The sequence below is a fragment of the Aeromonas sp. ASNIH7 genome (genome assembly GCF_002903485.1).
Classification (GTDB): Bacteria; Pseudomonadota; Gammaproteobacteria; order Enterobacterales; family Aeromonadaceae; genus Aeromonas; species Aeromonas caviae.
In genome coordinates this window covers 3894512-3952182 of sequence record NZ_CP026226.1, presented here as the reverse complement: position 1 = coordinate 3952182, position 57671 = coordinate 3894512, and the positions used below count along the sequence as shown (strand labels likewise).

Here is a 57671-nt window from a genome sequence, read left to right as displayed (position 1 = left end):
GGCACTGTAGGCCTGATAGGCCAGCCGGCTGTGCTCGGGAGCACTGCTCCAGCGCTCACCATACTGACTGTCGGTAAGATAGCTCTGCAACCGGTTCAGCGCCTGATTGAGCATCGCCTCCGGCACGGAGTCGCCCGCCTCCTTGCGCGCCAGCAGATAGTCGGCGGCATAGGCGGTGAGCCACTGCTCCTCGTCGGAGCGGCCATCCCACAGGCCAAAGCCGCCGCTCGGCAGTTGCAACCGCTGCAGCCGTTGCAGCAGGGCGCGTTGCACGTCCGCATCGCTCGCCGCTTTCTTGCCCTCTGCGGGTTTGCTCCAGGCGGTGCGCTCATCCGCCGTGGTCAGCAAGTAAGGCCAGGCACGGGACAGGGTCTGCTCCAGACAGGCATAGGGGTAGTCGGCCAGCGCCTGCCACTGGGCTGCCGGATCCCAGGGGGGAGTGCCGGAAAGACTGAGCAGCCCCTGCAGATTGGCGCGATCCAGCCCGGCCAGCTCAGCTGGCGCAAAGCTCATCTGCTGGCCGGGAGCCAGCATCTGGTAGCGCTGGCGAGTCTCGGCCGGCCAGGGGGATCGCAGCGGCAAAGTCCAGTCGCGGCTGATGGCAAAATCCTTGCCGCTGGCAGCCAACTGCAGGCGTGCCACGCCGCTCGCCCCGGTCACGGTGAGCGGCAGGGTCAGCCACTGCTCTTCGCCGTTCTTGAGGGACAGCGTGCCGGGCAACTCGCCGTTTGCCTTTAGCCCGCCATTGAGGGTCCAGACAAGGGAGAGGGTCTGATCCTCACCGCTCATGTTGCGCAGCTGCACCAGCGCCCGGGTCTCATCCCCTCTGGCGCCAAAGCGCGGCCAGCCGATCTCTGCCACCAGCGGCGCCACCACCTTGACGGCGCGCTCGGCCTCACCGACCTGCTGTTCGTTCCAGGCCAGCGCCATCAGCGCCAGCTCGCCGTTGAAGTTGGGCAGCTCGAGCGGGATCACCGCCTTGCCACTCTCATCAAAACTCACCTCGCCGCTCCAGAGCGCGGCAATCTCGACCCGACTCTCCAGCGCGCCGCCCTTTTTCAGCGGCGCCCGGTCACCCCCGTAGTTGAGGCGAGCCAGCTTGCCATCCTGCGGCGGGATCACTTGGCCGTAGTTGTCGAACAAATCCTGGGCGTAGCGCTTGCGACCAAAGAAGATCTCGAACGGGTCGAGCGGCTGGTAGTCGCTGATGTTGAGCACACCCCGATCCACCGCCGCCAGCACCACGCGGCCCTGACTGTTGGGGGTGGAGGTGGCGGTCACTTCCAGTCGAGTGAGCGGCACCGCTTTGTCCGGCGCGCTCAGGGTAAGCGGCAGACGGCGCGCTTCCCGGTCCAGGGTGAGCGGCGCCAGACCGACCGAGCGCAGGCTTTGCACACTCTTTTGGCTCACCGGCTTTGAGTCACTGTCTGGCGCGGCAATCTGGGCCGAGATATGCAGATCATGGCGCTGCCACTCGGGGCTGACTGGGATCTCGAACTCGCCGCGGGCATCCTTGGCATCGCCGCCGGCGCCCTTGAGCTCTATACGCTGCCACCAGCGCAGGCCGTCGCCATCTTCCACCAGCAGCAACCCCTTGCCGGGGCGCGGGGCCACCAGGGTCACGTTGGCCTTGTCACCCGCCTGATAGGCGCGCTTGTCGAGGGTGATGGCGATCTTGTCAGGCCGTGCCTGCTCCCCACCGCCGCCCCAGGCGTAGCTGCCGATCTCTACCCGCAGGCTCGATTGATGGCCCTGACTGTTCTCCACCTCCAATCGATACCAGCCCGCCGCCAGTGGCAGCGTGAGCGGGGTCGGCCCCTTGCCATCCAGCTGCAGGGTCTGCTCCTGCTCCAGATAGGGCTGGCTGTTGAACTCGTACTTCCACCCCTCCCCATCGGCGTAGTGCCAGTAGTAGTCGCGGTACTCGTTGATGAGGCGCACCTTCACCGCCCCCGCCACCGGCTGGCCTTGCTCATCGAGGTTGAGGATTTGGAAGGGGAGCGGCTTGCCCCCTTCCACCCGCTCCGCTACGAAGTCGGCCTTGAGTGCCGGCCACTGGCTGTCTGCGGGCCAGCCATACTGGGTGCGGCTGCGATTGACGGCGCGGCCACCGGGCTCGGCGAGCGACACCCGATAAGCCACCTCCAGCGGCCCGAGGGCACGCACCCCATCGAGCTCATCAGCAAGCGAAAAAGTCCCCTGCCCCTGCGCATCCAGGGTGAGACTGAGCGCCTCAAGATCCTTGGCCTGCTCGGCGAGCAGCACGTCACCCAGCGTGAACTCCTGCCACTGGGTAAAGGGCATGGTGGCGCGGCTTAACTTCACCTCCGCCTTCGCCTTGGTGGCACTGGCTGGTGCGCCGTAGAGATAGTCCCCTTGCAGCGGCAGAGTGAGGGCGGCGTCCAGACTCGTCACTTCCCCATCCGGCCCCTTGCCAAGCTGCAGTTTCAGCCGTTCCGGCAGAAACTCCTCCACCAGAAAAGGCCACTCGAAGCGACTACCGGCAGCGGTCTTGAGGTTGATGGTCCAGCGCCCGAGCGGCGCATCATCCGGCAGGCGCAGGCCGTAGTGGGCCGCGCCCAAATTGTCCGGCAGCAGCCGTTTCTGTTCGAGCAGTTGGCCGTCCGGCTGCTTCACCTCCAGCTCCACCGCCATCCCCGGCAGCAGCTGGCCATCCTGCCCCTTGAGCAGGATTTCGCTGTCGAGCCGCTCGCCGGGGCGATAGAGATCGCGTCCACTGAACAGATACAACTGCTGGGCCTGCCAGGGCTGGGTGCCGAGATCGAAGGTGGAGAGATCGAGCGCCGCGCCATCGAGGCGCAGCACCGCCAGATGGTTGCCCTGCTCGGCCAGCAGCAGGCGAGCCCCCTGCACCTGATCGAAGCGGCGATGACCTTGGGGGTCGGTGGTTTGCACCTGCAGCCGGTTGCCCTTCTGGTCGAGCAGGGAGAGCTGCACATCCTTGAGGGGGTCGGCGCTGGCCAGGGAACTCACGAACACATCCAGCTCATCGCGGTAACGGCGGGCACTGAGCCCCATGTCGCTCACCGCGAAATAGGTGGTCTCCTTGCGCCAGTCGTAGTTGCCAAGGGGGGACATCACCGCAAAGTAGACGCCAGCCTCCGCCAACTGCGGCTCCTTCACATTGATGAGGCGGGTCTCGCGCCGGTTGGCATCGAGCTCCAGCGCATAGCGGCCACTGAATACCCGCCTGGCCCGCTTGGTGATCTGCTCAAGCTCCCAGTTACCCATGCCGGCACCGGGGCGATATTCCGCCAGAAAACGGGGCAGATATTCCGCATCGACCCGAAAGAAATCGATATTGACCTCATCCACATTGACCGCGCTGATGGGCAGGCGAAGTTCCTGACGCAGCGGCAATACCATGCCGCTGGCGGTAAAGGAGGCTCCCGCCTCCAGCGGCCGGGTTTTGAGGGTCCAGCTTTGGGGGGATGGGCCCAGCCCCGCCTTGAGGCTCACCTCATAGCTTTTGTCGGGCTGCACGTTCGGGAAATAGAGGGTGCGACCATCGTCGGCCAGGATCCACTCCCCCTGCACCTGCTTGCCCCCTTCACTGACCCCAAGCCAGCTCTGCCAGTTTGCCTTGGGCACCAAGGGGCCGGAGAAGACCAGCGCCAGCGCAGGGGCATCCCTATATTGGCGGGCATTGGCCTGCACCACGGAGGCGGGCGCCCCCGCCTCCTGCCGGGCCATCGGGTCAGTCGTCGGCACCTGGCTGGCAGGTTTGTCGGGGCCGCAACCGGCCAGCAGCAGCGCCGCCAGCCAGGCCACCCGGGGAAGACGAGTCACGGGGCAGGAGAGAGAGAGGTGCATGGTGTTCATCCCGGGTTGGATCGCCGCAGCGCAGGAGCCAATAGAATAAAGCGTCGCTCCCGGGAACACCAACTGCCATGTCGGGCGGCATCGGCCCCTGATGAAGAAACGGGCCACTCACTGGAGTGGCCCGTTTGCATACAGAGTGATCAATCGGGCCATTTCAGCCTGGAGGATCTACTCGGCGATCACCGTCTGCCAGGTCTTGAAACCGCCGGAGAGGTTCTTGACCCGAAAACCGTGCTGGCTCAGCAGGCGGCAGGCCACGTGACCCCGCAGTCCCACCTGGCAGCTGATGAGCAGCTCTTTATCCTTGGGCAACTCATCAAGACGGCTGCGCAGCTCGTCCAGAGGAATGTGCAGCGCCCCCGGAATGCGCCCCAGCTTGTCGAGTTCGGGGCCGTTTCGCACATCCACCACCTGCTGATGGGGGTGGCGAGCCTGCACCTCGGCTGCGTGGCAGAGCAGGGTGTCCCCCTTCAGGTGGTTGCTCGCCACGAACCCGGCCATGTTGATCACATCCTTGGCCGAGCCAAAGGGCGGCGCATAGGTGAGCTCCAGATCCTGCAGATCGAACACGGTGAGCCCGGCACGCTGGGCCACCGCCAGCACGTCGATGCGCTTGTCGATGCCATCCTTGCCGATGGCCTGGGCGCCGTAAATCTTGCCATCGGGGGCAAACAGCAGCTTGAGGCTGACCGGGTGGGCACCGGGGTAGTAGCCGGCGTGGCTGCCCGGGTGGACATAGACCTTCTCGAACGGCAGCCCCAGCTGCACCAGCCGCTTCTCGTTCAGCCCCGTGCTCGCCACCGCCAGATCGAACAGCTTGCAGATGGCGGTCCCTTGCGTCTTCTTGTAGGTTTCGCTTCGCCCCAGCATGTTGTCGGCGGCGATGCGCCCCTGCCGGTTGGCCGGACCCGCCAGGGGGATCAGCACGGACTCGCCGGTGACAAAATCGGTCTCCTCCACCGCGTCCCCCACCGCGAAGATGAAGGGATCCGAGGTACGCATCCCGGCATCCACTTTGATGCCGCCCCGCGGTCCCAGCACCAGCCCCGCCTTGGCGGCGAGCAGGGTCTCGGGCTTGACGCCGATGGCGAGGATCAACAGGCCGGTGTCGAGATGAGAGCCGTCGCTCAGGGTCAGGCGCAGGCCGGCAGGTACCGCCGAGCCGTTCTCCGCCGGCAGCTCCAGGCGCTCGATGGCAGACAGACCGGTGCGCAGGCGCAAGTCGATCCCCTCTTCCCGGATGCGGGCGTGGAGCAGGTTGGCCATCTCCTTGTCCACCGGCGCCATCACCTGATCGGAGAGCTCCAGCAGGGTGACATCCAGCTTGCGCTGGTGCAGCGCCTCCATCATCTCCAGCCCGATGAAACCGCCCCCCACCACGGTGACGTGGCGGGGCTTGTCGTGCGCCAGCGCCGCCAGGATGCGATCCATGTCGGGAATGCTCCGCAGGGTGTGTACCCCCGGGCTCTCGATGCCGGGGAAGGGAGGCCGGATGGGGGCAGCGCCCGGGCTCAGCAGCAGCACGTCGTAGGCTTCGCGCCGCTCTTCGCCGGTGAGCAGGTTGCGCACCAGCAGGCTCTTGCCGGCCCTGTCTATCTCGATGACGTCGTGAAACACCCGCACATCCACGTTGAAACGGCGCTTGAAGCTTTGCGGTGTCTGCAGCAGCAGGGCATCCCGATCCGGGATATCCCCCCCGATGTGATAAGGCAGACCGCAGTTGGCGAAGCTCACGAACTCGCCCCGCTCGAACATCACGATCTCCGCCTCTTCGCTCAAACGGCGGGCACGGGCGGCGGCGGACGCCCCCCCGGCCACACCACCCACAATCAGGATCCGTTTCATCTGCAAGACTCCACTCAACAGGAAATGACCAATAAATTAGACTTATCTAATTTAGAATTCAATGAAATTTTGTTTGCCACGGATTTGCAGTATTCTTGCCCTCCGACAATTGCTCAACAGGATAGTGTCAGTTCATGTCGTCTACCGCGCTCAGCCATCTTCCGACCGCCAGCCAGGCGCCCCTGTTCTTCCGCCTGGATACCCGTAGTCAACGGCTGGTCGCCCTGACCGATGTGATGCAGACGCCGCTCCACTGGCTCGACGAGCCCCGCAGTGCCTGGCCGGCCCAATTGCCGGACGCCCTGCGCCAGCCCATCGAGCAGCGGCTGGCCAGCGGCAAGGGGGGCAAGCTGGTGCTGCGCTTTGACGCCCTCCTCTGGCACATTTCCCTCTCCCACGAGCAGGACGCCTTCTGGCTCATCTGCCTGCAGACCCAGTCCCAGGAGAGCGCCGCCAGCCTGTCCCTGCAACTGCCGCGCCTGAGCCAGATGGCCAGCCAGCAGCAGTATGACGCCATGCTGGAGAGCCTCAAGGAGTGCCTTGGGGCCGATCGCCTGATCCTCTGGCACTACCAGGCCCATGGCGCCCTTGGCGGCGAACAGCTGACCCCGGTCTTCACCCTGGGGGTGGACGCGCTCGGTGCCATTCGCGGAGACAGCCGCTACATCCGGGCCCTGCGCGCCCGGGGCGCCCTGAGCTTCTCGGAGGCGGCCCACCAGCCCATGTTGAGCCAGCACTACTATCTGGCCGATGCCAATGTCTGCTCCCGCCTGGACGGCGCCTTGCTGGAACAGGAGAAGCTCATCGGCGTGCTCAGCCTGGAGTATGCCGAGAGCACCCTCATCAGCGATGACACCCTGCAACTGGTACGTCATTGCGCCCGCTTGCTCGGCCACTGGCAGCCGGACTCCGTGACGACCGACACCCCGGACCTCGCGCCTCCCCCGGGGCTTGCCAACCTGACCGGCAACGATTACTGCCGCGCCCTGCTGCGCTGGGCCATGGGCCTGAGCGGTGCCCACAGGGGCTGGATCGGCGAGTTTCAGCCTCGCGGCCAGGATCTCTGGCTCATTCCCCGCTGCGTGGTGGAGGGGGATGCCTTCGCCGTCGTCAAACCCATGCCCATGGACATCGGCCCGGGCCGGGAGATCTTCCAGCACGGGCAGAGCCTCTACGTGGAAGATCTGGCCCTGCGCTATCCCCAGTCCAGCCAGCTGCTGGCCCTCGACGCCAAGGCCTATGTCGGCATCCCCTTCCCGGGGCCAAATGGTCTCCCCCTGGGGCAGCTCACCCTGCTGCTCGCCACCCCCCTGGCCGATCCTGCGTCCCTGCTGGACGTCCTCTACGAACAGCGCGAGCGGGCCGCCAGCGAGTTGCAGCGCCTGGCCAATGACGATGCCCTGCGCCTGGCCGAAGTGGCCTTCAACACCCACGACGGCCTGCTGGTGATGGATCACGGGGGCATCATCCTCAAGGTCAATGCCTCCTTCAGCCGCATCACCGGCTTTGCCAGCGAGGAGATGCTGGGCCTGCACATCGACGCCCTGAGGCCCACCTACTATGGCGACACCCTCAAGGAGGAGGTGATCGCGGCGGTCAACCGGCAGGGATACTGGCTCGGGGAGGAACAATGCCTGCACAGGGAAGGACACCTCTTCCCGGTGCGGCTCATGGTGAGCGGGGTCAAGGACGAGGAGGAGGAGATCAGTCACTTCGTCTGCAGCTTCCACGACATCACCCAGGAGAAAGAGACGGCCCGCCACATCGAGCGCCTCGCCTACTACGACGACCTGTGCGATCTCTACAACAGGCGCAGCCTGACCGACATCATGCAGCGCACCCTGCAGGCCCCGAGTGGTCAGTGGGGGGCTCTGCTGCTGCTGGATCTGGACAACTTCAAATCCATCAACGACTCCCTCGGTCACGCCTGCGGCGATCTGCTGCTCCAGGCCGTGGTGGTGCGACTCAAGTCCCTGCCCCAGGAGAACCTGGTGCTCGCCCGCACCTCGGGTGACGAATTTGCCCTGCTCTTCACGGCGCTGGGCCAGGGCTATATCACCGCCAAGATCCTGGCGGAGCACTTTGCCCGGGAGCTGATGGGGATCTTCCGTGCCCCCTTCGACATCGGCGATCACAAGCTGCACTGCAGCGCCTCCGTGGGGATCAGCCTGTTCAGCGATGACGACAAGGATCACCTTGTCCTGATGCAGCAGGCCGATACCGCCGTCCACATGGCCAAGCGCGCGGGCCAGGGCAACCATATCTTCTTCAGTGAAGCCATGGCGGAAAAAGAGAAGAGCAAGCTTTCTCTCAACAACCAGCTGCGCGATGCCCTGCGCAACAACGAGCTGGTGCTGCATTACCAGCCCCAATACCGGGTCGACAACGGCACGCTCTCGGGCATAGAGGCGCTGCTGCGCTGGCAGAAGGCCGACGGCACCATGGTGCCCCCCGGGGAGTTCATCCCCATCGCCGAGGAGACCACCCTGATCCAGGAGATAGGCTACTGGGTGATGAAGACCGCCTGCGCCCAGTACAGCTTCTGGCTCAACAACGGTCTCGCCATCCCCCATCTGTCGGTCAACGTCAGCGCCCGCCAGTTCCACACCGCCGGTTTCGTGCAGCAGGTGGAGTACATTCTGCGGGACACCGGGGTGCCCCCGTCGCGCCTGTTGCTGGAGATCACCGAGTCCGTGGTGCTGGAAAACCGGCTGGAGAGTATCGCCAGGATCCGCCAGCTCAAGGCCCTCGGCCTGCTCATCTCCATCGACGACTTCGGCACGGGCTACTCGTCCCTGGCCTATCTGCGGGATCTGCCCGCCGACGAAGTGAAGCTCGACAGAAGCTTCATCCAGACCCTGGTCCACAGCGAACAGGACAAGGCCATCGTCAAGGCTATCCTGGATCTCGCCCGGGTGTTTCGTTTCACCGTCACCGCCGAAGGGGTGGAGGAAGAGGAGCAGCTCGCCGTGCTCAAGGCCCTGGGATGCCAGCATTATCAAGGCTTCCTCACCAGCCGGCCGCTCCCCGTCAAGGCACTGGAGAGCCTGCTGGGTGCCACCCCTGCGGGCTAAACTGGTAGGATTTATAGGGCTTTCTGTCATAAAATAACGACCGCTCGAACCTTGTCCGCACCATTGGAGTCGTCTATGTCAGTCATTAACCGGATCCCCGCCGTTGAATCCAAGGGACCTGCCACCCCCGGCACGCAGCGGATCCCGACCGTTGAAGCCAGCGACACCGGCACTACCGACATCATTGGCCGGATCCATTCCGTCGAGACCTGCGGGACCGTCGACGGCCCCGGCATCCGCTTCATCGTGTTCATGCAGGGCTGCCTGATGCGCTGCAAGTATTGTCACAACCGGGATACCTGGGACACCCAGGGCGGCCGCGAGGTCACCGTGCCCGAGCTGATGAAGGATCTCACCAGCTATCGCCACTTCATGAATGCCTCCGGCGGTGGCGTGACCGCCTCCGGCGGCGAGGCCATGCTGCAGCAGGAGTTCATCGCCGAACTGTTCACCGCCTGCAAGGCCCAGGGGATCCACACCTGCCTCGACACCAACGGTTTCGTGCGTCACTACGACGAGCTGCTCGACCGGGTGCTGGACAACACCGATCTGGTGCTGCTCGACATCAAGCAGATCAACGACGAGAAGCACATTCCCCTCACCCACGTCAGCAACAAGTACACCCTGGAGTTCGCCCGCTACCTGGCCTCCCGCGGTCAGACCATGTGGATCCGCTACGTGGTGGTGCCCACCTGGTCCGACGATGACGAGAGCGCAGAAGGACTCGGCCAGTTCATCGCCGAGCTGGGGGAGTGCGTCGAGAAGGTGGAGCTGCTGCCCTACCACGAACTTGGCAAGCACAAGTGGGACGTGCTGGGAGATACCTACGATCTGGTCGGCATCAAGCCCCCCAGCAAGGAGACCATGGACAGGGTCCAGGGCATCCTTGGCAAGTATCACCCCAACGTGAAGTATTGAGACAGGAGGCCGCCCGGCAGAGGGCGGCCTCTTTTCATTGCGCCGGCGTTCGCCACCGCGCCATCACCGACAGCCGCATCCGGGGGAACCGCTCATGAGTGAAGGACAAGTCGCCGCCCTCCTGCTCTGGCTGGTGCTGCTCGCCTTCAGTCTGAACGCCTCCCTGCTGCGCACCCTTGGCGCCCACCCGCTCTATCAGCATCTTTGCCTCGGCGGCGCCATCGTGCTGGTACCGCTGTGGACCTTGCGGGCCGGGTTGCACGAGGGGCTCGAGATCCACTTTCTCGGCCTCACCAGCCTGACCCTGTTGCTGGGCTGGCGCCTCGCCCTGCTCGCCCCCTGCCTCACCCTGCTGCTCCTCGCTTACTTCGGGGTCATCCCCCTGGCCGACATCGGCTGGCAGGCCCTCATCGGCGTTGCCCTGCCGGTGGCCACCAGCTGGCTGCTGTTTCTGGGGAGCTGGGCCTGGCTGCCTCGCCACCTCTTCGTCTACCTGTTCGTGGCGGCATTTCTCGGGGGGGCGCTGAGCATCTCGGCCAAGGTGATCGCCAGCGCCCTGCTGATGGGGGTGAGCGGCACCTACTCCTGGCACACCATCAGCGCCGACTACCTCTCCATCTGGCCGCTGCTGCTCTTCCCCGAGGCGCTCCTCAACGGCATGACCATGACCCTGCTCGCCGTCTATCGCCCCCACTGGGTCAACACCTTCTTCGACAGGGAGTACCTGGGGCGCTGAACCTGCCCGTAGTCCATAAAAAAAGCCCGCAGTTGCGGCAATGCTGTTCACTTAAGAGAATTTGAGTTCCAGTCCACGTAGTATCAGGACAAAAAATCGAGGGAGGCATGATGCCTCCCTCTTTCTATTGCAAGCCCCGCTGGATAAAGGCTGGAGGAAGATCGACTGGACACAGCCTTGCCCCCTCAACTCAAATCCAATTTATGAATAATCAGTCAAAAAAGTGCTTATCTGAACAGCATTGCGCAGTTGCGGGCTTTTTCTCTGCTGGCAGTCAGACGCTGCGCGGGCGCAGGTGGGCATGCCAGCGGGCTTCCCACTTCTTGAACAACCAGACGATGACGAAGGTGAGCAGCATGTAGAGCAGACCTGCGGTCAGGAACGCCTCGAACGGGCTGTAGTAGCGGGAGTTGATGATCCGCGCGGCCCCCGTCAGATCGACGATGGTGATGATGCCCGCCACCGCCGACCCCTGCAGCATGAAGATCACCTCGTTGCTGTAGGCCGGCAGCGCACGGCGAAACGAGTTGGGCAGGATGATGCGGGTGAGGGTCTGCCAGCGGGTCATGCCAAAGGCGCTTGCCGCTTCTATTTGCCCCTTGGGCATGTTCATCACGGCGCCGCGCACTATCTCGGCGGTGTAGGCGCCGGTGTTCAGAGTGAACGCCAGCAGGGCACAGAACCAGGCTTCCGAGAAGAGGGTCCAGGCCGCACTGTTCTTGAGCCACTCCCACTGGGCGGCACCGTAGTAGATGATGAAGAGCTGCACCAGGAGCGGGGTGCCGCGAAAGAAGTAGATATAGGCCCAGATTGGCCCCTTTATCAACCAGTTGCGGCTGTTGCGTAGTATGCCCATGGGCACCGCCAGCATGAGCCCCAGCATGAGCGAGGCGGCCACCAGCCAGATGGTGGTATAGAGACCCTCCCAGTAGGTGGGCCACTCCTTGAGAATGATCGAGAAATCCATGGCTTACCTCGTCTTGATGGCGTAGTGACGCTCGGCCCACTTGAGCGCCGAGGTAGAGACTGCGGTGAAGACCAGGAAGATCAGCGCCACCGCCATGTAGAAGGTGAAAGGCTGCTGGGTCGAGCCCGCCGCGAGCGACGCCTTTCGCACCATGTCATCGAGCCCGATGATGGAGACCAGGGCCGTGGTTTTCAGCAGCACCAGCCAGTTGTTGCCAAACCCGGGCAGGGCGTGGCGCATCATCTGGGGAAAGAGGATCCGCACAAAGACCTGGCTTGCCCGCATGCCGAAGGCACGGGCCGCCTCGAGCTCCCCCTTGTCCACCGCTAGGATGGCGCCGCGGAAGGTCTCGGTCATGTAGGCGCCGAAGATGAAGCCGATGGTGGCGACCCCGGCCGCAAACGGGCTGATGTCGATGTAATCGGGCAGCAGGGAGACCCACTCCTGGTTCGGGTTGCTCGCCAGCAGGTGGTTGTTGTAGGCCTCGTTGACCCAGGTACAGATCCCGTTGATGAGCACCTGGCCGCCGAAGAAGAGCAGCATCATCAGCACCAGATCCGGGATGCCGCGAATGACGGTGGTGTAGGCCGCCGCGATGCCGCGTGCCCACTTGTAGGGAGAGAGCTTGGCCAGGGCCCCCAGCATGCCGAGCACCAGGGCCAGCAGCAGGGAGGCGAGCGCCACCTCCAGGGTGATCCAGGCCCCCTCCAGCAGAGAGGTTTCGTATCCTTTCAAATCAAACATATGCAATGCAGCTCCATCGCAATCGGGCCCGTCACTCCCAGCGGAAGGCAACGGGCCCGATGACTACTGACGGGATCAACCTGTCGTTGTTCGCCTGACGTCGGCTTACTCGCCGTACACGTCGAAGTCGAAGTACTTGTCGTTGATTTCCTTGTACTTGCCATTGGCACGCAGGGCCAGGATGGCGGCATTGAATTTCTCTTTCAGATCCTTGTCGGCCTTGCGCACCGCGATGCCGGCACCCTCGCCAAACCACTTGGGATCGGTCAGTTTCGGGCCGATGAACTCGAAGGCATCGCCCCCTTCCTTCTTCAGCAGGCCGTCGCTGATGGCGGCGGAGTCGGCCATCACGTAGTCGACACGGCCGGATTTCAGATCGAGGTAGGCTTCATCCGCAGTGCCGTAGCGCTTGATGGTGGCGTTGGGGAAGTTGTCGGTGATGTAGGTGTCCATGGAGGTGGCACGCTGCACGGCGATGGTCTTGCCGTCCATGAAGGCCTTGTCGAGCTGGATCTCGGTCCCTTTCTTGGCGGCGAAGCGCGCCGGGATGTGCTGGTACTTCTGGGTGAAGTCCACCTTCTTCTTGCGCTCTTCGGTGATGTCCATGGTGGCGATGATGGCGTCATACTTGCGCGACAGCAGCGCCGGAATGATGCCGTCCCAGTCCTGCTTGATCAGGGTGCACTTCACCTTCATCTCTTCGCACAGGGCGTTGGCGATGTCGATGTCGAAGCCTTTCACCTCGCCGCTCGGCTCGGTCCAGGAGAAGGGGGGATAGGCCCCTTCCACCCCGATCCGGACCTCTTTCCACTCCTTGGCCATAAGGCTACCGGAACACAGGGCCGTCATCACGGCAGTCGCCAGCATCAGCTTGTTCATGTATCTCTCCTTGATAAACACGTCGATCGTTGAAAGTACGGATGGTTTAAATTGAATCCCGTCCATCAATAGATGGACGAGATGAATTGCTTGAATCGCTCCGACTTGGGATGGGCGAAGATCTCCTTGGGATTGCCCTCCTCCTCCACGCGCCCCTGGTGCAGGAACATCACCTTGTTCGACACGTCGCGGGCGAAGGACATCTCGTGGGTCACCACCATCATGGTACGCCCCTCTTCCGCCAGCTCGCGCATCAGGCCAAGGACCTCCCCCACCAGTTCAGGGTCGAGGGCCGAAGTAGGCTCGTCAAACAGCATCACCTCGGGCTCCACCGCCAGCGCCCGGGCGATGGCGGCCCGCTGCTGCTGACCGCCGGAGAGGTGACCGGGATAATAGTCGCGACGCTCCCACAGCCCCACCCGGTTGAGCAGGTGCTCCGCCTTGGCGATGGCCTCGGCACGGGGCACCTTGAGTACCTGGATGGGCACTTCGATGATGTTCTGCATGATGGTCATGTGGGACCAGAGATTGAAGCTTTGAAACACCATGGCCAACCGGCTGCGGATACGCTCCACCTGGCGCATGTCTTCCGGCAGGCGTTCGCCGGAACGGCTGGTTTTCATCCGGATCAGCTCCCCATGGAGGGAAACGCTGCCCGATGAGGGGGTTTCAAGCAAATTGATACAGCGTAGAAAGGTCGACTTCCCCGAACCCGAGGAGCCGATGAGGGAGATCACATCCCCCTTGTGGGCCGTCATATCGATGCCCTTGAGCACTTCGTGGGTGCCAAAATACTTGTGCAGATCACGAACTTCCAGTGCGGCAACGTCGCTCATCCATTACAACCTTGTCTGTCCCTAGACGCCGCTTCGGCGTGACTCCACCATCGTCCATTTAACAAAACGTTAACCGATGGCAACCTTCAGCGAAAATATCATTGAGGTAGTGAAAAAACAATACAGAACCGAGGTATTTGGTGTTTTATCTGTATTTTTATTGGCCTATTGAGTATTTTTCAGCACTTTGTCTGCATAAAATCCATTTTTTGTCGCACCTTCCCTACCGCTCTTTTATACCCGCAGCGCACTGGTAGCAAGCATATTTCACCATATCCGCCAGATGTCATCTAAAAGGACTTTATTCACCCAGGCAAATTCCCCTTCTCTCGTCATTTCATGGGGATGAAATTGATTTTTCAGGTGATGTGCCCCTCTTTCTCTGTTTGCGTGCACAGCTGGCTGTCATCAAAAAACACAACAATATGATAAAAAAGTCCCGTATGGGCCATGCTGATGCACAGATCCGTGACACAGGTGCAACAAGTCGTGATAAGGTGCCGTTTTTCCACGTTTTGTGATCGAGGCCCCGATGTTGCTCAATGTGTTGCTGATCCTGCTGCCGCTCGTGATCGGCTATCTGGTTCCCCTCTCTTCCGCCCGTCTGATCAAGCTGGTCAACCAGTCCCTGGGCAAGATGGTCTACCTCATCCTGTTCCTGATGGGGCTGGGACTGGCCTATGTGGAGAACCTGGGCAGCAACCTGGCAGTGATCTTCAAGGTGGCAGGGGTGATGCTCGCCGCCATTACCCTCTGCAACCTGCTGGCCCTGTGGTGGCTGGACAAACGCAGCCCCCCCACCCACGAGGCCAGCGACGGCAAGATGCCGAGCAAGCTGCACCTGTTATGGGAATCCCTCCAGCTCTGTTTCGTGGTGCTGGGGGGCGTCTTGCTGGGGCTGGTGGTGGACCTGCGCGCCCTGCCCATCGACAAGTTGAGCGAGTGGGCCCTGATGCTGCTGCTCTTGCTCATCGGCATCCAGATGCGCAACTCCGGCATGCGCCTGCGCCAGATCCTGCTCAACCCCTGGGGCATGAAGATCGCGCTCACCGTCATCCTCAGCAGCTGGCTCGGCAGCCTGCTGGCCGCCCAGCTGCTCGGCATGCCCTTTGCCCATGGCCTCGCGATGAGTTCCAGTTTTGGCTGGTATTCGCTCTCCGGCATCCTGGTAGCGGACAAGCTGGGCCCGGTGCTGGGCTCCGCCGCCTTCATCAACGATCTGGGGCGCGAGCTTATCGCCATCCTCATCATCCCGGTGCTGATGCGCCGCCACCCCAGCGCCGCCATCGGCTACGGCGGCGCCACGGCGCTGGACTTCACCCTGCCAGTCATCCAGAAATCCGGCGGCATCCAGGTGGTGCCGGTGGCCATCGTCTCCGGCTTTATCCTGAGCCTGCTCGGCCCCATTCTGATCCTGGGGTTCCTGGCCATCTGAGCCCCATGGCACGACAAAGCCCGGCACTGCTGCCGGGCTTTTTGTTGATGAACTGAGCAGGCTGGATGACAGGCGCCGGTATTTAGGTGCGCCACCGGCCCCCACTCATCACCCGCTCGATGGCGAACGTATCAGGATCGATCAGCAGCAGATCCGCATCCTGCCCTACCCCTAGGGTACCCTTGCTCGCAAGCCCCAGCGCCCTGGCCGGATTGGCCGTCACTACCGCCAGTGCCGTCTCCAGTGCCACCCCCTTGCAGCAGGCCGCCACCACCTCCTGCCACAGGCTCCCTATCTGGCCACAGCGCAGCTCGATGAGCCGCCCCTCGCCGTCAAAGCGCGGCAGACTGGCGTTGGCATCCGAGCTGAAGCTGATGCGATCCACGGGCACGCCCGCCGCCAGCAACGCCACCAGGGCGTCGGCCGCGAGCCGCTCCCCGTCATCCAGCAGATCCGGGAAGCTCGACGTGGTGAGGTCGACCCAGCCGCCTGCCCGACCCCACTCGATGGCCTCGGCAAAGAGCCAGGGGTTGCGGTTGCAGTGGGTGGGGTAGAGCTGGCGTTGCGGGATGTCGGTGCCGTCCCGCAACGCCCGCAGGGGCGCCAGCCCCCCCCGGCCATCCCCCAGGTGAAAGAAGCTGACGCCACTTTTACCCGACAACAGCCCGGCCACCCGCGCCTCGCTCGCCAGCCGCGCCAGCTCGTCGTGGGTGGGGGCGCTGGACCTGTGATCGCTGATGGCCACCTCCCCCACCCCCAGCACCTCGGGGATCAGCATGATGTCCGACTCCACCGTGCCGGTGAGGGTCTTGACCGGCAGGTGGTAGGAGCCGGTGTACATGAAGGCGCTCACCCCGGCGGCGCGAAACTCGCGCACCTTCCCCAGCACCTGGGCCGGGCTGCGGGTCAGGCTGTCGGTGCCGAGGGCCGCCACGAGCGTGGTGACCCCCGCCGCCAGAGCTGCCCTTGCCGAGAGCTCCGGCGTGCGAAAGCCGAAGCCTCCCTCGCCGCCGCCTCCGGTGATATGGGCGAGCGGGTCCACCAGTCCGGGCACCAGATAGCGGCCGCCAGCGTCCACCCGCGTCAGTGGCCAGTCGGCCGGAACCGTCAGTCCCTTGCCCATCCAGGCGATGCGGCCATCCGCCACCAGCAGATCCTGCTGGCCGAGCGGGGCCGGACTATGGATCTGCGCACCCTCGATCAGGGTCAACATGGGGTCTCTCCTTGCTGCATGAAAAAGGAGGGAGCAGGCTCCCTCCGACTGTTACCCATCAACCGCCATAGATATCGTACTTGAAGTACTTCCGGTTGATCTCCTGATACTTGCCGTTGGCGCACAGGGCCTTGATGGCGTCGTTCAGCCTGGCCCTGAGATCCTGATCCCCCTCGCGCACCGCGATCCCCATGCCGTCGCCAAACCATTGACGGTCGGTCAGGGCCGGCCCCACATAGTCGAACTTGTCGCCCCCTTCCTTGCCAAGCAACCCCTGTTCGATAGCCGAGGCGTCGGCCAGCAGGGCCAGCACCCGTCCCGCCTTCAGGTCGAGGTAGGCTTCATCGGCACTGCCGTAACGCACTATGGTGACGCTGGAGCCGAAGTTGTCGGTCAGGTACTTGTCGTGGGTGGTGGCCCGCTGCACGCCGATGCGCTTGCTCGCCATCCCTTCCGGCGTCAGCGTCAGTTCGGTGCCCCTGGCCGCCACGAAGCGGTTGGGAATGTGGGCATATTTCTCGGTGAAGTCGACCTTCTTGCGCCGCTCGTCGGTGATCGACATGGCAGCGATGATGGCGTCGTACTTGCGCGACAGCAGGGCCGGGATCATGCCGTCCCAATCCTGGGCCACCAGTTCGCACCTGACGGCCATCTGCTGGCACAGGGCGTTGGCAAGATCGATGTCAAATCCCTTGATCTCTCCGGACGCATCGGTCCATGAGAAGGGTGGATAGGCCCCCTCCACGCCAAAGCGTACCGTCTTCCACTCCTTGGCGGTGACGGGGGTGGCGAGCAGACAGGCAGCAACAAGCTTGTCCATGCTCACCCAGAAGGTGTTGGGCAGATGGGTCAGCTCGAAGAAATAGCGGCGATGCTGCTGATCCGCCACGCTGCGCCACAGGGTGGTGGAGATGTTGGGCTGATCCGGGGTGCTGATCCCCATCTTAAATGCGAAAGGGGACTCCCTCCGACGTAGGTGGGAGGGGAATTTCGCCGGGGCGTCAGCCCCGCTGGTTTTGAATGTATTGCTTGATCACCTCCAACGTTCTCTGCAAACTTCTGCCGCACACTGACCGAAGGAAGCGTGATGCAGATCCCCCAATATCGGCTTTCGATACTTGGTGATAAACACCAAATGTACGTGCAAAACGTATGCCGCATGGCGTGATTTATTAATTTTAGTGAATTGCATTCTGTCACTCAATCGGGCTTAATAGATATGGTAATAATGCTGCACACTGAGTGATAAATGCAAATTCTGAAAGCCTACAAGTTCCGACTCGAACCGACCGCCCAACAAGCGCAACGCCTGCGCCAGTTGGGCGGTTGTGCTCGTTATGTCTGGAATCACGGGCTGGCAGAGACAAAGCGCATTCTGGATGCTGGCGAAAAACTGCCTTCTGCCTTTGAGCTGAACAGGATGCTCACCAGTTGGAAGAAAGACCCAGAAATGGCCTTTCTGGCCGAGGCATATACCGACAACCTCCAGCAGAAGCTCAAGGATTTGCATGGCGCGTGGATGCGCTGCTTTGATAAGAAACTCGCCGCCAAGGCACCCGTATTCAAGAAAAAAAGCGACAACCGCGACGCTATCCGGTTCGTCAACTTCGACAAGTATTGCCGCCTTGAAAAGGGTCGCGTGAAGCTGCCTGCCGGGCTGGCGTGGGTCAAGTTCCGTCAGTCCCAGCCAGTTGAAGGGAAAATTAAAAACGCGACCGTCAGCCAAGCAGCCGGGCACTGGTATATCTCCTTTCAGGTCGAGCAGGAGACGCTTGAGCCAATTCACCCCTCCGGCTCAATGGTCGGGCTAGATGCGGGGATCGCCAAGCTCGCAACCCTGTCAGACGGCACGGTGTTTGAGCCCGTCAACAGCTTCAAAACCAATCAGACCAAGCTGGCAAGGCTCCAACGCCAGTTGAGCAAAAAGGTAAAGTTCAGCAGCAACTGGAAGAAACAAAAAGCCAAGATCCAGCGGCTGCACTCACATATCGCCAACACCCGCCGCGATTACCTTCACAAGGTCACAACGACTATCAGCAAAAACCACGCGATGATCGTCATTGAGGATTTGAAGGTTGCCAGCATGTCAAAATCAGCAGCGGGCACGACCAGTCAGCCGGGGCGCAACGTCCGGGCAAAATCAGGGCTGAATCGTTCGATATTAGATCAGGGCTGGTTTGAGCTGCGCCGCCAGCTCGAATACAAGCAGGCATGGCGAGGTGGTCAGGTGTTGGCGATAAACCCGGCCTACACCAGCCAGCAGTGCGCCTGTTGTGGGCATACTGCGAAGGATAACCGCCAGACGCAAAGCCAGTTTAAATGCGCTGCGTGTGGTTATGAGGCGAACGCCGATGTGAATGGCGCTCGCAATATTTTAGCGGCGGGACACGCCGTTTTAGCCTGTGGAGGCGCGGTGCAATCAGGCCGCCCGATGAAGCAGGAACCCGGTACTGCGCGAGCAGCTATCACCCAGTAATGGGAATCCCCCTCCTGTGACGCGAAGCGCTAAGGTGGGGGAGGATGTCAAGGGTACCGAGACGTTGCGCATCACGCTCATCACCCCGGCCACCGCCTCGTTGGCCTGGTCGGTCTTTGGCAGGGTCTTGATGTAGAAGGAGGCGCGGGCAAAACGGTCCGCCGAGCGGTTGGTGCCGGGCAGCATGGTGAGACCGCCAATCTCCTCCCAGTAGTCGTTGAGGGCCAGTTGCTTGTCAAAGGTCGGCGAGTTGGTCATCACCTGATAGCTGCGGTCGTGGTAGATCTGCAGCTTGTCCCCCACGTACTGGAAGATGGCGGAATCGCCGCTCGCATCGGAGAGGGAGAGGTGCAGCTGGCCCGGCTTGCCATCCGGGGTCAGGGTGGGCACCACATAGAACTCCTCCTTCGACAGGGCCTCGACCGCCTCGGCCACGGTGGCGAAGTTGTCCAGCGCGTACTGGGCCCAGAGCGAGATGGAGAGAGTCTTGCGCGGATCCTTGTCGCTCGGGGTCACATACTCGGACTCGGTCAGATAGAGCAGGTTGGCCACCAGCCCCTTCTCGTTCATGCCGTCGGCGGTGCCTGCATCGAAGCCTGCCGCCACCACGGAGCCGTAGCGCGACGTCCACGTCATGGAGTGCGCGCCGGCCTCCCCTTCCCGCGCGATGCCACGGGGCAGCGCCCAGAGATTGGTCGGCATGGCGCTGCGCCAGTTCATGGTACGACCGGTCACCACCAGCGCTCCCTCCCCCTGATAGACGGCGCGGGTACAGGCATCGGCGAGGGAACTGACGGAGAGGGAGACGGTCAGGGCCAGCAGGGTCTTGTGCAACAGGGGAGAACGCAGGATTGTCACATGGTTCACTCGAGTCCAGTGAAAACACAAGCGTATCCCTTTTTGCATAACAGGGGCTGACTGAGACTGGCAAGCCAGGTGACAGATCTGCCAACAGAGGCGCTTCCCTGCCAATCAGCGATCAATATCCATAAATTAATCAAAGAGATAAGCAAGCCACTTCGGGGCGATACCGCCAGATGCCATTCGCTGGCTTGCGTCGGTTTCAGACACATACCCTGCCCGCCAGCAGGCGGACAGGGAGGGGCTCAGCCTTCCTTCTTGCGGATACTCAGCCCCAGCTCGCGGCCGCGCAGGCGGGCGTAATAGATGGTGCCCACAAACGCCAGGGTGGTGAGCACCAGCTCCACCACCGCCAACCACCGCTCCCCCTCATCCGTGGTGATCAGGGTCAGGGCGTGCAGGAAGTAGGGCATCAGCACGAAATTGCCCCAGGCGTGGGTGTAGGGATTGCCCTGCACTATGCCCTTGAGGGGGAAGAGCAGCGGCACCGTCCAGATCACCGGCAACAGCCAGGGGGCAAGATCCGGGTGGGGCGAGAGCCACAGATGCCAGAGCAGCACCCAGGCCAGCAGGCCGAAAAAACCGGCCAGGGTCAGCAGGCTAGCGAAGCGGGTGGTCACTTGAGGATCTCCAGCACCTGCTCGGGCGGACGACCGATGCGGGCCTGCCCGTTCTTGATGACGATGGGGCGCTCGATGAGCTTGGGGTGCTGGTGCATGGCACGAATGAGGTCATCGCCGCTCACCTCGCCGAGCCCCAGCTCCTTGTAGAGCTCTTCCTTGGTGCGCATCAGCTGTCGGGGATCCGTGAAGCCAAGCTGACTCAGGAGGGTGCGGATCTGTGCCTCGCTCGGGGCCTGCTCCAGATAGAGCACCACCTCGGGGGCGACCCCGTGCTGTTCCAGCAAGGCCAGGGTTTCACTGCTCTTGGAGCAGCGCGGATTGTGGTAGATTTGGGTCTCGCTCATGATAACTCCCTGATTAATCGCAAGATGGGACAAGAAATGGCGCTATTGTAGGGGAAACGGATGGTCAGGGTAAGCGGGAAGGCTATGGAAATGAAACGGATCTGTTGGCTGATTGTGGCAACCCTGCTGGGGGCCTGCAGCCCGGCACCCGACTTCACCGACGGCGCGGGAAAGAAGGTCAGCCTCGCGGATCTCGGTGGCAAACCGCTGCTGGTCAACTACTTCGCCCCCTGGTGCGCCCCCTGCCTGCGGGAGATGCCCTTGCTGGCAACATTGCACCAGGAAGGCCAGATCCGGGTGATCGCCATCAACTATGACCCCGCCTCCCCCGCCGAACTGACCGAGCTGGCACAGCGCCACGCCATCAGGGTTCCCCTGATGATCCCGGATGACGACGCCCGCCTCCCGTTCCCAAGGCCCGGGGCGCTGCCCACCAGCTATCTGCTTGATGCCAGGGGAACGCTGCTGGAGACCCTGGTGGGAGAGCTGGACGAACAGAAGCTCGCCGAGATAAAACGCCGCCTGGCGAGCGCCCCATAGCAGAGCCATCCATCACTCTCATTTCTTCATCATCAAGATGCGTTGAAACCGATGAAAGGCCCTATTTTAGCCTGCAAAACAAGGCGGGGTGCCCCCAAAGGAGCACCCCGCTTGCCATCAACCCGCTCCGGACTCAGCCCTTGAGGCTGTCCAGATCCTTCTTGGCCCGCTCCAGCTGGGTGATACGCGCCTCGATGCGGGCCAGGGTCAGCTTGTCACTGGTGGTGCCCCGCGCCACGATCAGTTCGTCGATGGCCGCCTGGTAGTCCCCGCGCAGGGAAAGGGTCTCCGCCCGTGCCATGTGCAGGTCCGTCATTCTGCCCGCCTTGCGGTAGGCGTCCGACAGCAGGCTCCAGGCCAGGCTGTTCTCGTCGTGCTCCCGGGCATAAGGGTCCAGGATGGCGATGGACTTCTTGTAGTTGCCCCCCTCCAGATAGGCGTTGCCGAGGTTCACCACCACCACCTCGTTGTCCGGCATCCGGGTGCGGAAGCGCTCCAGTCTGGCGATGGCCTGGGCGCTGCGCCCCTTGGCGAGATCGATGTCGGTCAGGGCATCCACCACGAAGAGATCCTCCGGGTGACGGGTCGCCAGCTCCTGCATCAGGGTGTCGGCCTCGTCGGTGCGCTTGAGCTGCAACAGGGCCAGCGCCTTGCCATAGATGGCGGCATCCTTGAGGGGGTAATCCCCCTTCTGCAGGCGGCTGTCGAAGTAGGTGAGCAGCGCCTGGGGCATCTCGGTGCCATAGCGCACCTGGATGCGCACCTTGGCCAGCCAGAAGTCCAGGCTCGGCGGCAGGGCGCGCGCGCCATAGCTCCCGGCCCGGGCACGGGCTTCGCTGATCCGGGTCTCCGGCAGGGGGTGAGTCAGCAGCATCTCCGGCGGCTTGCTGGCATAGCGGTACTCCGCCGCCAGCTTCTGGAAGAAGTTGGCCATGCCCATGGGATCGAATCCGGCGTCATACAGCGTCTTCATGCCGATGCGATCCGCCTCGTATTCGTTGTCCCGGGTGTAGTTGATGGCCGACTGCATCGACAAGCCAAGCGTGGTCTGCAAGGCCGCGATGCCGGCGGTGGGGTTGATCACCGCGAGTGCAATGGAGCCCACCAGGCCGGCCAGGGTCATGGCGGAGCTGCTCGCCTGTGCCTCCATGTAACGGGCGATGTGACGCTGGGTCACGTGGGTGATTTCGTGGGCCAGTACCGAGGCCAGCTCGCTCTCGCTCTCGGCGTAAAGGAAGAGGCCGGTGTGCACCTTGACCCGGCCACCGAGGAAGGCCGCCGCGTTGATGCTGGGATCATTGATGAGGAAGAAGGTGAACGGGAAGCGCACCCCGTCGGCATTGGTCAGCAGCCGCTGGCCCAGATCGTCGATGTATTCGTTGAGCACGGGGTCATCGATGATGGGCAGGCCCGCCCGGGCAAAACGCATGAAGGCGTTGCCATAGCGCACCTCCTGCTCGATGGGCAGTGCGGCGACCCCGGCGGTACCGATGTCGGGCAACTGGTTGCTCCCCTGGGCGTGGAAGGTCGCCCCCATCAGGGTGACCAACAGGGGAAGCGATGCTATCAGGGGGGAAAAACGTGCCACGTTATCTCTATCTCCAATCAGACCCCAGCGGGCATCGGCAGAATACCCTTGCCATTCAAGGCCCACAAGCGTTGTTTCATCCTCTCATCACGGCCATAATGACCGCCACGCACGAGATGGAGTTCTCATGGAACAGCTCGACCTGACCCCCTGGCGTTGTCCCGAGCCCCTCATCCGGCTCAAGCTCTGGTTGCGCCAGGCCCGGCCCGGTCAATCCGTGTGCATCCAGCTCGGGGATGCAGGCTCCCGGCAGGACATTCCCGCCTATCTGCGCCGTCAGGGTCACCATGTCCAGACCCGGGAAGAGTCAGCTGCCCGCCTCTCCCTGCTGCTCGTCGTTGCCCGTCCCCCTCGGGACGCCCTGCTCGCCCCCGAGCCCATGCCACCCACCCCGTGAGCCGCCATTCAAGGAAGCCTCGATGTTAGATGTATTGAAGCGCTGGTATCAGACCCGTTTTTCCGACCCCGATGCCGTCACCCTCTTCCTGCTGCTGGTCTTCTGCTTTGCCGTGCTCTGGCTGTTTGGGGATCTGCTGGCACCGCTGCTGGTGGCCCTGGTGATGGCCTATCTGCTGGAGTGGCCGGTGAGTCGCCTGCAACGAGGCGGCCTTTCTCGCACCGTCGCTACCAGCCTGGTCCTGCTGTTGTTCATCACGGTGACGACCCTGATGCTGCTGGGCCTCATCCCGACGCTGGTGAGCCAGGGGGTCAACCTGGCCAAGGAGGCCCCCGCCATGCTGGCCCATGCCCAGGACTATGTCCGCACCCTGCCGGAAAAATACCCCGAGATCATCGACGTCAGCCTGGTGGAAACCATCATCGACAACATTCGCCAGCGCATCCTGACCGGCGGCGAACAACTGGTGAGCGCCTCTTTGAGCTCCCTCATCAACGTGGTGGCCATCCTCATCTACGCCATCCTGGTGCCCCTGATGGTCTTCTTCATGCTCAAGGACAAACAGGTGCTGATGGGAGGCCTGCGCCGCTTCCTGCCCCGCAACCGCACCCTGGTGAACCGGGTCTGGGTGGAGATGAACGACCAGATCATCAACTACATCCGCGGCAAGGTGATCGAGATCGTCATCGTCGGCATCGCCACTTATGTGCCCTTCGCCCTGATGGGATTGCGCTACTCCGCCCTGCTGGCGGTCGCGGTGGGCTTCTCCGTGCTCATCCCCTATATCGGTGCCGCCGCGGTGACCGTGCCGGTGGCCATGGTGGCCCTGTTCCAGTGGGGGCTGACCCCCGACTTCGCATGGCTGATGGTGGCCTATTTCGTGATCCAGGCCCTCGACGGCAACCTGCTGGTCCCCCTGCTCTTCTCCGAGGCGGTCAACCTGCACCCGGTGGCCATCATCATCGCCGTGCTGGTGTTTGGCGGTCTGTGGGGCTTTTGGGGCGTCTTCTTCGCCATTCCCCTCGCCACCCTGGTCAAAGCGGTGCTCAACGCCTGGCCCAAGCGGGAAGATCTCCCCCGCCCCGCCCCCTGACCCTGGCAAGGGGCGAGGCCGGGTCTCGCCCCTTCCAGATACCAGCCACCAGCAGCACCTCCGTGACGCTGGCTCATGCTTGCCTTGTCGGGTTTAATTGAAAACCGACATCCGTTTGACTTGCTACGCCGGTCTGATTCGTTCCCACGCCCACCCACCGACAAGGATCTGTCATGTCCCCAGTCCCTGCCCTGCGCCATGCCTCTCTGGGTGCCTTTCTGGCACTGCTGTTCTGTTCTCCCGTCCGGGCAGACCTCGATATCGGGGCCCTCAGCGCCTTCTCCAGCGACAGCCCTGACAGCACCATTCCCAAGGGGCTGGTGCTGGGCGGGGCCGTCATCGGCGGTCAGGCCCGTTACCAGCACCAGGACGATACCCTGATGCCCATCCCGGGGGCCCTCTATTTTGGTGACAACCTGATGTATCTGGGGGATCGGGCCCGCTACTACCTGAGCCGGGATGGCAACCTCTCGACCTATGCCTTCGGCCGGATGCGCTTTGGCAACCTGGACCCGGACGACGATCCCTTCCTCCATGGCATGGAGAAGCGCAAGGGGCAGTTCGAGGCCGGTGTTGGGGCCGATCTCATCACTCCCTACGCCCTCTGGAGCGTGCGGGCCACCACGGATGTGACCGGTACCAGCAACGGTCAGGAGCTGATGCTGTGGGCCAACTTCCCCATCATCCGCGGCCCCCTGCTGCTGATGCCGGGAGCCGGCGTGATGCTGCGCAGCCACAACCTCGCCAACTACTACTTCGGCGGTGTCTCGCAAGACGAAGCGAGGGCGGACAGGCCGGCGTGGAACACGGGCACCACCCTCTCCCCCATGGTCTCCCTCATCGGCAGCTATCGCTTCAGCGCCAACTGGATTGGCGGCTTTGGCATCAACTACGAGCGCTACGACGATGACATTGCGGACAGCCCCATCGTCCAGCATCAGGGAGAACTCTATGCAGGCTTCGGGGTGGGCTACATCTGGTAGCCCCATCCGGACTGGACAACAAAAAAGGAGCCCATGGCTCTAATGCCAGTCAGTTAAGCCTGACTGGCATTGTTTTTACTAGGTTTTCTCGTCGCATACTTCTGTGGTTTGGCTTTGATGCACCTTGGGTAACTTCGTTCTCGGCGGGCGGGTAACTTGAACTGCTCTGCCTGTTTGTCCAACTCAGCGACACGCCCTGGAACCATGCCCGGTGACACAAACGGCAGGCAACTGAGTTCATGCAGCAGATACACCGATGCCATGTGAAAGCTCAACTGGCTGGCCGTATAGCCCTTTAAGCTCGCCGCCATCCTAACCATCTGATATCTCAGTAGGTTATAGGCCAATACCAAGCCCCATAGCTCCTGCCTTACTCCATCGGGTTTCTTGCTGCGCAGCGTCAGCCGGTGCTGTTGCAGGCTATGTTTCATCTCCCGATAGCCCAGCTCGATTTCCCAGCGATTCTGGTATAGCTCCATCAACTCGCTGGCCGGGAAGCGCAGCGGGTCGGTGAGCGAGGTCAGCACCTGCCGCTCCTTGCCGTTTACCGTCCGGGTCAGCAGCCGGGCTTCGAACTGCTCCGGCAACTCGCTCCACTTCTTCTTGGCCTGCGGACTGGCTCTGAGGCGTACCAGCACATCCTGCCGCCCCAGCTTGCGGATGACCTCGTATTGAGCCCCCTTTTTCAGCGGAATAAGCCAGTGACGCGCTACGCCCTGGCGTTGCCAGGCATGGAGTAACCCCAGTGAGTAGAAGCCCTTATCGAACAGGGTCAGGCTATTATCGGGTGTTTTTTCAATCAGTTGCTCTGCCAACACCATCTCGTTTACCGCACAGGAGTCCATCACTGTCTGGGTCAGCAGATGACTGGTCAGCTCCATCTGACACAACATGCGGACCTGGGGATATTGCGTCTCCCCCTGGACGGTTTTCGACTTGGCAAAGGCGCCGGCATTGTCCGGAGTATCGGGCGTGCGCCAGACCACCCCGTCCACGGCCAGCAGCTGCAAGCCGGCCCAGGTGGGGTGCTGACACAGCTGATGCCAGAGTGTGGCGGTCTGCTGGAACACCTGTCGAACGGCTTGGTCAGCCAGTTTTTGGCGCGCCTGGATGAAGGCGCTGGGGACGACAAACGGCCGGTCGCCGGGTAACAGGATATCGAGCTGGTTGGCCAGCTGGGCCATAGGGACATGACGAAACAAGGACATCCCGATAATGGCCCATAGCACCCGCTCCATGGGCATGCGCCGTCGGCGCAAGGAGACGGAGCCCGTCTCGGCCAAGCAAGCCTGCACCAGTTCAGGTGACAGCAGGTCAGACAGGGACTCAAACTTTCCGGGAGGACAGGCGTGAATGAAGTCGAGAGCTTGGTCGATACGCATAAAAAAATCCGAAACCCAACAAGGAGTTTCGGATTCTTACACAGCCTGAGGATCGGTCAATGGATCCTTAACTGATCGGCATTAGCCCATGGCTCCTTTTTTACGGCTATCCGGCGCAGCGTCACCCTGCCACTTCGGCGAGAAATTCGGCGAGCGCCTGGTTGATGAACGCGGGGTTCTCCAAGGTCGAGATGTGACCAGCCCCCGGGATCTCCCTGAACGGGCACCCCAGCACCTCGGCCATCAGATACCCCTCCAGCACAGGGCGAGCCTTGTCCTCGCACCCCGTCATCACCAGTGCGGGCAGCCTCATCTCTTCGAGCCAGTCGATGCGATCCTCCCGGGTCACGAAGCTGCGCCCCACCGCCACCAGGCTCGCCACCTTGTCGGCGGGCCATTGGGCCAGCCGGGCCTTGAAACCGGCCATCAGGGCCGCGTCCGGTTGATGGGCGAAGAAGAGCGGCGCCACCTGATCGGCGATGGGCGCAGGAACGGCGCCGACCTGCTCGATCATCGCCAGCATGCCGAGATAGCGCTCGCAGGTGATCTGGGGTTCAAGGCCGACGAAGCTGTCCATCAGCACCAGGCCCTTGAGGCGAGCAGGCGCCATGCGCGCCAGCTCCACGCCCCACATGCCACCGATGGAAAGCCCCACCAGCACGCACTCGTCGATGCCAAGGGCATCGAGCAGCGCCAGGTGATCCCGGGCCAGGGTCGCAAGGGTGCAGGGCCCCTCGGGCAGCACATCGGAATCCCCGTGACCCCAAAGCTCGGGCACGATGCAGCGATACTGCCCCTTGAGGGCCTCGATTTGCGGTGCCCACATGGCACTGTCCCACAGGTAGCTGTGGCCAAAGAGCAGTGCCGGACCCTGCCCCTCGTCCAGATAGGCCATGCGGCGGCCCGCTATCTCCATAAACTGCTTCATGTTTTCTCCTGTTGCCAGCGGCGATGAAACTGGCTTTCCTGTTTTTCTGTTGCCAGCGGCTGATGAGGCGGCAGTGTAACACGCCACCCTTGGCAGGGGTGCCCGCCTGGTGCAAGCTGGAGAGACTCACAACGAGGAGCCACCAAGGAGAGGATGATGGCCAAGGAAAAGAGCAAGAAACGCCCCCGTCTGGACAAGAAGACCTACGAACATCACCTCGCCCACCTGCAGGAGGAGCTGGTCAAGTTGCAGGAGTGGGTCAAGCAGGAGGGGCTCAAAGTGGTGGTGCTGTTCGAGGGGCGCGACGCCGCGGGCAAGGGGGGCGTCATCAAGGCGATCACCGAACCCCTCAACCCCCGGGTCTGCCGGGTCACCGCCCTGCCCGCCCCCTCGGATCGGGAGCGTACCCAGTGGTACTTCCAGCGCTACGTGGCGCACCTGCCCTCGGCGGGCGAGATGGTGCTGTTTGATCGCTCCTGGTACAACCGGGCCGGGGTCGAACGGGTGATGGGCTTTTGCAGCGACGACGAGTATCGCGAATTCCTGCGTGCCTGCCCCGAATTCGAGCGGATGTTGATCCGCTCCGGCATCACCCTCATCAAATACTGGTTCTCGGTCAGCGACGAAGAGCAGGAGAAACGCTTCAAGGAGCGCATCAACACCCCCATCAAACGCTGGAAGTTCAGCCCCATGGATCTGCAGTCCCGCTCCCGCTGGGTGGAGTATTCCCGCGCCAAGGATGACATGTTCACCTACACGGATACCGAGGATTGCCCCTGGTTCGTGGTGGACGCCGACGACAAGCGCCGCGCCCGCCTCAACTGCATCTCTCACCTCCTTGGCAAGGTGCCCTACGAGGCGATCCACTACGAGCCCATCACCCTGCCCCCCATCAAGACCGAAGGCTATGAGCGCCCGCCGCTCACCAGCCAGCACTTCGTGCCGGACGTCACCGCCGCCCTCGAGTCAGACAAGCACGGGCAGTGACGGGCCCCGGCCAGCCGCACCCGCTGGCCGGAACCCGGGCCTCGGATGACGGGCAATAAAAAGCCGGTCTTGCGACCGGCAAAAGGCATTGAACGTATAGAAAGGAAAACCTGGCACTCTCGCCCTCTCAGGCGCGGATATATTTGGCCGTGCGCGGGAACGCCTGTTCTTTGGCATCGAACAGGTAGCAGGCTTCGGCCGGGATGCCGACGCTGTACTCCTGGCCGGTGGCCACGTCGATGTCGGAGCTCGCCTTGACGGTGAAGTCGTGACCATCCACGTCCATGTAGACGAAGGATTCTGCCCCCAGGTGTTCGGCTACCTGCACCACGCCGCTCACGCGGCTGTCGGCATGGGCATGACCCAGCGGCACCAGGTGCTCGGGGCGAATGCCCAGCTCCACCTTGTCACCCACCGCGCCGCGACGGGCATCCACCCGGGCACGCACGGTATCGCCGGAGGTGAGCTTGACCACGCACTCCTGCTCGCCGATCTCCACCAGCTCGCCCGCCAGGAAGTTCATCTTGGGGGAGCCGATGAAGCCCGCCACGAACTTGTTGTCCGGGTTGTGGTAGAGCTCGAGGGGGGTGCCGAACTGCTCCAGGTTGGTGGCCGCCTCGCCCTTGAGCGGGCTCAGCACCACGATGCGGTTGGCCAGCGTCATGGCCTCCACCTGGTCGTGGGTCACGTAGATGATGGTGGAGTTGAGCTCCTTGTGCAGCTTGGCGATCTCGATACGCATCTTGACCCGCAAGGCGGCGTCGAGGTTCGACAGCGGTTCGTCAAACAGGAACACCTGCGGCTGCTGCACGATGGAGCGGCCGATGGCCACCCGCTGACGCTGACCGCCAGAAAGGGCCTTGGGCTTTCTGTCCAGCAAAGGCTCGAGACCCAGGATCTCGGCGGCGCGCATCACCCGCTTGTGGATGTTCTCCTTGTCCATCTTCTTGAGCTTGAGGCCAAAAGCCATGTTCTCGTAGATGTTCATGTGCGGGTAGAGGGCGTAGGACTGGAACACCATGCCCACGTTGCGCTCCACCGGCGGCACGTCGTTCATGTAGCGCCCGCCGATGGTCAGCTCGCCGCTGGTGATGTCTTCCAGACCCGCGATCATCCGAAGCAGGGTGGACTTTCCGCAGCCGGACGGGCCGACGAAGACGATGAACTCCCCTTCCTTGATGTCGAGGTTGATGCTGCGCAGGGTGTCCTTGTGGACAGCCGGGTCGTAATTTTTGCGAACGTTGTTGAGTACTACTTCAGCCATGTCGAGCTCCGCTCTTGAATCTTTGCAAATCGTGATGACGGGGGGAGCCAGCTCCCCCGGCCATGAACCGTTAACCTTTCACGCCGCCTGCGGTCAGACCGCCCACCAGCCAGCGCTGGGCGAGCAGGAAGACGACCGTGATGGGGAAGCCTGACAGCACGGCGGCTGCGGCGAAGTCACCCCACAGGTAGTTCTGCGGATAGAGGTACTGCTGGGCCCCGACCGCCAGGGTCAGATTGTTCACATCCTGCAACAGGATGGAGGCCATGGGCACCTCGGTGATGGAGCCGATGAAGGCCAGGATGAACACCACCGCCAGAATGGGCACCGACAGGGGCAACAGGATCAGGCGGAACGCCTGCCACGGAGTAGCGCCATCGATGGCCGCCGCCTCCTCCAGGGAAGAGTCGATGGTCTCGAAGTAGCCCTTGATGGTCCAGACGTGCAGGGCAATGCCCCCCATGTAGGCCAGGATCAGGCCGCCGTGGGTGTTGAGACCCAGCCAGGGGATGTAGTCACCGATCTTGTTGAAGAGCGCGTAGATGGCCACCAGTGCCAGCACCGCCGGGAACATCTGGAAGATCAGCATGCCCTGCAGGATGGTGGACTTGCCACGGAACCGCAGACGGGCGAAGGCGTAGGCACAGGTGGTGGAGAGCACCACTATCATCAGGGCGGTGATGCCCGCCACCTTGATGGAGTTCCACAGCCAGGTCAGCACCGGGAACGGCGGCGGCGTGATGCTGCCATCGGCGTTGGTGATGGACATTCCGAGCGCCAGCTTCCAGTGATCCAGGGTCGGATTGGTGGGGATGATCTCCCCCACCGAGAAGTTGCCGTTACGGAACGAGATGGCGATGACCATGATCAGCGGGAAGATGATCAGTGCCAGGAAGCCCCACATCACCAGGTGGGTTGCCCACACCCGGTATTTGACTGATTTGGGTTGTACGATTGCCATGTTGAAGCCTCCTTACAGTTGCTTGTCGGCTTTGGACAATTTCAGGTTGAGCAAGGCCAGCGCACCCACGATGAGGAAGATGGCGGTGGCGATGGCACTGGCCAGACCGTAGTCCTGACCACCCGAGCCCTGGAACGCGATCCGGTAGGTGTAGCTCACCAGCAAGTCGGTGGTCCCGGCCGGCGTGGTGGCCCCGATGATGTCCGGCGCCCCGTTCGTCAACAACTGGATAAGTACGAAGTTGTTGAAGTTGAAGGCAAAGGATGCAATCAACAGCGGTGTCAGCGGCTTCATCAAGAGCGGTACGGTGATCTTGAAGAAGTTCTGTACCGGCCCCGCCCCGTCCATGGCAGACGCCTCGTAGAGATCTTCCGGAATCGCCTTGAGCAGGCCCATGCAGAGGATCATCATGTAGGGGTAACCGAGCCAGGTGTTGACGATGAGGATCATCACCTTGGCCAGGAAGGGATTGGTGTACCAGTCCGGCTTGATGCCGAAGGCCGCTTCCAGGAACAGGTTGATTTCACCGAAGTTCTGGTTGAACAAGCCCTTGAACACCAGGATGGAGATGAACGCCGGTATCGCATAGGGCAGGATCAGCATGACCCGGTAGAAACCACGCCCCCTGAGCTGCTCCCACTGCACCAGACACGCCAACACCATGCCAATCGCCAGGGTGAACGCCACCGAACAGGCGGAGAAGATCACGGTCCAGACGAAGATCTGCATGAAGGGACTCTGGATACCCGGGTCCGTCATGATGCGCATGAAGTTTTTCCAACCCACGCTCACCACGAAACCGGGGGCAATGCCCTTGCCGACGAAGTGACCTTCCGCATCGATGTACTGGTAGAAGCCGGTGTCACCGTTGGGCTGCATCAGCTCGCCGCTCTGGTTGTCACGCAGCAGGTTGCTGTCCTTGATCATGACGCCGGACTTGAGCACGGCGCCGTCGACCAGCTGGGTATAGAGCTGTTTCTGGGCGGCGAACTTGCGCAGGCTGCTCAGGGTCAGATGGATATTGCCTTCGGGCAGTACCACATCCAGGGCACTCAGGTGGGTGCGGTGATCGACGATGGCACGAATGGGTGCCGCCTTGTCGGTCGCCTCCCCGGCCAGGGGTTGCAACTGAACAACCTGGGGCTCGTCACGGACCCGTCCTTCACGGACGGCCAGGGTACGCGCCTTGTTGTTCAGCAAGGTAAGGGGTTGACTGATAAAGGATTGGTCGTCCTGTTTCAGCAGCAGCTGAAACTGATTGTTCTCACCACCCAGGAGGGTGAAATCGAATTCACCGCCGGTCACCTTGTAGGTTTTTTTCAGATGGTAATCCCGTGCCTGCTCAAGGGAGAGCAAGTTGGATCCCGAATAGTTGGTGAAGGCGATGCCGATCGTGTAGGCAAGAGGGAAGATGATAAAAACAACCATGCCTGCCACACCGGGGAAAATATAACGGTGGGCATAGGTCTTCTTGTTCATGAAGACATAGAGACCGACGGAGACGACCACCAGATCGAGCAGGGCAAATACCCACTCGCCGCTGGCATACATCATCACGGCCGCATAACCATTAAGCACTGCGATCAGTGCCGCCATGGTCCATTTCAGCCAGACGTACTTGTCTTTCTTCGGACCGGCATAGGATTCGATAGAAGGTACTACTTCCATGCCAATTAACCTTTATTGCGCCAAGAGAGATTGAGAGAGTGGGAGGCCCGAAGGCCTCCCGGGTAGTGCATGCTTACTGGACGATACGCTTGGCAGCGGTATCCAGGGCTTCGTCAACACCCTGACGGCCAGAGGTGATGTTCTTGAGGGCGGTTTCGAAGGAGGACCAGAAACGGCTCATCTCGGGCACGGACGGCATCGGTTCGCCGTTCTGGGCGTTCAGCATGGTGGCCTTGATGTTGGGGTCGGCTTCCAGGGTCTTCTGGAAGGACTTCAGGGCCACGGCACCCAGCGGCTTGTCGGCGTTCATCGGCGCCAGACCGGCATCGGTCAGCAGGTAGTTCTCGAGGAACTCGATGGCCAGATCCTTGTTCGGGCTGGCGGCGTTGATGGTGGCACCCAGTACGCCAACGAAGGCCTTGGCGGGCTTGCCTTTCAGGGTCGGCAGCTGGGCTACGCCATACTTGATGCCGCTCTTGTCCAGGTTGCTCCAAGCCCAGGGACCGTTGATCATCATGGCCACTTCGCCCTTGTTGAACTTGGCGTCCATCACACCGTAGTCAATGCCCTTCTCCAGGTGACCGGATTTGATCATCTCGGAGATGTAGCCGACGCCGGCCTTGGCACCTGCGTTGTTCACGCCGGTGTCTTTGACGTCATAGCCGGTGGCGGTCTTCTTGAAGGCGTAACCACCGTTGGCAGCCACCAGGGGGTAGCTGAAGTAGGGGGTGTCATAGGCCCACATGATGGCGCGCTTGCCATTTTTCTTCAGGTCTTCGTCGATCTTGGCGATCTCTTCGAAGGTCTTCGGCGGGTTGGGCAACAGATCCTTGTTGTAAATCAGGCTGACGGCTTCTACCGCGACCGGGTAGCCATAGGTCTTGCCATCGACGGTCATGGCATCCCAGGCGAATTGCTCGAACTTGGCCTTGGTGGCGGTATTCGGGGTCACGGGAACCAGCAGACCGGACTTGACCCACTCACCGTAACGGTCGTGAGCCCAGAAGAAGATGTCCGGGCCGTTGCCGGTGGCGGCGGCTTGCTGGAATTTGACTTCAACCTGATCCGGGTGGGCGACGGTGACCTTGATGCCGGTTTCGGCTTCAAACTTCTTGCCGACTTCGGCCAGGCCGTTGTAGCCCTTGTCACCGTTGATCCAGATGGTCAGCTGACCTTCATCAATGGCAGCAGTGGCAGAGCAGGCCACGCCCAGGGTAGCCAGACCGATCAGGGATGACAGCAATTTCTTTTTCATGAGCCTTTCCTTGTATTAGTTCCGCGCTGTAAGAGCATTGTGTGCAGATGCATATTATCCCAAGCAGTCAATGCCTCACATGACACGCCTCGCATTTTTGAAATGCAATTACGTATTTTCTTCCAGAAAGTTATGAAAACATTTTCTTATTTCAGCGACTTAGGAAGGGATATCCCCATATTTTTGCCAAGATATGGAAATTAAATTACAGAAAGGAAATCAATTTACGTCATTGAAAGGGATTTCATCCCACTGAAAACCCTTTCATTCCCGGTATTTTGTTCAATGTGTTAACAAAAGTACTGAGGTGGTTTCCATCTACATCACCCCCTTAAATAAAAAGGCACCGGAGCGGACTCCGGTGCCTTTTTGCAAGAAATGACGGCTGGATCACATTACGACTGGCGCAGCAATTGATCCTTGAGATTGGGCGGGACTCCCCTGATGGTCAGGGTGTCGGTCTGGGGATCGTAAAAGACCCGGCTGTTGAGCAACTTCTGCTCGAAGCTCAGGGTCAGGCCGCCACCGGAGCCCACAAACTTGGTCAAGCCCCGCAGGGTGGAACGGTCCGCCGGGAAGCGCTCCTCCAACTCGTACTCCTGACCGATGAAGCTGTAAAAATCGAGGTCCCCATCACCGGGCAATTCCGCCGACAGCTCCTTGATCTCGATCTCCTCGCCGGCGCTGGCCTGCTCGGTGCAATATTTGAAGACCTGCTTCTTGTAGTCATTACGCTCGGCCGGTTCGAGTTGGCGGCTGTCGCAGTAATCGTCCACCGCCTGCAGCAACCCCTTGTTCTGGAGCTTGGCATCCATGCCCTCCCGGGCCCCCAGCAGATCCATGAAGAAATCCCCCAGCTTGCGACCGACCCGGCCCTTGCTGAAGGTGATATAACGACGCGAATCCCCCTGGGTTTTCCACTCGGTGAGATCGATGCGGGCCACCAGATTGAGTTTGCCGATATCCAGGTACTGGATGTGGCGCAGCTCCAGCGCCTCGCTCACGGTGACGCTCTCCTTGCCTTCCAGCAGGGCGATCATCAGGTAATCCACCCCCACATAGTTGTACTTGGCAATCAGCAACACCCCCTGCTCGTCCAGAGCATGCTCCACCAGCTGCTTGACCAGCATCTGGGTCAGGTTGACGGAAAAGGGGACGAACTCGGTCTGCTCCGCCAGCAGCTGCTCCAGGGCGATGCGAAAGGCGGGGGAAGGCTGCTTGGGGGCGTCTTCCCCCTCCGCCAGCTCGGCGACGGCGGCCTCGGGATCGGCGAAGAAGCCAAAGCCCTTTCCCCCCTTGCCGTTGTAGATGCGATGCAGCTCCGCCATCAGCCCTTGTACCGCCTCGTCGGCAGGCAGGGTCTGGCTGCGGGTATCGGCGTGGGGCTGGCCATCGTTGCCCGCCCGCAGGGAGTGAAGAATGATCTTGTCGATATCGAGACTCATGTCACAAAGCCATAGTGTTAGCCGAAAGGGTGAAGTATTATAAGGCGCTTTGAACCGAGGTGAACCCAAGATTATGCCCATCGTATCAAAGTACAATAACGAGCAGTTTGACGCCCTGATGAACGACCTGATCACCGCCCTGGAGAAACACAAGGCACCGGTGGATCTCAGTCTGATGGTCCTTGGCAACCTGACCACCAACATCATCAACGGCATGGCCCCGGCCCAGCGCCAGGCGATCACCGAGAAGTTCATCCAGGCACTCACCGCCTCGGTGGGCCATCGCCACGATGCGCACTGAGTTTCTTCGCATTCTTTGATGTTTTTCAAGCAGATGGATCATTATGGTCGAAACCGGCAACCCCTATCGCGATAATGTCTCTCGCCTGATCACCTGGGGGCATTGGTTCTCCTTCTTCAACATCATCCTGGCCATGCTGATCTCGACCCGTTACCTGGGCGCCATCAGCTGGCCGTCGACCACGCTCGGCGTGACCTATCTCGTCATCAGCTGGATAGGTCATTTCTCGTTCCTGAGCTTCGTCACCTATCTGCTGACCATCTTCCCCTTGAGCTTCATCCTGCCCAGGGAGAAGCCGCTGCGCTTCATTTCATCCATCATCGCCACCCTGGCGCTGGTGCTGCTGCTTATCGACACCCAGGTGTTCCAGCTGTTCAAGTTCCACTTGAATGGCCAGGTGTGGCAACTGCTGCTGGATCAGGCGCAGACCGAAGAGGGCTCTATCTGGAGCATCATCTTCGTGGCGGTGCCCGCCATCTTCCTGCTGCAACTGCTGCTGTCGGCCTATGTGTGGCGCAAGATCAACAAGCGCAAACGCCGCCAGTACGGCAATCAGGTGGGGCTGGCCCTGCTGGTCTGCTTCATCCTGACCCATCTGGTCAACAGCTGGGCGGATGCGACCCTGTATCAACCCATCACCATGCAGCGCGCCAACTTCCCCCTCTCCTACCCCATGACCGCCAGGAGCTTCCTGGCCAAGCATGGCTGGCTCGACCTCGAGCAGTATGAGAAGAAGGCCGAAGATCAGGGAAGCGCTGAGCACCGTCTGCTCTATCCCTTGCGCCCCCTCAGCGTGAGTGCACCCAGCGATCACAAGAACCTGCTGGTGGTGGTGGTCGACTCCCTGCGAGCCGACATGCTCAACAACATCAACATGCCCAATCTGCAACGCTACGCGGACAACCACTTCAATTTCCGCCAGCACATGAGTGGTGGCAATGATGAAGCCATGGGGATGTTCAGCCTCTTCTACGGGCTGCCCGGCCACTATTACGGGGACATCCGGGCCGACAAGCGCCCCCCCGTGCTGTTCGACGAGATGCTGCGCCAGGACTACCAGTTCGGCCTGTTCGGTGCACTGGAAGATGCCAAGCAGTATCGCCAGAGTCTGCTTGCAGGTCTGCGCAAGCAAGTCTTCGTCTCCCGCCAGACCGATGACCGCAGGCTCATCGACGACTGGCAGCAGTGGCTTGGCACGCGCACCGCGGACAGACCCTGGTTCTCTCTGGTCTATCTCTCTAGCCCGGGAGATTATCAGGTGCCCGCCAGCATCAAGGGCCCTTTCCAGCCCGAGTTGACCCGCTTCAACCCGGCCACTGCCTATCGGCCCGAGAACCTGCAGAAGCTGGAGAACCGCTACAAGAACGCGGTCTTCTATACCGATCAACTGCTGGAGCAGATGCTGACCCAACTGCAATTGCAGGGGCTTGATGATCAGACCATCGTCGTGATCACCTCCAACCACGGTCAGGAGTTCAACGAGACCCAGAGCAACAGCTGGGGCTATGGCAGCAATTACTCGACCTATCAGGTGCAGGTCCCCCTGGTGCTGGCCTGGCCTGGTGCCGAACCTGCGCCCCAGGCGCAGGCGAGCAGCCACCTGGATCTGGTACCGACCCTGATGAAGAACATGCTGGGTGTACGCAACCCCTATCGTGACTACAGCACGGGGCGAAACCTGTTCGAAGCCAGTACACGCACCTGGCTGCTGGCGGGGGATCAGAATGACTTCGCCATCTATCAGGGCAACACCATCACCCAGTTCAACAAGCAGGGGGACTTCGAGCTGCTGGACCGCGACACCTATCGCCCTATCAAGCACGGCACCCCGGACATGGGCACCCTGATCCAGGTGATGAACGAGCTCAATCGCTTCTATCGCGCCCCCTGATCAGCGCCAGAACACTTCCTTGAGCCCGCCCCTATGGCGGGCTTTTTCTTGTCCGCACCACGCCCGTCCTCCTGTTTCCCATGGCGTCATTCGCAAACGTATACCACTACCTTACTGATTTATCTCTCAAAAAACTCAATTCGATCAATATCATAAAAACAAAATGATAATGATTGTCATTTATTGATCTGCTTGACTCCCTCTGCAATAATCCGCGCCCTCAGGCTCAAATAATAATTATTCTCAAATATGAAAATTCGACTTCTTCACTACTGGCCCATGCTGCTGTCCGGTACGGCGCTGGCTGCCAGCGATCCCGCCGGGGTCGACACAACGGACATGCCCCCCGAACTCAAGGGGCGGGAAACCATCGTGGTCAAGGGACAGCGCATCGAGCAGAAGCTCTCCGACGTGTCCGGTTCCATCACCGTCATCACGGAAGAGGATCTGGATCGCCAGGTTGCCACCGAGCTCACCGATGTGTTCAAGAACGAACCCGGCGTCTCGGTGACCGGCTCCGCCGGCCGCCCCCAGAACATCATCATCCGCGGCATGGGCGGCAACCGGGTGCTCATCATCAAGGACGGGGTGCGGGTCAGCGACGGCTTTGGCGCCGACGACCTCAACGACAAGGTGGGGCGCTTCAGCTTCGATCTCGACGATGTCAAACAGATAGAGGTGGCCAAGGGAGCCGGTTCCTCCCTCCATGGCTCCGATGCCATCGGCGGCACCATCGTCATCAGCACCAAGCAGCCGGAAGATTACCTTCAGGGCCAGGATGCCTATCTCAGCAGCAAGGTGCTGCACGATGGCAGCAGTGACAAGCAGAAGCTGAGCGCCACCGGCGCCGCCCGGATACGGGATACCGAACACCTGCTGCGCCTCTCCGGCTGGCAGGGACATGAGACCGCCAACTACGACGAGAGCCGCATCCCGGCGGATCTGGATGGCCTCAGCGCCTCCACCAACTCTCGCATCCAGCTGAACGAACATCATCTGCTGCGCCTCGAACTCGACTACTTCGAGGACAACGCCGAGCGGGATCAGGGGCCGCGCGAAGTGCCCCAGCCCGATGGCAAGTGGCAGGTGCGCCAGTACCACGAGCAGGGCAGCCAACGCACCCAGGGGGGCAAGCTGGCCTGGGAAGCGAGAAACCTCGACACAATACTGGCTGACAGCCTCACCTGGAGTGCCTACGGCAATCACTCGAAAAACACCGCCAACAAGCGCAGCCTGCTGCAAAACGATCTGCTGAGCGGTTATCCGCGCTATCGCAGCGAACGGGAACTCGCCACCTTCACCGAAGACAGGATTGGTACCGAGCTGGATGTGCGCCGGGATCTCGCCACCGGCCCTCTCGCCCATCAGCTCAGTTACGGCATTGAGCTCGAGCGCACCACCCACGAGCGGCCGGTGGAGAAGCTGAGTCTGGAGGCCGGCATTCCCCAACCCGGCCAGTCCGCCCCCTTCAGCCGCGCCCGTACCGACAGGGCCGGGGTCTGGCTCGGCGACGTGGCCAGCCTGGGCCAGTGGCAGTTCACCCCCACCCTGCGCATGGATCACCAGTGGCTCACGCCGCTGGACGGCAGCCACGACAGCAACCACAGCTGGCACCTCTCCCCGAGCCTGGCCACCAGCTACCGCTTCAACGACCAGTGGCGCAGCTGGCTCAGCTATGCCAACGGGTTCCGGGCACCTTCCTACGACAAGGTGTACGGCAACATCCCCCACTACTTCGCTCTGCCACCCTTCGAGATCATCGCCAACACAGGGCTCAAGGAGGAGACCAGCCACAGCATCGAGTGGGGACTGAGTGGCGAGGGGGACAACTGGAGCATCAAGCCAGCGCTCTTCTACAACCGCTACTACAACTTCATCGACTGGCGCGAGGTGGGGCTGCGCCTGAGCGATGGCGTCATCCTGCGCCAATATCGCAACGTCGCCAAGGCCGAAACCTGGGGGGCCGAACTCGCCGCCAGCTACTGGCTGACCCAGGAGTGGGAGCTCGCCACCAAGCTCGGCTGGGTCGATGGCGAGGACAACAAAGGTGAAGCGCTGCGCACCCTGACGCCCCTCGAGGGCAACACCCGTCTGAGCTATCAGGCCAATGAGTGGAGTCTGGGCATTCAGGCGGACTATGCCGCCGCCATGAACCGGGTGCCCACCTGCGGCAACAGCCTGACCGGCCGCCAGGGGGACTGCCTCGAAAGTGCCGGCTGGCTCAGTTTCGCCCTGACGGCCGACTGGCTGGTCACCGACGCCCTCAAGGTCAACCTCAAGCTCGACAACCTGTTCGACACCCGCTACACCCGCTATCAGGATGTGGCCGGGCTGGAAGCCGGGACCGATGCTTCCCTCTTCACCCAGAGCGGCCGCACCCTGAGTGCCAGCCTGCGCTACACCTTCGTGGGGATCTGATGCACAGCCTATTGATCCTGGCCAGCCTGCTGGCCACGCCGGTCCCCGCCTCTCCCCTGCCTGAGGCAACCCTGGAGGCCGCGCCCCTCATCCCCGAGCGCCCGCAACTGATGAAGGGGGAGATAGCCCGCCTCGATCCCTATGGTGGCTGGCGTGACGACAGCCGCCAGGATCCCGCCCTCCTGACGCTGCTGCGCGAGCAGAACCGCTGGACCGAGCGGCAGCTCGCCGACCAGGTGCCACTGGTGCAGCGCCTGCAGACGGAGTGGCAGGGCCGGGAGCGGGGCGAACCCGTGCCTGACGACTGGCTTAGCCAGGCTGGCAGCCAGTGGCGCATGGAGGCGGACGGTAGCCTGTGGCAACGCAGCGACGCCAATGCCGCCCCCCGAAAGCGGCTGGCTCCCCGCCAACCTGCGGAGGGGTATTACGAGCTCGCTGCCTGGGCCCTTCACCCGGACGGGCAACTGCTTGCCCTGGCCGAAGACCGCAGGGGAGATCGGGACTACCGCATCACCCTGCTGGATCTGGCGAGTGGCGAGACACTGGTCTCTTTGCCTCACCGCGCCGGCGATCTGCTCTGGAGTCTGGATGGCAAGACCCTCTACACCCTCGCCAACGAGCGCCAGACCCTGCGCCCCTGGCAACTGCTGGCCTGGCAGGATGGCAAGGAGACCCTGGTGTATGAGGAGCGCGATCCCGCCTGGCTGCTCGGCCTCTATCGCACCACGGATCGCCGCCACCTGGTGCTGCAAAGCAACAACCACGACAGTTCGGAGCAATACCTGCTGGACGCGGGTCGGGCCGACCTGATCAAGGGGCGCGAGCGCGGCCTCGAATACTACCTGGATACCCTGGGGGACAGGGTGCTGCTCAAGAGCAACCGGGACGGCGCCCTCGGCCTCTATCAGGTGGCCGACTTGAGCCTGGTGGCGAAGGGAGAGTGGCAACGGCTCTGGTCCGGCGAGGGCCGGGAACTCGAGAAGTGGCGCCTCTTTGCCCGGCACACCGTGCTGCAATACCGCAAGGAAGGGGATGACTGGCTCGATGTGCTGGACGCCAAAGGTGCGTTGACCCACAGCCTGCCGCTCACCGATGGCGCAGGCACGGCCTGGATCCAGGGCAGCCAGGAACCGGCCAGCGACAAGGTGCTCATTCGCCGCCAGGGGATGGCCGAGCCACCTCACCAGCGCTGGCTGGATCTCGCCTCCGGCGCCTGGGAGGGGACACCTGAGAGCAGGGGCACCTCCCCCTATCAGAGCGAGCGGCGCTGGATCGCGGGCAAGGACGGGGTCAAGGTGCCTGTCTCCCTGGTCTGGCGCAAGGGCATTACCCACCCCAGGGCACTGCTGCTCTACGGCTATGGGGCCTACGGCACCCCCATGCGCCCCTACTACCAGCCCCGGGTGCTGAGCCTGCTGGATCGCGGCTTCGTCTACGCCATCGCCCATGTGCGCGGGGGCGGTCTGCTCGGCGAATCCTGGTACCGGGAGGGTCGTGGCCGTGACAAACAGCACAGCGTGGATGATTTTCTCGCCGTGGCCGATGCCCTGGCACGGGATCCCGCCATCGATCCCGCCCGGCTGTTTGCCATGGGTGGCAGCGCCGGCGGCCTGCTGGTGGCTGCGGCACTCAACCAGGCGCCCACCCGTTTCGCCGGGGCCGTGCTGCAAGTTCCCTTCGTCGACCTGCTGGGCACCATGCAGGATCCCGAGCTGCCCCTCACCCGGCAGGAGTACGCCGAGTGGGGCAATCCGGCCATCCCGGGTGACTATGCCGCGATGCGCCGCCTGAGCCCCTACGACAACCTGCACAAGGCCCCTTATCCCTCCGTCTATGTGACGGGCGGCCTGCACGACAGTCAGGTGCCCTACTGGGAACCCCTCAAGTGGATAGCCCGCCTGCGATCCCATAGCACGGGAACAGGCCCCTATCTGCTGCGCACCGAACTCGACGGCGGCCACCTGGGCGCCCCCCGAACGGCGGCGCTGCGTGCGGCGCAGGAGTTTGCCTTCCTGCTCACCCTGGCGGGCGTCAACCACTGACCCCTTGTCCTCTTTTTCTGGAGTGAACCATGAAACCCTCTTCCCTAGCCCTCTGGCTGGCGGCAACCCTGATCTCATCGCCGCTGCTGGCGGCCGATCTGCAGTTTGTCGATGAACAACCCCTGACCACGACGCCGAAGCGCTGGCTCGAGCAGCGCCTCGGTGTGCTCCTCGCCCCCGATTACGACAGGGCCAGCCTGCTCGGCCACCATTACAGCTTTCGCCAGCTGGTGAACGGCCTGCCGGTGGCCGCCACCCAGGCCGCCGTCAGTGTCGACGGGGACGGCCGCCCCTGGCGCCTCTATCACAACCTGCGCCCCTTGCAGAGCACAGCGCCCGGCTGCGATGCCAGCGGCACCCTGGATCCCCTGCTCGCCACCCTGCGCACCGACGGCAACCAGATAGAGACGCTGGGACCGGTCGAAGCCTGGTACTGGCGAGACGGCGATACCCTGGTGCCAGCCCTGCGCCAGCGGGTGCGCGAGCACAAGGCAGGCAATGCCAAGGCCAGCCAGGTGCAGCTGTTTGCCCGTTGCGACGGGGAGCAGGAGCTTGGCCGTCTCGGGGATCAGGCAACTACCCGCCCTCTGCATGTCGCCGACGCAGGCGATCAGCAGGTTCAGGCCCGGGTGTTCGACCCCGATCCCCGCACCCGCCTGCAGGACGCCAGCCTGGTCTGGCACGACGCGCTGGTGCTGGCAGAGGCCGCCTACCAGGATCCGGTTCCCCTGCCGGTGAGCCTACAAGCCGGGCAGTATCGCCTGAGCGGCCCCCATGCCAGGGTGGTGGATGTCATGGCCCCCGAATCGGCCCCCTACAGCAGCAGTGACGTGCAGGGTTTTCGCCTGACCCGTGACGATCGCGGCTTTGCGGACATCAACGCCTACTACCATCTGGATCTCGCCCAGCGCCACCTCAAGGCGCTCGGCTTCACCGATCTCATCCCCGGAGCGCTCGACATCGACACGGACGCGGGCTATCAGGACAACTCCCTCTACGATCCGTTCGAACGCAGGCTGGAGCTGGGTCGCAGCGGCGTGCCCGATGCCGAGGATCCCATGGTCATCTGGCACGAGTTCGGCCACGGGGTACAGCACCACATCCTGCCGGATCTCGGGGAAGAGGGTGACTGGGGAGCCATCGGCGAGGGCTTTGGCGACTACCTGGCCGCCAGTCATCGCCAGCGCAGCGAAGCCGGTCGCCAGTTCGAACCCGCCATGGTGTTCAACTGGGATGCCCGCTTCACCGACCGCACCCCGCGCCAGCTCGACGATCTGCGCGCCCGCTACCATCCGGACTACCGCTACCCCGCCCACCGCACCATCAACGGCAGCAACGGGGATCAGCTCTGGGGCACCCCGCTGTTCCAGGCCCTGCTGACGGCGGTGGCCGAGCACGGCGAGGCGGCTAGGGACGAGTTTGATCGCGTCATCATCGAATCCCACTTCGGCCTAGGGCCGGCCATTCGCATGCCGCAACTGGCCCGGATCACCGTGGATACCGCCGCCCGTCTCTACCCGACGCGAGCCTATGCCCGTCTGCTTGAGCAGGCATTTCGTCAGCACGGGCTGCTGCAAGCTCCCGTCTATATCGCCCTCGCCGAGGGGAGCGCCATCCCGCTGGGGCAGCGCCAGTCGGTGCAGCTGACCCTCAGCAACCCGGGCAAAGGGGAAGTGACCCTCAACGAGCTGGCCCTCACCCTGCCAACCGGGTTGCAGGCCGATCCTGACAACTGGCAACTGGCAACCAGCAACCCTGGCCGCCGGTGCCAGCATGACCACCACCCTGCGCCTGCTGGCCCAGAGCCCGCTCGCCTGCGGCGACGAGGCGAGCCTCTCGGTGAATCTCGCCATGAGCGGTACCAGCCCCACCGAGCGCCAGTGGCAGCAATCCCTGACCCTGCCCATCGGCACCCCCGTCATCAGCCGGGCCAGTGGTCGGTCACAGCGACTGAACGATGCCCAGAGCGAGGAGGTGCGCGGCTTGAGCGAAACCAGCCTACTGCTGGAGAAGAGCGATGCCCGTGTGAGCGACAGGCTGCAACTGAGCCTGGATCTGCAGCACGAGGCGCTGGATGAGCTGGAGATCTGGCTCAGCTCCCCCGCCGGCACCCGGGTCCAGATCTGGGACAAGGGTTACAGCCCCCTGCCGAGCCTGAAAGGGGTCTTCCCCACCGAGTTGCAGTCCCTGCAACCCTTCAGCGCCTTCGAAGGAGAACCCCTGGCCGGTCGCTGGACCCTGGAGGTGGTGGACAGCAAACCGGGCAATCAGGGTCTCCTGAACGGATGGAGCATCAGCCAGCGTACCGGCGCCCAGTGCGGCAACACCGTGCCCGTGCCGGATGACGGCATCATCCGCTTCGATACCTCGGACAGCAGTGGCGGGGGGACCTTCTCCCTGCTCTGGCTGCTGCCGCTGGCCCTGTGGCGCCGTCTGCGTCGCCTCTGACTCTCCCTATATAAAGAAGAGAGGGGCCAAGGCCCCTCCAAGGACACACCATGACCATGAGAATGACCCCGATCGTCTGCCTGCTGGCCCCCCTGCTCAGCGCCTGTGGCGGCGGTTCGGACGAGGCTCCCCTGACCGCGCCGGACTACCGCCTGACGGTCAGCCTGCCCGCTGCGGGCACCCTGTGCATCAACCTGAACCAGAACGACGGCTGCGAAGCCAATGAGCCCGCCGTCAGCGGCGAGGCCGGTGCCCACACTCTGACCCGGCGCCGCCCTGATCTGCTCACCACTCCCCTGCTGTTCATTCCGGCGGATCCCGCCGCCCTGCCCCTGGCCCACCCGGCGGTGCGTCAGGACAACCAGCACCTCACCCCCAGCCCCCTCAGCACCCTGCTGCAGACGCGTATCTCGGACGGGCTGCCACCGGCTCAGGCCCTGACGGACGTGCTGTTCGCCCTGGCGCCCCTTCACCCCGGCCCAGATCTGGCGGCCCTAGCGCAGCTGGGCGACTTCAACCGCGCCCTCGCCGAGCTGGCCCTCGCCGCCTTCGATGACGAGGCCACCCTGCCCGCCAGCGAACGCCGCCAGCAGATCTGGCAAGGCCTTGTCACCCTGCTGCCCGAGCTCGCCCGGCACTTTGCCGCAAGCCCCGAGCTACTGAGCCAGCAGGCCAGACTCGCCGCCGTGCTGATGCAGCAGCAACCCCGGGCGTTGGTGACCGCCAGCGGCGTCACCACCTACACGGACGGGGTGGATTATCTGCTCACCCAGGAGCCTGCGGATCACCCGGGCCAGGAGGCGAGCCTGGACCAGGCGCCCCTGCGCTATCGCAAGCTGGATGGCAAGGGGCAGCCCCTGGCGGACAACGCCCCCAACTGGGAGTGCGTGGAGGATCTCAATACCGGCCTCGTCTGGGAGAAGAAGCTGGCGGATCCGGACAGTCCGCGGGATCTGCACAAAGTCTTCGCCTGGGAGTTTGGCAACTATCACCCCAGTCAGGCGGAGCTGGATTATGCCTGCCCCGAGGGGGAAGCTATCTGCTCCACCGAGCAGTATCGCCAATGGCTCAATGGACAACGACTCTGCGGCATAGGGCACTGGCGCCTGCCCACGGCCCAGGAGCTAGGCAGCCTGCAACACTACGGCTCCCTCGCCCGCCAGGATGGCCAGCTCGTCACCCTGGATGTGCGCTACTTCCCCGACGTCGGTCCCTCGAGCGGCGACTTCGATGGCAGCTACTGGACCCAGACCCTGACCCCATCCCGGCGCCTCGAGAGCGTCCCCATCGCCGTCATCAGCCCTCAGTTCCTGGGGGAGGATGCGGGCACCGATTACCCCTATGGCGTCCAGAACGAAAATGAAATCAATGCCATACAACTGCGCCTTGTGGCCGAGGTAACCCGATGAACAAGTATCTTCTGACCCTGCTGCTCACCCTGTGCAGCCCCCTGGCACTGGCCATCGCCATCTGCGACGACGCCCTGTCCCGTACCAGTCCCACCGCCCGTTTCCAGGATCACGGCAACGGCACCGTCACCGACAGGGGCACCGGTCTGACCTGGATGCGCTGCCAGCTCGGCCAGACCTGGCGCAACCAGAGCTGCGAGGGGGAACCCACCCGCCTCTACTGGCAACAGGCACTGCAGACGGCGGAACGGATCCGTACCGAACCCAGCCATGCCCTGTATGGGTTTGGTGGTCATCACGACTGGCGCCTGCCCACCATCAAGGAGCTCGCCAGCATTCTGGAGTCCGCCTGTTACAAACCGGCATTGAACGAAACCATCTTCCCCCGCGCCATGGCCGGGGATGGCAAGGAGGTGAACGACGGCTATGTCTATCTCTGGTCCTCCACCCCGGTGCCGGCCCTTCAGGGCGTCGCCTACCTGGACATCACCAGCGGCTCCGTCGCCCAGCGCGCCCCCCGCGCCTGGGCGAAACAGGTTCTGCTGGTGAAGTGACAGCCTGGCCATGGGGGCCACCCGGTCCCCTGTTTGACACGAGGCAAGAAGCGCCAGGGTGACCCTGGCCGTCAAAAAAGCATCAAATTGCGTCATGTGATGCCTGTTCAGGGCGGTTTTGCACGCCGCAGCGCTGGCATGAAACCGGCAGAGCGGTTAGTCTAGCGGCGTTGAACCAATCCCAAGAGGTACAGATGAAAACCGTGTTGCGTTTTAGCCTGCTGGGCGCCTTGTTATTGGGTGGCCATGCCTTCGCCGCCGAACCGAAAAAATTTGATATCAGCATGTTCCCCGCTGCCGAAGTGAACCAGGAACGTGTCGTGATCCGTCTGCCGGAAGTCGAGAACGAAGCCGACATGATGGTCGAGCTGCAAGTCGGCAAGAAGATGCTGGTCGACTGCAACCTGCCCCGCTTCGCGGGCAATCTGGAACAGCACAGCGTCAAGGGCTGGGGTTACAACTACCTGACCCTGGGCCAGGTCACCGGCCCCGTCAGCACCCTGATGGCCTGCCCGGACGGCCAGAAAAAAGAGAGTTTCGTCCAGATCTACGGTCAGGGCTTCTTCGTGAACTACAACTCCAAGCTGCCCTTCGTCATCTATGTGCCCCAGGAGTACGAGGTGCGCTATCGTCTGTGGCGTGCCGACAACCTGGCACAGCCAGCCATGATTGAGTGAGTGCCGCGCACTCGGGTTCAGCTCAGTCACGATGACAAAAAGGCGCCATACGGCGCCTTATTTTTAGCTTCCGAGCCCGTTTTTGAGCGGTTTTCCCTGTACAAAATCTGACATAACTCCACTATTTTTCAGGCTTTTTTGTGCAGCGCACCGCAAAATGCCCCCTCGGGATGCGACAAACCCTGTTCGATAAAAGATATTTATTAACATAGTAAGAAAATTGATTTTGCACTCTGCGACGGCCTGATGATACTTGCCCGCAAAGGTCAAACTAACCAGAACAAGAGCACTATGAGCTTCGAATCAGACAAGCGTTTCAACGACTTCAAACATTTTCCCCGTGGCCTGCGTCGCAGTGGCGAATTCACCGTGGCCGAAGCGGACAGTCTGGAAAAATATGGCACCGTGATGCTGGCGCTCTATCAGGGCAACCTGGCCCCGCGCGATGACGTAGAAAGTGCCTTTATCGAACAGGTCAAATCCGGCGCAGCCGGCAACAACCCCCACGCCAAGGTGTGGTTCAAATACCTGAAGGTGATTGGTCCCAAGCGCGTGCACCGTCTGTGCACCGTCGCAGGCGGCGCCAATGAAGATGCGGGTGGCAGCTTTGAAGGCGGCGGTGGCGGCAGCGACGAGTCCCTCGATTAATGGATACCGAGCTGCTTCGGACCTTCATCGAGGTCAGCAAGACCCGGCACTTTGGCCGGGCGGCTGAAAATCTCTACCTGACCCAGTCGGCGGTGAGCTTCCGGATCCGCCAGCTCGAGCAGCAACTCGGGGTCAGCCTGTTTGCCCGTCATCGCAACAACATCCGCCTGACTGCCTCCGGTGAGCGTCTGCTGCCCTACGCAGACGCCATTCTGCATACTTTGGGGCGCGCCAAGCAGGACGTGGCCCTCTCCCCCGGTTTCAGCCAGCAGCTTGCCATCGGCGCCCCCGCCGTCTTCTGGGAGCTCGACTTCAACGACTGGCTGAACCATGTCTATGCCCTGGCCCCCGGCCTCGCGGTGCGCCTCGAAACCGCCTCCCGCGAGCACCTCTGTCGCCAGTTGCTGGAGCGCTCCCTCGATCTGGCCCTGCTCTCCGAGCCGACCAAGATCGACGAGATTGCCCTGCACCCCATCGGCGAGCTGGTGTTCGAACTGGTGAGCCGGGAGCCAGCCGCAAACGCCGACAGCCTGATGCAGATGCCCCACATTCATCTCGACTGGGGCACCAGCTTCGAACCGCCATCGAGCCGGTTGCAGAGCCTGCAGAAGACCCCAGTTCTGCATTCGAGCTCCGCCAGCATGGCCCTGCAATTCGTGCTGGCCAACGGCGGCGCCGCCTACCTGCCAAGGCGCATGGTGAGCCCCTTCCTGGAGCAGGGGCAGCTTCATCTGGTGGAAGGGGGCCAATCCCTTAGCCGCCCGCTCTACCTCGCCTATCTGGAGAAATCCGACCGCCGGGAGCTGATCGATCAGCTGCTGACCCTGCCGCTGGGCTGGCATGACGCCGACTTGCGTCAACCGCCTGCCGAATGAAACAGGGCGATTTCACGCCCAGACCTGTGTTTTCATCTACCCTGGTTATCGGTGCAGCACAAACAACATGAAAAAGGGGCCATCAGGCCCCTTTTATATGGATGTCTTTGTGCATCAGCCGTGATGGCGACGGTCGTTGGCCTGCGCCAGCAGGGTGCGGCTCTCGCGCAGGAACTCCTCCGCCCGCTCGCCGAAGAAGCCGGAGACCTGGCTGAAGGCCTCGATGAAGCCCTCTCTGTCGCCCCGCTCCAGCAGGTCCAGCGCCTCGCCGAAGTTCTGGTAGTAGCGGCGGATCATCGCGAGGTTCTGGGGCGACGACAATATGATGTCGGCGTAGAGATGGGGATCCTGGGCAAACAGCCGTCCCACCATGGCCAGCTCCAGCCGGTAGATGGGAGAGCTTAAGGCAAGAAGACGGTCGATGTTGGCCTGCTCCCGGGAGAGATGCCAGCCGTAGGCGAAGGTGGCAAAGTGGCGCAGCGCCTGAATGAAGGTCATTGCCTCGTCGTGGGCCCTGGCCTCCACCTGCTGCAAACGCGCCCCCCAGATGGTCATCTGCTCCAGCAGCCACTGGCTGGCGGCGGGCTCGCGCCCCTGACAGCAGACGATCACCTGCTTGGCGAGGCTCGCCACGTCCGGCCCGAACATGGGGTGCAGCCCCAGCACCGGCCCCTGGTGTACCGCCAGCATATGGGCAAGCGGTTCACTCTTGACGCTGGTCACGTCCACCAGCAGGCAGTTCTCAGGCAGGTTGCCGAGCCGGTCGATCACCTGGCAGGTGACGTCGATGGGCACCGCCACCATCACCAGCCCGGCGCCGTGCAGGATCTCGTCGGCGCGCGGCCAATCGGCCTGACCCAGGGTTTCGACCCGGTAGCCCGAGAGGCTGAACAGGTTGCCGAACAGGCGGCCAAGCTGCCCCTGGCCACCGATGATCACCACCTTGCCGAGCTCAGGCTTCATGCACTTGAAGTGGTGCTCCTTGTCGCTGGCGGACTCCAGAATATAGGACTCGCGCATCACCCGGCGCAGCACATCCTCGATAAGGTCCCCCGGCACCCCCAGTGCCTCGGCCTCGGCGCGGCGGCGGGCCAGCATGCTCGCCTCCCGATCCGGCGCGTAGATGGGCAGGCCGTGCCGGCTTTTCACTTCCCCCACTTCCCCCACCAGGGCGAGACGGGCGGCCAGCAGATCAATCAGCTGCTTGTCCACCGCATCTATCTTGTCCCTGAGGGCATTCAACTCTTCCGCCATGTCCAGTCCCTGCTGGCGCCGCCCGCAGCGACGCCCTGTCATTCAAGAGGCAACAAGGTATCACTGCGTGGGCAGTGATACCTCGATGGTTCAATCAGTTATAACAAGATACCACGGCTTATGCCGATGTTCTGGCCAAAAGTGGTGCCGCCAGCTGGCTGTGGCAGCGGGCCAGCAGCGCATCCGTGGTCTCCCAGTCGATGCAGGCATCGGTGATGGAGACGCCGTAGCGCATCTCGCACTTGGGCTGCTCGCTGGACTGGTTGCCTTCGAACAGGTTGGATTCGAGCATCACCCCGATGATGGAGCGGTTGCCCTCCTGGATCTGGTGAATGACGTTGTCGGCCACCTTGGGCTGCAGCCGGTGATCCTTGCTGGAGTTGCCGTGGCTGCAATCCACCACCAGACCGGGCAGCAGGCCCGCCTTCTCCAGCGCCTCTTCCGCCAGCGACACATTGACCGAGTCGTAGTTCGGGTGCTTGCCGCCGCGCAGGATCACGTGGCCGTCCGGGTTGCCCTGGGTCTGCAGCAGCGCGACCTGGCCCTGCTGGTTGATCCCCATGAAGGCGTGGGGGCTGGAAGCTGCCTGCAGCGCATTGATGGCGGTGCCGAGGTTGCCGTCGGTGCCGTTCTTGAAGCCAACCGGCATGGAGAGGCCGGAGGCCATCTCCCTGTGGGTCTGGGATTCGGTGGTGCGGGCACCGATGGCCGACCAGGAGAAGAGCTCCGCCAGGTATTGCGGGCTGATGGGGTCGAGCGCCTCGGTCGCCAGCGGCAACTCCAGCTCGGCCAGCCAGCAGAGCAGCTCGCGGGCGCGGTGCAGACCCAGCTCCACGTCAAAGGTGCCGTCCAGGTTCGGATCGTTGATAAAGCCCTTCCAGCCGACCGTGGTGCGCGGCTTCTCAAAGTAGACCCGCATGACAATGTAGAGAGAGTCCTGATAGGCGTCATGCAGCGCTTTGAGTCTGGTTGCGTACTCTTTGGCGGCGTCCATGTCGTGGATGGAGCAGGGACCACAGATCACCAGCAAGCGGTGATCGCGACGGTGGATGATGTCGGCGATGGTATTGCGGGCCCCTTGCACGAATGCCAGCGCGCGATCGGAGATGGGCAGTTTCTCCTTGAGCTGGGCAGGCGTGATCATCACTTGTTCGGACTGGATATGGATGTTGTTCAGGGGATCTCTTTGCATCTTCTCATTCTCTCTACTGTTTCAAGCCAAGGGCACTGACTGTTCATTTTTGTTTACACAAGTCAGTGCTTTGTTACGCAACCGCCCCCACCTTACCAAGGAAAAACAAACAATCAAGTGAAACTAGCGTATTTGCACGCTGACAGATGGATAAATGACCAAGAATGCAGAGTGAAACAACTCAAAAGTAGCGACGCGCGAGGCCAAATTAGCCCCAAATTGTAAACATTTAATTACATCCGTCCATTTCAATATCATCTCTCTGCCCCCTCTCATGGCCCCTCATCCCGGCGATGACCCCGGGCACAAAAAAGCGGGGCACCTGGCCCCGCTTGCATTCCCGTGTTGCTCTTCTTTTATTATTTGCCGTGGGCCTTGATAGCCTCGACCGCCTTGTCGGGAAAGTCGCTGAATACCCCATCCACATCGGCCTGGTAGAGGAAGATGTTGAGCAGGTCGGTGAAGTCTTTCGCATAGGCCGGGATCTGCCCCTCATCCTGACGGAAGGTATAAGGATGCACCTTGAGACCGGCCGCGTGGGCCTCTTTCACCATGCCGGTGAAGACCGGCTTGCCGGGAGTTCCCGGCTCGGTCACCACCATGGGTTTCCAGGGACCGATTCCCTCGGCATAGGTGGCGATGGTCTTCATGGCCCCCGGCTTGAACATCCAGTCGTAGTCATAGGGGGTTGCCTTGCCCTTGGCATCGTAGACCATGGTCTCGTTCCAGTCGGTCTCGGCCATCAGCTGCACCAGCTTGAGATCCATGCCCATGGCGGGCATCAGCTCGCCGTTGATGCGCTTGAGCTCGTTGGCATCGAAGCACTGCAGATAGACCTTGTCGCTCTTGCTGGTGTAGCCGTACTCCTTGAGCACGTTCAGCACCGCCCTGGAGATGTCCTTGCCTTCGTGGTGGAACAGCCAGGGAGCCTTGATCTCCGGGTAGATACCGATGTGCTTGCCGGTGCTCTTGTTGAGCCCCTGGATCATCTCGATCTCTTCCTGGAAGGTGTGGATCCTGAAGCTGGACTTCCACAGCGGGAAGCGCGCCGGATAGACCGGCACCTGCTTGCCGTCCACCAGCTGGAACGGCTCGGTCATGCGCAGGGAGCGCACCTCGTCCAGGGTGAAATCCACCACATAGTAGCGACCGTCCGGGCGGGCCCGGCCGGGGAAGCGCTCGGCCACGTCCGTGATGCCATCAAGGAAGTGATCGTGCATCACCACCAGCTGGTCATCCCTGGTCATCACCAGGTCCTGCTCCAGATAGTCGGCGCCCATGCCATAGGCCAGGGCCTTGGATTCCAGGGTGTGTTCCGGCAGGTAACCGGAGGCACCACGGTGGGCGATCACGATTTTGCCTTCGTCGGCCGCCAGTGCAGGCAGCGCCAGGGCAGCCCCGAGGCCAAGGGCCACCAGGGTACGGTGAGGTTGCTTCATCAAGAGATCTCGTTGTTATGGTGTGTAGGATGCAGACAATTGTTATAGCAGGGGTTTATTGCAGTTTGACGGCGGTCGGCAAAGGCCGCCCGCCGTGAGTCATCAGCTGGCCTTGGGCAGGGCGTGGTGGTGTTCGAGCAGCCAGGCACCGAGCTGCTGCTGTTCGGATTCCGACAGGCGCAGCCCCAGCTTGCTGCGGCGCCACAGGATGTCCTCCAGGGAGTGGGCCCATTCGCGCGCGATGAGATAGCGCACTTCGGATTCATACAGTCCGGCGCCAAAGTGCTGGCCGCGCTCCTCCTTCAGCCAGAGGCGGGCATGAGCGCCATAGGATTCGGCGATGCGCAGGGCGCTTCGATCGTCGAGCCAGTCGAATTCCAGCGCAAAGGCTCGCGCCAGTTCACGCACCGAGCAGTCGAACTCGCCACCGGGCAGCCGGCTGTTGGCGGTCCAGTCCTCTCCCATCTGGCTGAACCAAGGCTTGAGCTTGTGGCAGGCGGCCTGGGCCAGCTTGCGGTAGGTGGTGAGCTTGCCGCCAAACACCGACAACAGCGGCGCGCCGTCGGATTCACCACTGAGCTCGAGCGTGTAGTCCCGGGTCACCGCCTGGGGCGAGTCGGACTCGTCGTCACACAGGGGGCGCACCCCGGCATAGGTCCACACCACGTCTGCCGGGCTTATCTGCCTGGTGAAGTGGGCATTGACCACCTTGCACAGGTAGTTGATCTCGGCATCGCTGATCTTGGCTTCGCGCGGGCTGCCTTTGTGCTCCACGTCCGTGGTGCCGATGAGGGAATAGTCCTGCTGGTAGGGGATGACGAAGACGATGCGGTTGTCCTCGTTTTGCAGGATGTAGGCCTCTTCGCGCTCATGGATGCGCGGCACTATCATGTGGCTCCCCTTGATGAGGCGAATGCCGCGGGGGGATTTCTCGCTCAGGCTCTCGTCATAGAAGGTCTTGACCCAGGGGCCCGCCGCATTGACCAGACCACGGCAGCTGACGGTGAATTGCTCGCCCCCTTCCCGCTCCAGCGTCAGGGTCCAGTGCTTGGATCCGCGCACCGCCTTGACGCAGCGGGTACGGGTCTGCACGTCAGCGCCCTTGTCCCGCGCCAGCATGGCATTGAGCACCACCAGCCGGGCGTCGTCGACCCAGGCGTCCGAGTATTCAAAGCCCTTGTTGATGCCGCTCTTGAGACCGTCCTGCGGCAGGAAGCGCAGACCGCAACTCCCCTTGAGCTTGTCCCGCTTGGCCAGGTTGTCATAAAGGAAGAGACCGGCTCGGATCATCCAGGCCGCACGCAGGTGCGGGCGATGGGGCAGACGAAAACGCATGGGACGGGCGATGTGGGGAGCCATGCCGAGCAGGACCTCCCGCTCCGCCAGCGCCTCTTTCACCAGCCGGAATTCGTAATGTTCGAGGTAGCGCAGGCCGCCGTGGATCAGCTTGCTGGAGTTGGACGAGGTGGCAGAGGCGAGATCGCTCGCCTCGAACAGCGCCACCTTCAGCCCCCGCCCCGCCGCATCTGCCGCGATGCCGACCCCGTTGATGCCGCCGCCGACGACGACCAGATCATAATGTTCGCTCATGTTCACCTACTTTCTTATTTTGTGTTTGCCATGACAGCAATGTTTGATTTCGCTCATATTAGAACATGAAAAACCAATAAACGAACATTTCGTGAGAGAAATGTGATCGCGATTGTTTTCACAATGCTAAAAATGCTGCCAGTCGGTGACGGCCTGGCAAGGCTAAGGTCTGCCGGAAACAGCCATTTCGGGCAGGGAGGAGAGCAAAGAGTCCCGGATGGGGGCGCCCATGAAGCAAGGTGATGAACGCGATGGCGTGAATCCCTCGCAGGCGCCTAGCGTCGGTGCAAACCTGGCGCCCGAGTGCGGGGGCAACATCAGGGGGTCAAAGAAGGAGTGTCAGCGCCAGGAACTGGCCGCTTAGGCGCCGCAAGGGAGACGCCGCAAGCCGGGAGGAGGCAGGAAAAAAAGCGGCCGCCCCGAGGCGGCCTGATGCCTGTGCGGGGAAGCTCAGCAGATATGGCAGGCGATCTGATGCTGGGACATCAGGCGCATCAGCTTCTCCGGCGGCTCCTGATCCGTGAACAGGGCGTGGATCTGGTTGAGGTTGCCGAGGTTGACCATGGCGTTGCGGCCAAACTTGGTGTGGTCGGCGGCAAGGAACACCTGGCGGGAGTGGGCGATGATGGCCTGGGCGATCTTCACCTCGTGATAGTCGAAATCGAGCAGGGAGCCGTCGCTGTCGATGCCCGAGATGCCGATGACGCCGTAGTCCATGCGAAACTGGCCGATGAAGTCGCGGGTCGCCTCCCCGACGATGCCGCCATCCCGGTTGCGAATTTCGCCGCCGGCGATGATGACGGTGAAGTCATCCTTGGCGGTCAGGATGCTGGCGACGTTCAGGTTGTTGGTGACCACGCGCAGCTCCCGGTGGTCGAGCAGGGCCCGGGCGATGGCCTCGGTGGTGGTGCCGATGTCGATAAAGAGCGACGAGCCGTCGGGGATGTTGGCGGCCACTTCCCGGGCGATGCGCTCCTTCTCCTTGAGCTGCATCACCTTGCGGGCACTGTAGGCGGTGTTGACGGTGCTCGAATGCAGTGAGGCCCCGCCGTGATGGCGCCGGATCTTATTCTGTTCGGCGAGATCGTTGAGATCCCGGCGAATGGTCTGGGGGCTGACGTCAAAATGGGTCACCAGATCGTCGGTCGAGACGAAACCCTGCCGGGTCAGGACGTCCAGGATCTCCAGATGTCGTTGGGTTTGCTTCACGCTTGCACTCCGCAGATGAGACGAAAAAAGGCCCCGGCAGGTGCGGGGCCTTTGGCAGTGTACCTGATCCCTTTTCCAATCGATAAGGGCAGGATCACGTTTTATGCCTTATGGGCAGCCGCCTTGGCGGCAATCGACTCGTTCTCGTGCTTGAGGGTCATGGCCAGCAGGATGATGGAGAGCACGCAGGAGACGGTGAGCACCATGAAGCCGCCGTCCCAGCCGAAGTGGTCAACGGTATAGCCCAGCATGGCGTTGGCCGCGACCGCGCCACCCAGATATCCGAACAGGCCGGTGAAGCCCGCCGCGGTACCGGCCGCCTTCTTGGGCGCCAGCTCCAGGGCGTATAGGCCGATCAGCATGACGGGGCCATAAATCAGGAAGCCGATGGCGACCAGGGCCATCATGTCGATGGTCGGGTTGCCCGCCGGGTTGAACCAGTAGACCAGCACGGAGAGGGTCACCAGCACCATGAACAAGATGCCTGCGGGGGCGCGGCGGCCCTTGAACATCTTGTCGGAGATCCAGCCGCACAGCAGGGTGCCCGGGATCCCCGCCCACTCATAGAGGAAGTAGGCCCAGGAGGAGTGATCCACGCTGAAGTCCTTGGCCTCTTTCAGATAGGTGGGCGCCCAGTCCAGCACGCCGTAACGGATGAGGTAGACGAAGGCGTTGGCGATGGCGATGTACCAGAGCAGCTTGTTGTGCAGCACGTACTTCATGAAGATCTCCTTGGCAGAGAACTCCTGCTCGTGGCTTTCGTTGTAATCCTTCGGGTAGTCGTTCTTGTACTCCTCAATGGGGGGAAGACCGACCGATTGCGGGGTATCGCGCATCACGAAGAAGGCGATCACCGCGATGGCCGCCGCCGCCGCCGCAGGCACATAGAAGGCGCTGCGCCAGTCGTTGAACCAGCCCATGCCGAGGATGAACAGGGGGCCAATCATGCCGCCGCCCACGTTGTGGGCCACGTTCCAGACCGAGACGATCTCACCCCGCTCCTTCTGCGACCACCAGTGCACCATGGTACGGCCGCAGGGGGGCCAGCCCATGCCCTGTGCCCAGCCGTTCAGGAACAGGAGCACGAACATGATGCCAATGCTGGAGGTAGCCCAGTGCATGGTCCCCATCATGAACATGATGCCTGCCGAGAGCAGCAGACCGGCGGAGAGGAAGTAGCGCGCGTTGGATCTGTCCGACACGTTCCCCATCAGGAATTTGGATAGACCGTAGGCGATGGAAACGCCGGAGAGGGCCAGACCCAGATCCCCGCGGGAGAAGCCCTGCTCGATGAGGTAGGGCATCGCCAGACTGAAGTTTTTCCGTACCAGGTAGTAACCCGCATACCCGAAGAAGATCCCGAAGAACACCTGCCAACGCATGCGTTTGTAGAAGGGATCCACCTTGTCGGCCGGCAGCCGGTCGATATGGGGTGCAGGCCTGAAGAGACTAAGCATGTTCTGCTTCCTTTTATTGTTGTTCTGGGCGGTTGAGGACGCCCCGCTCATGCCGGCGATCAGACGCGTCTTGATTCGCAAGCGAGCCTATTGTGCTCATTTGTGAACATTTAATCTGTGATGAGCGCTAAATTATTGCAGTTTTATTACAAAAATTGTGACGCAGTGAGTGAACGCGCATCCAGGGTCAGCCCACGCATGGCGTGGCTTTTGGCTACTCACTAAGGAGTAATATGGCCGACAACTGTTGCTTTTCGTCACATTTTCTTAGCAATGAATGGGATCTTGCCCACATTTCCGGTGGCGGGGGTATGGTGAATTGACGCAGAAGGTTTATTTTCTCTCTCGTCCAAGAACGAGCGCAAACGAGCATAACGTTTGCGCAAGCTCAAAAAACAAGAAGAAACGTTTTCGGGCGCAATGAATGGGAATGAAAGATAACAAAACGGAACATCAAACCTACTGTGGGTGGATATAAGGAATAACAACTATGAGCATACAAAGACCCAATACCCTGCTTGGCGAGTGCCTCGCCGAGTTTATCGGCACCGGCCTGCTGATCTTCTTCGGCGTCGGTTGCGTGGCCGCCCTGGTGCTGGCTGGCGCCAACTTCGGGCAATGGGAAATCTCCATTACCTGGGGCCTGGGTGTCGCCATCGCCATCTATGTCACCGGTGGCATCTCCGGTGCCCACCTCAACCCTGCCGTGACCCTGGCCCTGATGACCTTCTGCGGCTTTGACAAGCGCAAGGTGGTGCCCTTCATCATCGCCCAGGTAGCCGGGGCCTTCGCCTCCGCCGCCCTGGTCTACGCCCTCTACAGCAACCTGTTCACCCAGTGGGAAGTGACCCACAACGTGGTGCGCGGCAGCGTCGAGAGCCTCGGCACCGCAGGCATCTTCTCCACCTACCCCAATGCCCTGCTCTCCAACATGCAGGCTTTCGCGGTCGAGATGGTGATCACCGCCGTCCTGATGCTGGGC

General features: G+C 62.2%; 45 protein-coding genes and 2 pseudogenes (2 of these 47 running past the window's edge). 21 read left to right on the top strand and 26 right to left on the bottom strand.

The features are described from left to right. Nucleotides 1-3834, bottom strand: partial view of an alpha-2-macroglobulin family protein gene (locus C2U47_RS18630; protein ID WP_223930496.1) — the 5' portion only. 1011 nt of this gene lie to the left of the window's left edge; only the first 3834 of its 4845 coding nucleotides appear in the window; its start codon is at nt 3832-3834; its stop codon lies off the left edge, out of view. Between the two features lie 177 nt (nt 3835-4011). Next, a complete protein-coding gene (locus tag C2U47_RS18625) occupies nt 4012-5688 on the bottom strand; it encodes an FAD-dependent oxidoreductase (RefSeq protein WP_103261800.1) in 1677 nt (558 codons plus the stop codon). 134 nt (nt 5689-5822) lie between these two features. On the opposite strand from C2U47_RS18625, the gene C2U47_RS18620 reads away from it, so the two are divergent. From C2U47_RS18620 to C2U47_RS18610, 3 genes are all read left to right on the top strand, one after another. Then, nucleotides 5823-8762 carry a sensor domain-containing phosphodiesterase gene (locus C2U47_RS18620; RefSeq protein WP_103261799.1) on the top strand — a complete coding sequence of 980 codons (2940 nt, stop codon included), beginning with the start codon at nt 5823-5825 and terminating at the stop codon, nt 8760-8762. 75 nt (nt 8763-8837) lie between these two features. After that, complete coding sequence (gene pflA / locus C2U47_RS18615; protein WP_010674272.1) at nt 8838-9680, top strand: pyruvate formate lyase 1-activating protein; 843 nt, start codon at nt 8838-8840, stop codon at nt 9678-9680. 94 nt (nt 9681-9774) lie between these two features. Then, nucleotides 9775-10416, top strand: a complete 642-nt coding sequence (locus C2U47_RS18610; RefSeq protein WP_041215455.1) for an energy-coupling factor ABC transporter permease — start codon at nt 9775-9777, stop codon at nt 10414-10416. A gap of 274 nt (nt 10417-10690) precedes the next feature. Here the strand turns inward: C2U47_RS18610 and C2U47_RS18605 are convergent, their stop codons facing one another. The 4 genes from C2U47_RS18605 to C2U47_RS18590 all read right to left on the bottom strand — a co-directional run bounded on the left by C2U47_RS18605 (nt 10691) and on the right by C2U47_RS18590 (nt 13842). Beyond that, nucleotides 10691-11383, bottom strand: a complete 693-nt coding sequence (locus C2U47_RS18605; protein ID WP_043156313.1) for an ABC transporter permease — start codon at nt 11381-11383, stop codon at nt 10691-10693. Nucleotides 11384-11386: 3 nt separating this feature from the next. Then, nucleotides 11387-12127 carry an ABC transporter permease gene (locus C2U47_RS18600; RefSeq protein WP_010674269.1) on the bottom strand — a complete coding sequence of 247 codons (741 nt, stop codon included), beginning with the start codon at nt 12125-12127 and terminating at the stop codon, nt 11387-11389. 105 nt (nt 12128-12232) lie between these two features. Continuing rightward, nucleotides 12233-13006, bottom strand: coding sequence for an ABC transporter substrate-binding protein (locus C2U47_RS18595; protein ID WP_010674268.1), 774 nt, complete (start codon nt 13004-13006; stop codon nt 12233-12235). 65 nt (nt 13007-13071) lie between these two features. Next, nucleotides 13072-13842, bottom strand: a complete 771-nt coding sequence (locus C2U47_RS18590; protein WP_010674267.1) for an ABC transporter ATP-binding protein — start codon at nt 13840-13842, stop codon at nt 13072-13074. A gap of 532 nt (nt 13843-14374) precedes the next feature. Between C2U47_RS18590 and C2U47_RS18585 the strand changes: the two genes are divergently transcribed. After that, on the top strand, nt 14375-15277 hold the full coding sequence (locus C2U47_RS18585; RefSeq protein WP_041215456.1) for a lysine exporter LysO family protein: 903 nt from the start codon (nt 14375-14377) through the stop codon (nt 15275-15277). Nucleotides 15278-15359: 82 nt separating this feature from the next. Here C2U47_RS18585 and iadA read toward each other — a convergent pair whose 3' ends face one another. The 3 genes and pseudogenes from iadA to C2U47_RS18570 all read right to left on the bottom strand — a co-directional run. Next, nucleotides 15360-16490, bottom strand: a complete 1131-nt coding sequence (gene iadA / locus C2U47_RS18580; RefSeq protein WP_103261798.1) for a beta-aspartyl-peptidase — start codon at nt 16488-16490, stop codon at nt 15360-15362. A gap of 58 nt (nt 16491-16548) precedes the next feature. Beyond that, the gene (locus C2U47_RS18575; protein WP_103261973.1) at nt 16549-17310 is read right to left on the bottom strand and encodes an ABC transporter substrate-binding protein; all 762 of its coding nucleotides are present in this window, start codon (nt 17308-17310) and stop codon (nt 16549-16551) included. A 225-nt stretch (nt 17311-17535) separates the two neighbouring features. Further along, a pseudogene (locus C2U47_RS18570) lies at nt 17536-17682 on the bottom strand (IS200/IS605 family transposase); the annotation flags it as partial. 57 nt (nt 17683-17739) lie between these two features. Here C2U47_RS18570 and C2U47_RS18565 point away from each other — a divergent pair. Continuing rightward, entirely contained in the window at nt 17740-18966 is a 1227-nt protein-coding gene (locus C2U47_RS18565) for an RNA-guided endonuclease InsQ/TnpB family protein (protein ID WP_103261797.1), read from the top strand. On the opposite strand, the gene C2U47_RS18560 is transcribed toward C2U47_RS18565, so the two are convergent. From C2U47_RS18560 to arsC, 3 genes are all read right to left on the bottom strand, one after another. Then, nucleotides 18910-19833 (bottom strand): linear amide C-N hydrolase, encoded by a 924-nt coding sequence (locus C2U47_RS18560; RefSeq protein ID WP_233735832.1) that lies wholly within the window; start codon nt 19831-19833, stop codon nt 18910-18912. The two genes, C2U47_RS18565 and C2U47_RS18560, sit on opposite strands and share 57 nt — an antisense overlap. Before the next feature lie 239 nt (nt 19834-20072). Then, nucleotides 20073-20447, bottom strand: coding sequence for a DUF2069 domain-containing protein (locus C2U47_RS18555; protein WP_103261796.1), 375 nt, complete (start codon nt 20445-20447; stop codon nt 20073-20075). Next, nucleotides 20444-20794 carry an arsenate reductase (glutaredoxin) gene (gene arsC, locus C2U47_RS18550; protein ID WP_103261795.1) on the bottom strand — a complete coding sequence of 117 codons (351 nt, stop codon included), beginning with the start codon at nt 20792-20794 and terminating at the stop codon, nt 20444-20446. The genes C2U47_RS18555 and arsC overlap by 4 nt, the downstream gene beginning before the upstream one ends. A 60-nt stretch (nt 20795-20854) precedes the next feature. Between arsC and C2U47_RS18545 the strand changes: the two genes are divergently transcribed. After that, entirely contained in the window at nt 20855-21334 is a 480-nt protein-coding gene (locus C2U47_RS18545) for a TlpA family protein disulfide reductase (RefSeq protein ID WP_103261794.1), read from the top strand. 133 nt (nt 21335-21467) lie between these two features. Here the strand turns inward: C2U47_RS18545 and C2U47_RS18540 are convergent, their stop codons facing one another. After that, a complete protein-coding gene (locus C2U47_RS18540; RefSeq protein ID WP_233735831.1) occupies nt 21468-22922 on the bottom strand; it encodes a beta-barrel assembly-enhancing protease in 1455 nt (484 codons plus the stop codon). A gap of 127 nt (nt 22923-23049) precedes the next feature. Between C2U47_RS18540 and C2U47_RS18535 the strand changes: the two genes are divergently transcribed. From C2U47_RS18535 to C2U47_RS18525, 3 genes are all read left to right on the top strand, one after another. Continuing rightward, complete coding sequence (locus tag C2U47_RS18535) at nt 23050-23319, top strand: sulfurtransferase TusA family protein (protein ID WP_042880621.1); 270 nt, start codon at nt 23050-23052, stop codon at nt 23317-23319. Nucleotides 23320-23341: 22 nt separating this feature from the next. After that, complete coding sequence (locus tag C2U47_RS18530) at nt 23342-24412, top strand: AI-2E family transporter (protein ID WP_029314318.1); 1071 nt, start codon at nt 23342-23344, stop codon at nt 24410-24412. Nucleotides 24413-24585: 173 nt separating this feature from the next. Further along, complete coding sequence (locus tag C2U47_RS18525) at nt 24586-25395, top strand: MipA/OmpV family protein (RefSeq protein WP_233735830.1); 810 nt, start codon at nt 24586-24588, stop codon at nt 25393-25395. Nucleotides 25396-25448: 53 nt separating this feature from the next. Here C2U47_RS18525 and C2U47_RS18520 read toward each other — a convergent pair whose 3' ends face one another. After that, on the bottom strand, nt 25449-26777 hold the full coding sequence (locus tag C2U47_RS18520; RefSeq protein ID WP_010676218.1) for an IS4 family transposase: 1329 nt from the start codon (nt 26775-26777) through the stop codon (nt 25449-25451). 121 nt (nt 26778-26898) lie between these two features. Beyond that, on the bottom strand, nt 26899-27705 hold the full coding sequence (locus C2U47_RS18515) for an alpha/beta fold hydrolase (RefSeq protein ID WP_041212789.1): 807 nt from the start codon (nt 27703-27705) through the stop codon (nt 26899-26901). A gap of 156 nt (nt 27706-27861) precedes the next feature. Here C2U47_RS18515 and ppk2 point away from each other — a divergent pair, with 156 nt between their 5' ends. Next, complete coding sequence (gene ppk2, locus C2U47_RS18510) at nt 27862-28692, top strand: polyphosphate kinase 2 (protein ID WP_010674253.1); 831 nt, start codon at nt 27862-27864, stop codon at nt 28690-28692. A gap of 127 nt (nt 28693-28819) precedes the next feature. On the opposite strand, the gene C2U47_RS18505 is transcribed toward ppk2, so the two are convergent. The 5 genes from C2U47_RS18505 to yejK form a co-directional block, all read right to left on the bottom strand. Beyond that, the gene (locus C2U47_RS18505; protein ID WP_010674252.1) at nt 28820-29956 is read right to left on the bottom strand and encodes an ABC transporter ATP-binding protein; all 1137 of its coding nucleotides are present in this window, start codon (nt 29954-29956) and stop codon (nt 28820-28822) included. 70 nt (nt 29957-30026) lie between these two features. Beyond that, a complete protein-coding gene (gene malG, locus C2U47_RS18500) occupies nt 30027-30917 on the bottom strand; it encodes a maltose ABC transporter permease MalG (protein WP_010674251.1) in 891 nt (296 codons plus the stop codon). A gap of 12 nt (nt 30918-30929) precedes the next feature. Further along, complete coding sequence (malF, locus tag C2U47_RS18495) at nt 30930-32585, bottom strand: maltose ABC transporter permease MalF (RefSeq protein WP_049637099.1); 1656 nt, start codon at nt 32583-32585, stop codon at nt 30930-30932. A 73-nt stretch (nt 32586-32658) separates the two neighbouring features. After that, complete coding sequence (gene malE / locus C2U47_RS18490; protein ID WP_041212786.1) at nt 32659-33840, bottom strand: maltose/maltodextrin ABC transporter substrate-binding protein MalE; 1182 nt, start codon at nt 33838-33840, stop codon at nt 32659-32661. A 395-nt stretch (nt 33841-34235) separates the two neighbouring features. Then, entirely contained in the window at nt 34236-35285 is a 1050-nt protein-coding gene (gene yejK, locus C2U47_RS18485) for a nucleoid-associated protein YejK (RefSeq protein WP_199766823.1), read from the bottom strand. A gap of 73 nt (nt 35286-35358) precedes the next feature. Here yejK and C2U47_RS18480 point away from each other — a divergent pair, with 73 nt between their 5' ends. From C2U47_RS18480 to hdfR, 10 genes and pseudogenes are all read left to right on the top strand, one after another. Then, complete coding sequence (locus C2U47_RS18480) at nt 35359-35586, top strand: YejL family protein (RefSeq protein WP_039038627.1); 228 nt, start codon at nt 35359-35361, stop codon at nt 35584-35586. A gap of 43 nt (nt 35587-35629) precedes the next feature. Next, entirely contained in the window at nt 35630-37477 is a 1848-nt protein-coding gene (locus C2U47_RS18475; RefSeq protein WP_042015924.1) for a DUF3413 domain-containing protein, read from the top strand. Between the two features lie 279 nt (nt 37478-37756). After that, nucleotides 37757-39895 carry a TonB-dependent hemoglobin/transferrin/lactoferrin family receptor gene (locus C2U47_RS18470; protein ID WP_406569125.1) on the top strand — a complete coding sequence of 713 codons (2139 nt, stop codon included), beginning with the start codon at nt 37757-37759 and terminating at the stop codon, nt 39893-39895. Then, nucleotides 39895-41937, top strand: coding sequence for a prolyl oligopeptidase family serine peptidase (locus tag C2U47_RS18465; RefSeq protein ID WP_103261791.1), 2043 nt, complete (start codon nt 39895-39897; stop codon nt 41935-41937). Before C2U47_RS18470 ends, C2U47_RS18465 begins: the two co-directional genes overlap by 1 nt. 29 nt (nt 41938-41966) lie before the next feature. Continuing rightward, nucleotides 41967-44385, top strand: a pseudogene (locus tag C2U47_RS18460) (proprotein convertase P-domain-containing protein). Nucleotides 44386-44435: 50 nt separating this feature from the next. After that, the gene (locus tag C2U47_RS18455) at nt 44436-45794 is read left to right on the top strand and encodes an Lcl C-terminal domain-containing protein (RefSeq protein WP_103261790.1); all 1359 of its coding nucleotides are present in this window, start codon (nt 44436-44438) and stop codon (nt 45792-45794) included. Beyond that, nucleotides 45791-46348 (top strand): Lcl C-terminal domain-containing protein, encoded by a 558-nt coding sequence (locus C2U47_RS18450; RefSeq protein WP_103261789.1) that lies wholly within the window; start codon nt 45791-45793, stop codon nt 46346-46348. The genes C2U47_RS18455 and C2U47_RS18450 overlap by 4 nt, the downstream gene beginning before the upstream one ends. Nucleotides 46349-46542: 194 nt before the next feature. Beyond that, nucleotides 46543-47025, top strand: a complete 483-nt coding sequence (eco, locus tag C2U47_RS18445) for a serine protease inhibitor ecotin (RefSeq protein ID WP_010674240.1) — start codon at nt 46543-46545, stop codon at nt 47023-47025. A 291-nt stretch (nt 47026-47316) separates the two neighbouring features. Continuing rightward, a complete protein-coding gene (locus C2U47_RS18440) occupies nt 47317-47673 on the top strand; it encodes a DUF413 domain-containing protein (RefSeq protein ID WP_010674239.1) in 357 nt (118 codons plus the stop codon). Next, nucleotides 47673-48548 carry an HTH-type transcriptional regulator HdfR gene (gene hdfR / locus C2U47_RS18435; protein WP_039038620.1) on the top strand — a complete coding sequence of 292 codons (876 nt, stop codon included), beginning with the start codon at nt 47673-47675 and terminating at the stop codon, nt 48546-48548. Before C2U47_RS18440 ends, hdfR begins: the two co-directional genes overlap by 1 nt. Nucleotides 48549-48662: 114 nt before the next feature. Here hdfR and tyrA read toward each other — a convergent pair whose 3' ends face one another. The 6 genes from tyrA to glpT form a co-directional block, all read right to left on the bottom strand. Beyond that, nucleotides 48663-49802: a bifunctional chorismate mutase/prephenate dehydrogenase gene (gene tyrA, locus C2U47_RS18430; RefSeq protein ID WP_103261788.1), complete on the bottom strand. Its 1140-nt coding sequence runs from the start codon at nt 49800-49802 to the stop codon at nt 48663-48665. 118 nt (nt 49803-49920) lie between these two features. After that, nucleotides 49921-50994, bottom strand: coding sequence for a 3-deoxy-7-phosphoheptulonate synthase (locus C2U47_RS18425; protein ID WP_010674236.1), 1074 nt, complete (start codon nt 50992-50994; stop codon nt 49921-49923). A 359-nt stretch (nt 50995-51353) separates the two neighbouring features. Beyond that, nucleotides 51354-52433: a glycerophosphodiester phosphodiesterase gene (gene glpQ / locus C2U47_RS18420; protein ID WP_103261787.1), complete on the bottom strand. Its 1080-nt coding sequence runs from the start codon at nt 52431-52433 to the stop codon at nt 51354-51356. Between the two features lie 102 nt (nt 52434-52535). Further along, nucleotides 52536-54023 carry a glycerol-3-phosphate dehydrogenase gene (glpD, locus tag C2U47_RS18415; RefSeq protein WP_103261786.1) on the bottom strand — a complete coding sequence of 496 codons (1488 nt, stop codon included), beginning with the start codon at nt 54021-54023 and terminating at the stop codon, nt 52536-52538. Between the two features lie 450 nt (nt 54024-54473). Continuing rightward, a complete protein-coding gene (locus C2U47_RS18410; RefSeq protein WP_010674233.1) occupies nt 54474-55232 on the bottom strand; it encodes a DeoR/GlpR family transcriptional regulator in 759 nt (252 codons plus the stop codon). Nucleotides 55233-55333: 101 nt separating this feature from the next. Next, complete coding sequence (glpT, locus tag C2U47_RS18405) at nt 55334-56689, bottom strand: glycerol-3-phosphate transporter (RefSeq protein ID WP_041212777.1); 1356 nt, start codon at nt 56687-56689, stop codon at nt 55334-55336. Nucleotides 56690-57179: 490 nt separating this feature from the next. Between glpT and C2U47_RS18400 the strand changes: the two genes are divergently transcribed. After that, a protein-coding gene (locus C2U47_RS18400) for an MIP/aquaporin family protein (RefSeq protein ID WP_010674230.1) crosses the window boundary here: on the top strand, nt 57180-57671 show its 5' portion. 357 nt of this gene lie beyond the right edge of the window; only the first 492 of its 849 coding nucleotides appear in the window; its start codon is at nt 57180-57182; the stop codon falls past the right edge of the window.

Excerpts from the sequence above, each read along its gene's own strand:
- C2U47_RS18625 (WP_103261800.1), bottom strand. The coding sequence starts at position 5,688 with ATGAAACGGATCCTGATTGTGGGTGGTGTGGCCGGGGGGGCGTCCGCC.
- C2U47_RS18620 (WP_103261799.1), top strand. The coding sequence starts at position 5,823 with ATGTCGTCTACCGCGCTCAGCCATCTTCCGACCGCCAGCCAGGCGCCC.
- pflA (WP_010674272.1), top strand. The coding sequence starts at position 8,838 with ATGTCAGTCATTAACCGGATCCCCGCCGTTGAATCCAAGGGACCTGCC.
- C2U47_RS18610 (WP_041215455.1), top strand. The coding sequence starts at position 9,775 with ATGAGTGAAGGACAAGTCGCCGCCCTCCTGCTCTGGCTGGTGCTGCTC.
- C2U47_RS18605 (WP_043156313.1), bottom strand. The coding sequence starts at position 11,383 with ATGGATTTCTCGATCATTCTCAAGGAGTGGCCCACCTACTGGGAGGGT.
- C2U47_RS18600 (WP_010674269.1), bottom strand. The coding sequence starts at position 12,127 with ATGTTTGATTTGAAAGGATACGAAACCTCTCTGCTGGAGGGGGCCTGG.
- C2U47_RS18595 (WP_010674268.1), bottom strand. The coding sequence starts at position 13,006 with ATGAACAAGCTGATGCTGGCGACTGCCGTGATGACGGCCCTGTGTTCC.
- C2U47_RS18590 (WP_010674267.1), bottom strand. The coding sequence starts at position 13,842 with ATGAGCGACGTTGCCGCACTGGAAGTTCGTGATCTGCACAAGTATTTT.
- C2U47_RS18585 (WP_041215456.1), top strand. The coding sequence starts at position 14,375 with ATGTTGCTCAATGTGTTGCTGATCCTGCTGCCGCTCGTGATCGGCTAT.
- iadA (WP_103261798.1), bottom strand. The coding sequence starts at position 16,490 with ATGTTGACCCTGATCGAGGGTGCGCAGATCCATAGTCCGGCCCCGCTC.
- C2U47_RS18575 (WP_103261973.1), bottom strand. The coding sequence starts at position 17,310 with ATGGACAAGCTTGTTGCTGCCTGTCTGCTCGCCACCCCCGTCACCGCC.
- C2U47_RS18565 (WP_103261797.1), top strand. The coding sequence starts at position 17,740 with ATGCAAATTCTGAAAGCCTACAAGTTCCGACTCGAACCGACCGCCCAA.
- arsC (WP_103261795.1), bottom strand. The coding sequence starts at position 20,794 with ATGAGCGAGACCCAAATCTACCACAATCCGCGCTGCTCCAAGAGCAGT.
- C2U47_RS18545 (WP_103261794.1), top strand. The coding sequence starts at position 20,855 with ATGGTCAGGGTAAGCGGGAAGGCTATGGAAATGAAACGGATCTGTTGG.
- C2U47_RS18535 (WP_042880621.1), top strand. The coding sequence starts at position 23,050 with ATGGAACAGCTCGACCTGACCCCCTGGCGTTGTCCCGAGCCCCTCATC.
- C2U47_RS18530 (WP_029314318.1), top strand. The coding sequence starts at position 23,342 with ATGTTAGATGTATTGAAGCGCTGGTATCAGACCCGTTTTTCCGACCCC.
- C2U47_RS18525 (WP_233735830.1), top strand. The coding sequence starts at position 24,586 with ATGTCCCCAGTCCCTGCCCTGCGCCATGCCTCTCTGGGTGCCTTTCTG.
- C2U47_RS18520 (WP_010676218.1), bottom strand. The coding sequence starts at position 26,777 with ATGCGTATCGACCAAGCTCTCGACTTCATTCACGCCTGTCCTCCCGGA.
- C2U47_RS18515 (WP_041212789.1), bottom strand. The coding sequence starts at position 27,705 with ATGAAGCAGTTTATGGAGATAGCGGGCCGCCGCATGGCCTATCTGGAC.
- ppk2 (WP_010674253.1), top strand. The coding sequence starts at position 27,862 with ATGGCCAAGGAAAAGAGCAAGAAACGCCCCCGTCTGGACAAGAAGACC.
- C2U47_RS18505 (WP_010674252.1), bottom strand. The coding sequence starts at position 29,956 with ATGGCTGAAGTAGTACTCAACAACGTTCGCAAAAATTACGACCCGGCT.
- malG (WP_010674251.1), bottom strand. The coding sequence starts at position 30,917 with ATGGCAATCGTACAACCCAAATCAGTCAAATACCGGGTGTGGGCAACC.
- malF (WP_049637099.1), bottom strand. The coding sequence starts at position 32,585 with ATGGAAGTAGTACCTTCTATCGAATCCTATGCCGGTCCGAAGAAAGAC.
- malE (WP_041212786.1), bottom strand. The coding sequence starts at position 33,840 with ATGAAAAAGAAATTGCTGTCATCCCTGATCGGTCTGGCTACCCTGGGC.
- yejK (WP_199766823.1), bottom strand. The coding sequence starts at position 35,285 with ATGAGTCTCGATATCGACAAGATCATTCTTCACTCCCTGCGGGCGGGC.
- C2U47_RS18480 (WP_039038627.1), top strand. The coding sequence starts at position 35,359 with ATGCCCATCGTATCAAAGTACAATAACGAGCAGTTTGACGCCCTGATG.
- C2U47_RS18475 (WP_042015924.1), top strand. The coding sequence starts at position 35,630 with ATGGTCGAAACCGGCAACCCCTATCGCGATAATGTCTCTCGCCTGATC.
- C2U47_RS18470 (WP_406569125.1), top strand. The coding sequence starts at position 37,757 with ATGCTGCTGTCCGGTACGGCGCTGGCTGCCAGCGATCCCGCCGGGGTC.
- C2U47_RS18465 (WP_103261791.1), top strand. The coding sequence starts at position 39,895 with ATGCACAGCCTATTGATCCTGGCCAGCCTGCTGGCCACGCCGGTCCCC.
- C2U47_RS18455 (WP_103261790.1), top strand. The coding sequence starts at position 44,436 with ATGACCATGAGAATGACCCCGATCGTCTGCCTGCTGGCCCCCCTGCTC.
- C2U47_RS18450 (WP_103261789.1), top strand. The coding sequence starts at position 45,791 with ATGAACAAGTATCTTCTGACCCTGCTGCTCACCCTGTGCAGCCCCCTG.
- eco (WP_010674240.1), top strand. The coding sequence starts at position 46,543 with ATGAAAACCGTGTTGCGTTTTAGCCTGCTGGGCGCCTTGTTATTGGGT.
- C2U47_RS18440 (WP_010674239.1), top strand. The coding sequence starts at position 47,317 with ATGAGCTTCGAATCAGACAAGCGTTTCAACGACTTCAAACATTTTCCC.
- hdfR (WP_039038620.1), top strand. The coding sequence starts at position 47,673 with ATGGATACCGAGCTGCTTCGGACCTTCATCGAGGTCAGCAAGACCCGG.
- tyrA (WP_103261788.1), bottom strand. The coding sequence starts at position 49,802 with ATGGCGGAAGAGTTGAATGCCCTCAGGGACAAGATAGATGCGGTGGAC.
- C2U47_RS18425 (WP_010674236.1), bottom strand. The coding sequence starts at position 50,994 with ATGCAAAGAGATCCCCTGAACAACATCCATATCCAGTCCGAACAAGTG.
- glpQ (WP_103261787.1), bottom strand. The coding sequence starts at position 52,433 with ATGAAGCAACCTCACCGTACCCTGGTGGCCCTTGGCCTCGGGGCTGCC.
- glpD (WP_103261786.1), bottom strand. The coding sequence starts at position 54,023 with ATGAGCGAACATTATGATCTGGTCGTCGTCGGCGGCGGCATCAACGGG.
- glpT (WP_041212777.1), bottom strand. The coding sequence starts at position 56,689 with ATGCTTAGTCTCTTCAGGCCTGCACCCCATATCGACCGGCTGCCGGCC.